Origin of the sequence: Stenotrophomonas sp. (genome assembly GCF_032066555.1) — a bacterium.
Lineage (GTDB): Bacteria > Pseudomonadota > Gammaproteobacteria > Xanthomonadales > Xanthomonadaceae > Stenotrophomonas.
In genome coordinates this window covers 1-57,671 of record NZ_DAMBKV010000022.1, presented here as the reverse complement: position 1 = coordinate 57,671, position 57,671 = coordinate 1, and the positions used below count along the sequence as shown (strand labels likewise).

At 63.4% G+C, this 57,671-nt stretch carries 46 protein-coding genes and 1 pseudogene (1 of these 47 running past the window's edge); 34 read left to right on the top strand and 13 right to left on the bottom strand.

Annotated elements, in window-relative coordinates; translation table 11 throughout:
- Both cyoB and cyoA read right to left on the bottom strand, forming a co-directional pair.
- Positions 1-1,427 carry the 5' portion of a cytochrome o ubiquinol oxidase subunit I gene (gene cyoB, locus RT131_RS17665; protein ID WP_303748706.1) on the bottom strand. 556 nt of this gene lie to the left of the window's left edge, so 1,427 of the gene's 1,983 nt are visible here — the first part of the coding sequence; it begins with the start codon at positions 1,425-1,427; the stop codon falls past the left edge of the window.
- Positions 1,428-1,432: 5 nt separating this feature from the next.
- Positions 1,433-2,332, bottom strand: coding sequence for a ubiquinol oxidase subunit II (gene cyoA, locus RT131_RS17660; RefSeq protein WP_313174090.1), 900 nt, complete (start codon positions 2,330-2,332; stop codon positions 1,433-1,435).
- A gap of 182 nt (positions 2,333-2,514) precedes the next feature.
- On the opposite strand from cyoA, the gene RT131_RS17655 reads away from it, so the two are divergent.
- The 4 genes and pseudogenes from RT131_RS17655 to RT131_RS17640 all read left to right on the top strand — a co-directional run bounded on the left by RT131_RS17655 (position 2,515) and on the right by RT131_RS17640 (position 6,419).
- Positions 2,515-3,927 (top strand): PLP-dependent aminotransferase family protein, encoded by a 1,413-nt coding sequence (locus RT131_RS17655; RefSeq protein WP_282271764.1) that lies wholly within the window; start codon positions 2,515-2,517, stop codon positions 3,925-3,927.
- 48 nt (positions 3,928-3,975) lie between these two features.
- The gene (locus RT131_RS17650; RefSeq protein ID WP_282271763.1) at positions 3,976-4,260 is read left to right on the top strand and encodes a hypothetical protein; all 285 of its coding nucleotides are present in this window, start codon (positions 3,976-3,978) and stop codon (positions 4,258-4,260) included.
- A 35-nt stretch (positions 4,261-4,295) separates the two neighbouring features.
- Positions 4,296-4,862 (top strand): DUF6436 domain-containing protein, encoded by a 567-nt coding sequence (locus tag RT131_RS17645; protein ID WP_313174086.1) that lies wholly within the window; start codon positions 4,296-4,298, stop codon positions 4,860-4,862.
- Between the two features lie 10 nt (positions 4,863-4,872).
- Positions 4,873-6,419, top strand: a pseudogene (locus tag RT131_RS17640) (PLP-dependent aminotransferase family protein).
- A 610-nt stretch (positions 6,420-7,029) separates the two neighbouring features.
- On the opposite strand, the gene RT131_RS17635 reads toward RT131_RS17640, so the two are convergent.
- The 3 genes from RT131_RS17635 to RT131_RS17625 form a co-directional block, all read right to left on the bottom strand.
- Positions 7,030-7,446: an H-NS histone family protein gene (locus tag RT131_RS17635; RefSeq protein ID WP_313174084.1), complete on the bottom strand. Its 417-nt coding sequence runs from the start codon at positions 7,444-7,446 to the stop codon at positions 7,030-7,032.
- A gap of 295 nt (positions 7,447-7,741) precedes the next feature.
- Positions 7,742-8,482: a GntR family transcriptional regulator gene (locus RT131_RS17630; RefSeq protein ID WP_313174082.1), complete on the bottom strand. Its 741-nt coding sequence runs from the start codon at positions 8,480-8,482 to the stop codon at positions 7,742-7,744.
- 16 nt (positions 8,483-8,498) lie between these two features.
- Positions 8,499-9,743, bottom strand: a complete 1,245-nt coding sequence (locus RT131_RS17625; RefSeq protein ID WP_313174080.1) for an acetyl-CoA hydrolase/transferase C-terminal domain-containing protein — start codon at positions 9,741-9,743, stop codon at positions 8,499-8,501.
- 134 nt (positions 9,744-9,877) lie between these two features.
- Between RT131_RS17625 and RT131_RS17620 the strand changes: the two genes are divergently transcribed.
- Genes RT131_RS17620 through RT131_RS17600 form a run of 5 tightly spaced genes read left to right on the top strand, consistent with a single transcriptional unit; the run spans position 9,878 to position 16,670 of the window.
- Positions 9,878-11,236, top strand: coding sequence for an MmgE/PrpD family protein (locus RT131_RS17620; RefSeq protein ID WP_313174078.1), 1,359 nt, complete (start codon positions 9,878-9,880; stop codon positions 11,234-11,236).
- A complete protein-coding gene (locus RT131_RS17615; RefSeq protein WP_313174076.1) occupies positions 11,236-12,627 on the top strand; it encodes an MmgE/PrpD family protein in 1,392 nt (463 codons plus the stop codon). Before RT131_RS17620 ends, RT131_RS17615 begins: the two co-directional genes overlap by 1 nt.
- Positions 12,624-14,021, top strand: coding sequence for a hypothetical protein (locus RT131_RS17610; protein WP_313174075.1), 1,398 nt, complete (start codon positions 12,624-12,626; stop codon positions 14,019-14,021). The genes RT131_RS17615 and RT131_RS17610 overlap by 4 nt, the downstream gene beginning before the upstream one ends.
- A gap of 10 nt (positions 14,022-14,031) precedes the next feature.
- Positions 14,032-15,429: an amidase gene (locus RT131_RS17605; protein WP_313174074.1), complete on the top strand. Its 1,398-nt coding sequence runs from the start codon at positions 14,032-14,034 to the stop codon at positions 15,427-15,429.
- Positions 15,426-16,670 carry a CaiB/BaiF CoA-transferase family protein gene (locus RT131_RS17600; RefSeq protein ID WP_313174073.1) on the top strand — a complete coding sequence of 415 codons (1,245 nt, stop codon included), beginning with the start codon at positions 15,426-15,428 and terminating at the stop codon, positions 16,668-16,670. The genes RT131_RS17605 and RT131_RS17600 overlap by 4 nt, the downstream gene beginning before the upstream one ends.
- A gap of 233 nt (positions 16,671-16,903) precedes the next feature.
- Here RT131_RS17600 and trmL read toward each other — a convergent pair whose 3' ends face one another.
- The gene (trmL, locus tag RT131_RS17595; RefSeq protein ID WP_313174071.1) at positions 16,904-17,383 is read right to left on the bottom strand and encodes a tRNA (uridine(34)/cytosine(34)/5-carboxymethylaminomethyluridine(34)-2'-O)-methyltransferase TrmL; all 480 of its coding nucleotides are present in this window, start codon (positions 17,381-17,383) and stop codon (positions 16,904-16,906) included.
- 37 nt (positions 17,384-17,420) lie between these two features.
- Positions 17,421-17,825, bottom strand: a complete 405-nt coding sequence (locus RT131_RS17590) for a hypothetical protein (protein ID WP_313174069.1) — start codon at positions 17,823-17,825, stop codon at positions 17,421-17,423.
- 352 nt (positions 17,826-18,177) lie between these two features.
- Between RT131_RS17590 and RT131_RS17585 the strand changes: the two genes are divergently transcribed.
- From RT131_RS17585 to RT131_RS17565, 5 genes are all read left to right on the top strand, one after another.
- Positions 18,178-21,033, top strand: coding sequence for a pitrilysin family protein (locus RT131_RS17585; RefSeq protein WP_313174068.1), 2,856 nt, complete (start codon positions 18,178-18,180; stop codon positions 21,031-21,033).
- Positions 21,034-21,550: 517 nt separating this feature from the next.
- Positions 21,551-21,868: a DUF4156 domain-containing protein gene (locus RT131_RS17580; RefSeq protein WP_313174066.1), complete on the top strand. Its 318-nt coding sequence runs from the start codon at positions 21,551-21,553 to the stop codon at positions 21,866-21,868.
- A gap of 122 nt (positions 21,869-21,990) precedes the next feature.
- Positions 21,991-23,007 (top strand): 3-oxoacyl-ACP synthase III, encoded by a 1,017-nt coding sequence (locus RT131_RS17575; RefSeq protein ID WP_313174064.1) that lies wholly within the window; start codon positions 21,991-21,993, stop codon positions 23,005-23,007.
- 260 nt (positions 23,008-23,267) lie between these two features.
- A complete protein-coding gene (locus tag RT131_RS17570; RefSeq protein WP_313174062.1) occupies positions 23,268-24,161 on the top strand; it encodes an alpha/beta fold hydrolase in 894 nt (297 codons plus the stop codon).
- Between the two features lie 350 nt (positions 24,162-24,511).
- Entirely contained in the window at positions 24,512-25,201 is a 690-nt protein-coding gene (locus RT131_RS17565; RefSeq protein WP_313174061.1) for a phospholipase D-like domain-containing protein, read from the top strand.
- A 241-nt stretch (positions 25,202-25,442) separates the two neighbouring features.
- On the opposite strand, the gene RT131_RS17560 is transcribed toward RT131_RS17565, so the two are convergent.
- Entirely contained in the window at positions 25,443-25,874 is a 432-nt protein-coding gene (locus RT131_RS17560; RefSeq protein WP_313174059.1) for a YkgJ family cysteine cluster protein, read from the bottom strand.
- Between the two features lie 104 nt (positions 25,875-25,978).
- On the opposite strand from RT131_RS17560, the gene oleC reads away from it, so the two are divergent.
- The 4 genes from oleC to RT131_RS17540 all read left to right on the top strand — a co-directional run bounded on the left by oleC (position 25,979) and on the right by RT131_RS17540 (position 29,856).
- On the top strand, positions 25,979-27,622 hold the full coding sequence (gene oleC, locus RT131_RS17555; protein WP_313174057.1) for an olefin beta-lactone synthetase: 1,644 nt from the start codon (positions 25,979-25,981) through the stop codon (positions 27,620-27,622).
- Between the two features lie 343 nt (positions 27,623-27,965).
- Positions 27,966-28,352 (top strand): endonuclease domain-containing protein, encoded by a 387-nt coding sequence (locus tag RT131_RS17550; protein ID WP_313174055.1) that lies wholly within the window; start codon positions 27,966-27,968, stop codon positions 28,350-28,352.
- 259 nt (positions 28,353-28,611) lie between these two features.
- On the top strand, positions 28,612-29,598 hold the full coding sequence (gene oleD / locus RT131_RS17545; protein ID WP_313174054.1) for a 2-alkyl-3-oxoalkanoate reductase: 987 nt from the start codon (positions 28,612-28,614) through the stop codon (positions 29,596-29,598).
- 102 nt (positions 29,599-29,700) lie between these two features.
- Entirely contained in the window at positions 29,701-29,856 is a 156-nt protein-coding gene (locus RT131_RS17540; protein ID WP_282269396.1) for a DUF1328 domain-containing protein, read from the top strand.
- Between the two features lie 75 nt (positions 29,857-29,931).
- Here the strand turns inward: RT131_RS17540 and ddlA are convergent, their stop codons facing one another.
- Complete coding sequence (ddlA, locus tag RT131_RS17535; RefSeq protein ID WP_313174051.1) at positions 29,932-31,035, bottom strand: D-alanine--D-alanine ligase; 1,104 nt, start codon at positions 31,033-31,035, stop codon at positions 29,932-29,934.
- 309 nt (positions 31,036-31,344) lie between these two features.
- Here ddlA and RT131_RS17530 point away from each other — a divergent pair, with 309 nt between their 5' ends.
- Genes RT131_RS17530 through RT131_RS17520 form a run of 3 tightly spaced genes read left to right on the top strand, consistent with a single transcriptional unit; the run spans position 31,345 to position 34,399 of the window.
- Positions 31,345-31,995: an SCP2 sterol-binding domain-containing protein gene (locus tag RT131_RS17530; protein WP_313174050.1), complete on the top strand. Its 651-nt coding sequence runs from the start codon at positions 31,345-31,347 to the stop codon at positions 31,993-31,995.
- Entirely contained in the window at positions 31,992-33,659 is a 1,668-nt protein-coding gene (ubiB, locus tag RT131_RS17525; RefSeq protein ID WP_313174049.1) for a ubiquinone biosynthesis regulatory protein kinase UbiB, read from the top strand. Before RT131_RS17530 ends, ubiB begins: the two co-directional genes overlap by 4 nt.
- Positions 33,656-34,399 carry a pseudouridine synthase gene (locus tag RT131_RS17520; RefSeq protein ID WP_313174048.1) on the top strand — a complete coding sequence of 248 codons (744 nt, stop codon included), beginning with the start codon at positions 33,656-33,658 and terminating at the stop codon, positions 34,397-34,399. Before ubiB ends, RT131_RS17520 begins: the two co-directional genes overlap by 4 nt.
- 301 nt (positions 34,400-34,700) lie before the next feature.
- Here the strand turns inward: RT131_RS17520 and RT131_RS17515 are convergent, their stop codons facing one another.
- Positions 34,701-35,162: a DUF2059 domain-containing protein gene (locus RT131_RS17515; RefSeq protein WP_313174097.1), complete on the bottom strand. Its 462-nt coding sequence runs from the start codon at positions 35,160-35,162 to the stop codon at positions 34,701-34,703.
- Between the two features lie 373 nt (positions 35,163-35,535).
- Between RT131_RS17515 and RT131_RS17510 the strand changes: the two genes are divergently transcribed.
- From RT131_RS17510 to dcp, 8 genes are all read left to right on the top strand, one after another.
- Complete coding sequence (locus tag RT131_RS17510) at positions 35,536-36,597, top strand: HEAT repeat domain-containing protein (RefSeq protein WP_313174047.1); 1,062 nt, start codon at positions 35,536-35,538, stop codon at positions 36,595-36,597.
- Positions 36,594-38,117 carry a glycosyltransferase gene (locus tag RT131_RS17505; protein ID WP_313174046.1) on the top strand — a complete coding sequence of 508 codons (1,524 nt, stop codon included), beginning with the start codon at positions 36,594-36,596 and terminating at the stop codon, positions 38,115-38,117. The genes RT131_RS17510 and RT131_RS17505 overlap by 4 nt, the downstream gene beginning before the upstream one ends.
- 17 nt (positions 38,118-38,134) lie before the next feature.
- Positions 38,135-39,412: a YaiO family outer membrane beta-barrel protein gene (locus tag RT131_RS17500; protein ID WP_313174045.1), complete on the top strand. Its 1,278-nt coding sequence runs from the start codon at positions 38,135-38,137 to the stop codon at positions 39,410-39,412.
- A 14-nt stretch (positions 39,413-39,426) separates the two neighbouring features.
- Positions 39,427-41,787 (top strand): LTA synthase family protein, encoded by a 2,361-nt coding sequence (locus RT131_RS17495; protein WP_313174044.1) that lies wholly within the window; start codon positions 39,427-39,429, stop codon positions 41,785-41,787.
- Positions 41,784-42,719 carry a hypothetical protein gene (locus tag RT131_RS17490; RefSeq protein WP_313174043.1) on the top strand — a complete coding sequence of 312 codons (936 nt, stop codon included), beginning with the start codon at positions 41,784-41,786 and terminating at the stop codon, positions 42,717-42,719. Before RT131_RS17495 ends, RT131_RS17490 begins: the two co-directional genes overlap by 4 nt.
- Before the next feature lie 1,047 nt (positions 42,720-43,766).
- On the top strand, positions 43,767-44,198 hold the full coding sequence (gene arfB / locus RT131_RS17485) for an alternative ribosome rescue aminoacyl-tRNA hydrolase ArfB (protein ID WP_313174042.1): 432 nt from the start codon (positions 43,767-43,769) through the stop codon (positions 44,196-44,198).
- A 3-nt stretch (positions 44,199-44,201) separates the two neighbouring features.
- Positions 44,202-44,804 carry a lysophospholipid acyltransferase family protein gene (locus tag RT131_RS17480; RefSeq protein ID WP_313174041.1) on the top strand — a complete coding sequence of 201 codons (603 nt, stop codon included), beginning with the start codon at positions 44,202-44,204 and terminating at the stop codon, positions 44,802-44,804.
- Between the two features lie 106 nt (positions 44,805-44,910).
- A complete protein-coding gene (gene dcp, locus RT131_RS17475; RefSeq protein ID WP_313174040.1) occupies positions 44,911-47,070 on the top strand; it encodes a peptidyl-dipeptidase Dcp in 2,160 nt (719 codons plus the stop codon).
- 114 nt (positions 47,071-47,184) lie between these two features.
- Here dcp and RT131_RS17470 read toward each other — a convergent pair whose 3' ends face one another.
- Complete coding sequence (locus RT131_RS17470) at positions 47,185-47,511, bottom strand: hypothetical protein (RefSeq protein ID WP_313174039.1); 327 nt, start codon at positions 47,509-47,511, stop codon at positions 47,185-47,187.
- A gap of 215 nt (positions 47,512-47,726) precedes the next feature.
- Here RT131_RS17470 and RT131_RS17465 point away from each other — a divergent pair, with 215 nt between their 5' ends.
- Positions 47,727-48,734 (top strand): linear amide C-N hydrolase, encoded by a 1,008-nt coding sequence (locus RT131_RS17465; RefSeq protein WP_313174095.1) that lies wholly within the window; start codon positions 47,727-47,729, stop codon positions 48,732-48,734.
- A 52-nt stretch (positions 48,735-48,786) separates the two neighbouring features.
- Positions 48,787-49,548, top strand: a complete 762-nt coding sequence (locus RT131_RS17460; protein ID WP_313174038.1) for a hypothetical protein — start codon at positions 48,787-48,789, stop codon at positions 49,546-49,548.
- 315 nt (positions 49,549-49,863) lie between these two features.
- On the opposite strand, the gene RT131_RS17455 is transcribed toward RT131_RS17460, so the two are convergent.
- Positions 49,864-50,655 carry a siderophore-interacting protein gene (locus RT131_RS17455; protein ID WP_313174037.1) on the bottom strand — a complete coding sequence of 264 codons (792 nt, stop codon included), beginning with the start codon at positions 50,653-50,655 and terminating at the stop codon, positions 49,864-49,866.
- Positions 50,656-50,742: 87 nt separating this feature from the next.
- Positions 50,743-51,240 carry a PadR family transcriptional regulator gene (locus RT131_RS17450; RefSeq protein WP_313174036.1) on the bottom strand — a complete coding sequence of 166 codons (498 nt, stop codon included), beginning with the start codon at positions 51,238-51,240 and terminating at the stop codon, positions 50,743-50,745.
- A gap of 395 nt (positions 51,241-51,635) precedes the next feature.
- On the opposite strand from RT131_RS17450, the gene aceE reads away from it, so the two are divergent.
- From aceE to RT131_RS17435, 3 genes are all read left to right on the top strand, one after another.
- A complete protein-coding gene (gene aceE, locus RT131_RS17445) occupies positions 51,636-54,323 on the top strand; it encodes a pyruvate dehydrogenase (acetyl-transferring), homodimeric type (RefSeq protein WP_313174035.1) in 2,688 nt (895 codons plus the stop codon).
- A gap of 136 nt (positions 54,324-54,459) precedes the next feature.
- Positions 54,460-55,632, top strand: a complete 1,173-nt coding sequence (locus RT131_RS17440; protein ID WP_313174034.1) for a hypothetical protein — start codon at positions 54,460-54,462, stop codon at positions 55,630-55,632.
- Between the two features lie 13 nt (positions 55,633-55,645).
- Positions 55,646-56,734 (top strand): hypothetical protein, encoded by a 1,089-nt coding sequence (locus RT131_RS17435; protein WP_313174033.1) that lies wholly within the window; start codon positions 55,646-55,648, stop codon positions 56,732-56,734.
- Positions 56,735-57,671 lie beyond the last annotated feature (937 nt).

Here is a 57,671-nt window from a genome sequence, read left to right as displayed (position 1 = left end):
AAGCCCAGCATGTACAGCGGCATGAAGGCCAGGTAGAAACCGATGATCCAGCAGGCGAACGACCACTTGCCCAGGCGCTCGTTGAGGGTGAAGCCGAACACCTTCGGGAACCAGTAGACGAAGCCGGCCAGGTAGCCGAACAGCGCGCCACCGATGATGGTGTTGTGGAAGTGGGCCACCAGGAACAGGCTGTTGTGCAGCAGGAAGTCCGCGCCCGGGATGGCCAGCAGCACGCCGGTCATGCCACCGATGGTGAAGGTCACCAGGAAGGCGATGGTCCACAGCATCGGTACGCTGAACTCGACGCGGCCGCCGTACATGGTGAACAACCAGGTGAAGATTTTCACGCCGGTCGGGATCGCGATGATCATCGTCATGATGCCGAAGAAGGCATTGACGCTGGCACCGGAGCCCATGGTGAAGAAGTGGTGCAGCCACACCACGAACGACAGGATGCCGATCGCCAGCGTTGCACCCACCATCGACTTGTAGCCGAACAGCTTCTTGCGCGAGAACGTGGCGGTGATCTCGGAGAAGATACCGAACGCCGGCAATACCAGGATGTACACCTCCGGGTGGCCCCAGGCCCACACCAGGTTGACGTACATCATCGGGTTGCCACCCAGGTCATTGGTGTAGAAGTTGAAGTCCAGGTAGCGGTCCAGGGTGAGCGCGCCGAGTGCGACGGTCAGGATCGGGAACGCGGCAATAATGATCACGCTGGTGACCAGCACGGTCCAGGTGAACACCGGCATCTTCATCAAGGTCATGCCCGGCGCACGCATGCGCAGGATGGTGATGAACAGGTTGACGCCGGTCAGCAATGTGCCGACACCGGAGGCCTGCAACGCCCAGATGTAGTAATCAACACCTACCCCTGGACTGAACTCGATGCCGGACAACGGCGGATACGCCACCCAGCCGGTCATCGCGAACTCGCCAAGGCCCAGCGAGATCATCATCAGCGCAGCGCCGACCACGAAGATCCAGAAGCTGAAGGCATTGAGGAAGGGGAAGGCCATGTCGCGCGCGCCAATCTGCAGCGGCACCACGATGTTCATCAGGCCCACCACGAACGGTGTGGCCACGAAGAAGATCATGATCACGCCGTGCGCGGTGAAGATCTGGTCGTAGTGCTCCGGTGGCAGGAAACCATCACTGCCGGGACCGGCCGCGGCCAGCTGCGCGCGCATCATCAGTGCATCGGCAAAGCCGCGCACCAGCATCACCAGCGCCACCACGATGTACATGATGCCGATCTTCTTGTGGTCCACGGTGGTGAACCAGTCGCGCCACAGCACGCCCCACAACTTGAAATAGGTGACGGCGGCGAGCAATGCGATGCCGCCAAGCACCATGCCCGCCAATGTCACCACGACGATCGGGTCGTGCAACGGCACGGCGTCCCACGTCAACTTACCGAACATGCTCATTACTCCTGGGAGGCCTTGGAAGCTGCGTTGTGGCCCGATGGGGCCGCGGTGTTCTCACCCACGCCGATGAACTGGTCGATGACCTTCTTGAACAGCAGCGGCTCGACGCTGGCGAAGTGGCGCACCGGTTCCTTGCGGGTGGGCGCGGCCAGGCGCTTGAATTCGTCGAAGCTCAGTTGATCCGGTGATTGCCGCACCTGCGCAACCCAGTCATCGAACTGCTGCTGGCTCATCGCGGTGGCGACGAACTTCATGTTGGAGAAACCATGGCCGCTGTAATTGCCCGACATGCCGTCGAACTTGCCCTGCTCGTTCGCCACCAGGTGCAGCTGCGTGCGCATGCCGGCCATCGCATAGATCTGCCCACCCAGCTGCGGGATGAAGAAGGTATTCATCGTCGAGTTGGAGGTGATGTCGAAGGCCAGCTGCTGCCCGGCCGGGAAGTTGAGCTGGTTGACCGTGGCGATGCCCAGGTCCGGGTAGACGAACACCCACTTCCAGTCGGTGGCGATCACTTCCACATGCAGCGGCTCGCCGGGGATATCCAGCGGCTTGTAAGGGTCAAGCTCGTGGGTGGATTTCCACACGATCACGGCGAGCACGGCGACGATGATCAGGGGCACGCCCCAGACCACGATTTCCACCTTGGTGGAGTGCGCCCAATCGGGCATGTACCTGGCCTTGGTATTGCCGGAGCGGTAGCGCCAGGCAAAGACGAAGGTCAGCACGATGGCCGGTATCACCACGATCAGCATCAAGGCGATGCAGATGATGATCAGGTCGCGCTGGGCAATGCCCACGTCGCCCTTGGAGTCCAGTAGTACCCAGTTGCAGCCAGACAGGCCCACGCATGCCAAAGCGGCCAGCGCTGGGCGGATGCGTTTCCAGCAGATATTCATTGAAGGTCGACCCTGTTGAAGGAGCTCTTGAGCGGGGACCGCCGATGCCCGGCGCATGGGCCGGGAGCGGCTACACTGTCCGTACGGCGGTGCCTACAAAAGGATTGCCGATCCAGTCAAGTCCATACAAGATACATCATTGTATGGGTTGGTGCACGTACAAAGCAGGGAAGGTTCACCCGATGCAGCAGCCAGCCGCAGGCCGACGCCTGAAAAAGCCCAACCGGACCTGGGTCCGTCCCTTTGCCGAGGGCAGCGGTCCGCTCTACCTGCAGATTGCCCAGCAGGTACGCGATGCCGTGGACGATGGCGTGCTGCAACCCGGTGACCGCCTGCCGCCGCAGCGCGACCTGGCCCAGCTGATGGGCGTGGACCTGACCACGGTGACCCGTGCCTACGCCGAGCTGCGCCAGTCCGACCTACTCGACGCGCAGGGCGCCGGCGGCACCTTCATCGCCATGTCGGCCGGCAACAGCGCCACCTCGGTGGACCTGAGCATGAACATCCCGCCGCTGCTGGGCAGCAGCCCGTTCGCGCAGAGCATGGAGCGCGGCTTCCAGCAGCTCAGCCAGCAGCTGGGGCAGGGCGAGTTGATGAGTTACCACGTCGGCGCGGGCTCCCGCGATGACCGTGCCGCCGCCGTGCAGTGGCTGGCGCCGATCCTCGGCAACGTCTCCGCCGAGCGGGTGGTGATCTGCCCCGGCGCGCAGGCCGCGCTATGCGCCATCGTGCTGGCCAAGACCCAGCCGGGTGACCTGATCGCCGCCGAACAGCTCACCTATCCGGGCCTGCTGGCCGCCGCACGTGTGCTGCAGCGGGGCATCGTCTCCATCGCCATGGACGCCGAAGGCATGCTGCCGGACGCGCTGGAAGCGGCCTGCCAGCAGCGCAAGCCGGCCCTGATCTACCTGATCCCGACCATCCAGAACCCGACCACGGCGACCATGTCGCAGGCCCGGCGCGCGGCCATTCTGGCCATTGCCCGCCGCCATGGCGTGGCGGTGGTCGAGGACGATCCGTACTGGCTGCTGGCAGCCGACGCGGCACCGCCGCTGGCGGTGGATAGCCACCCGGATGCCCCGGTTTACTACGTTTCCACCCTGTCCAAGTGCCTGGCGCCGGGCCTGCGCACCGCCTACCTGGTGGTGCCGCCGGGCGAGCCGATGGAGCCGCTGTTGGACGCCCTGCGCTCGATCGCGCTGATGCCGACCCAATCCATGGTGGCGGTGGCCTCGCACTGGATCCGTAGCGGCCAGGCCGATGAGATGGTGCGCCGCTTCCAGCAGGAGCTGCGCCAGCGCCAGCAGATCGCCGCGCGCATCCTGCCCAAGCCCTATCAGGCGCACCCGTCCGGCCTGCATGTGTGGCTGCCGTTGCCGCCGCGGCTGGACCAGTACCGGCTGATCCAGGCCGCGCAGGCGCAAGGCCTGGGCATCGCCAGCTCGGAGGCCTTCAGCATCGAGGAGCAGGCCGGCAATGCTATCCGCCTGTCCCTGGGCGGAGCGGTGGACCAGCACAGCCTGGCGGCGGCATTGACCAAGCTCACCGAGGTCATCTCGGCTGCGCCTGAGACGCGGACGCAGGCGATTGTCTGAGCTGGCTCCGGTCATATCCATACAAAAGTGATACATTGCATATCTTGTATGGATATGTGGGTAGCTGCTGTGCGTCGGGACAAGCTGAAGTTTCATCTGGTGATGCTGGGCTGCGCCGGTTTCGTGGTGCTGGCGCTGGCGTCGTTGGTCTATGTCTGCTCGCGGCCGCAGACCGCCGATGTGCAGGCCAGTGAGCGCGCGGCCATCGAACAGTGCCTGCAGCGCAGCCGCGCGCCGGAACGCACCGAGATCTACCGCCGCGCCCAGGCCGATTCCTGTGCCGAGATGCTGGAACAGTACGAGCACAAGTTCGGCGCGGACGCCGCCTCGTGAGCCCGCCCAACGCCGCATCGCCGCGCAGGCGCGGGATGCGGCTGTGGATCGCAGCGGGCTGTGTGCTGATGGCCGGTATCGCGATAGCGCTATGGCAGTACTTCGGGCTGAGTGAGCAGGCCACGTTCGCCGAGCAGGCCATCGTCTTCGACGACACCCAACTCAAGCTGCCGCCGGAACTGGCCGGTGCCAATGGGCGCATCCGCGTCGTGCATTTCTGGGACCCAGCCTGCAAGGTTTGCAACCGCGAAACCGGCGCGCATCTGAGTTATCTGATCAGCATGTACCGTCGCGCCAACATCGATTTCTATGCGGTGCGCCGCCCGGGCACGACAGGTGAGCTGCCCGAGTATCTGCGTGGTCGTTTGAAAGAAATGCCGACGATTGAAGGCGCCGAACATATTCCGGCCAGCCCTGCGGTTGCGATCTGGGACAGGGCAGGGCATCTGGCCTACGCCGGCCCGTACAGCATCGGTATGGTCTGCAACTCGGCCAATAGTTTTGTCGAGCCGATTCTCGACAAGCTGGTTGACGGGCAGACGGTGCGCCCGCGTGGACTGCTGGCGGTGGGCTGCTACTGCGCTTGGCAAGGCAAGCCTTGATCCGTTGCTGATGAATCTGCATGCATGCCAGCGTGCGTGGACGTTTTGTCCGCGCACAAAAAACAGCGGGCACCCGCTCCAACCGACCGATGGTTGTGAGCAGGCACCCGCCGCTGATGCAAACAATACGTGGCTACATCGTCCATACATGGTGCGACAGGATGTCGCAGTTTTTGCCAGTAAACATGGGGTTTGGCGATGAACTGGATGGACAGCGCGCTGCGCAGCAACGGCCCGATCTACCTGCGCATCGTCAACAGCATCGAGCGCAGCATGAACACCGGCGAGCTGGTGCCCGGCCATCGGTTGCCATCGCAGCGCGCCTTGGCAAAGCAGCTCGGCATTGACCTGACCACGGTGACGCGTGCGTTTGATGAGGCGCGCCGACGTGGCCTGATCGAAGCGCGTGGACCGCAGGGCAGTTTCATCGCACCGCCGAAAGCCGCCTTCGGCCAACCGGTGGACCTGAGCATGAACGTGCCACCGGTACCGGATGCATTGGCCTTGAACGATGCCTTGCGACGTGGCGCCGCTGCCGTGCTTGCGCGCAGCAATGCGCCCAATCTGATGACGTATCACCTGGCTGGCGGCAGCCCGACTGACAGGCATGCAGCGATAAGTTGGCTGCAGCCGATGCTTGGCGATATTGCCGATACGGCGTTGGTGGTGGCGGAAGGCGCGCAGTCGGCGCTGGCCTCGATCCTGATAAGCCAGACCCAGGAAGGCGAGGTGATTCTCTGCGATCACCTGGTGTATCCGGGCTTGCTGCAGGCGGCACGATCATTGGGGCGACGCTTGCTGCCAGTCGATGGCGATGGGGAAGGGATGTGCCCGGAGGCACTGGAGCGCGCCTCGCGGCAGAGTGGGGCGCGCGTGGTTTACCTCAACCCCACCTGCAACAACCCGACGGCGCTGACGATTCCGCCGCAGCGTCGGGTTGAGCTGGCACGTGTGCTGCAGCTGCTGGATCTGCTGGCCATCGAGGATGATCCTTACTGGCATCACGTTGTGGAAAAGCCAGCGCCGATTGCGACGCTGGCACCGGCGCATGTGTACTACGTATCAACCTTGTCGAAGGCGATCAGCCCGGGTCTGCGTACTGCGTTCGTTCGCTGTCCATCGGAGCAGCATGCCGAAGCGCTGGCGACGGCGTTGCGTTCGATCTGTTTGATGGGCCACCCGTTGGTGATGGCGCTGGTAAGCCAGCTGCTGTTGGATGGTTCGGCGACTGCATTGTTGAATCAGGTGTTGGATGAAGCACACGAACGCACCGCGCTGGCCGCTCATCTGCTGGTGCCTTCGTTGAAGGTGCAGGCAGCCGGGTTACATGCCTGGTGCAGCGTACCCGAACCTTGGACCGATGCAGGTTTTGTGCGTGCCGCCCAGCTGCAGGGTCTGGCTATATCGCCTTCATCGGCATTCAGGCCGGACGGCGCACAGCGCAGCCGAGGCTTCAGGCTGTCATTGGGGCAGGCAAGCAACCGACGCCAACTGCAAAGCGCCCTGCGCCGCATCAACCAACTGGTCGACACCCCGGATTCAAGCAGCGCGGCATGAACCCGTAGTGCCGAGCCATGCTCGGCAAGCGGCATTACAAGCAATGCCGCAACTGTAGTGCCGAGCCATGCTCGGCAAGAGGCATTACAAGCAATGCCCCAGCTGTAGTGCCGAGCCATGCTCGGCAAGAGGCATTACAAGCAATGCCCTAGCTGTAGTGCCGAGCCATGCTCGGAAGGGGCTTTACAAGCAATGTTGCAGGAGCTGCGTAAGCCGCGAGGCTGACGATGCATCAACCGAAGATCAACCGCGAACAGCACCCCTCCCCAACCCTCCCCTTGCCTGCGGCAAAGGGAGGGGGCAAAAGCGCGCATCGCCAGCCATTTGCAGGCGCAGCACAAGCCTGTAGTGCCGAGCCATGCTCGGCAGAGGCTTTACAAGCAAAGCTGCAATGTAGCGCCGAGCCATGCTCGGCAGAGGCTTTACAAGCAAAGCTGCAATGTAGTGCCGAGCCATGCTCGGCAGGAGCGTTACAAGCGTTGCCGCAGGAGCCGCGAAGCAAACCAGCCAGTCGTAGCCGGGAGCCATGCAACGCCGCAGTTCAATTTCCACCAGCTTCGCGGCTGACGCCGCTCCTACAAGAGCGGCATCAATCGCTGGTCCGCCGCCTTCAGCCCTGCTTGAACAGCTTGCGCTTGCCGGTCAGCACCGTTTCCTTCGGGGTGAGCTTTGCCACGCCGGGGATCAGGAAGTCGGTGGCGGTCTGCCCGAAGCGGATCTTGGAGGCCAGCCAGAGCGGCATCTTGCCGCGGCCGGTCCAGGTGTTCCAACGGTTTTCCGGGTCGCGGTACTTGGGCTTGACCTTCGGCCCCTTGCGCCGCGCTGGCTTGCTCTTCACGGCGGCGGCATCGGCCCCCGGGCCGAACAGCTCTTCGATCGTATAGCCGGTCTGCTTGGCCAATGCGGTGAGTTTGCGCCTGACCTTTTCCGCAGGTTGACGTTGGGTGAGCGCTTTGTGCCTGTCCTGTGCGGCGCGGATGAGAGTGTTCAGCTCTCGAAGATCAAGGGGGGTTAGGTCGATACTCATCGCGTAAGCGTCAGTTCTTGGCTTTGGAGTGTCAAGCTGCCGCTGTGAAACAGGGTCGGCGGGGCAGCATTGGGGGCCGGAACGCAGTGAATTGGGGGGAGTGGACCTGGACCGCGTAGCCCGGGTAAGCGCAGCGCACCCGGGGGCTTTCAGCAGGGGCGGCAAGATCACCGGGTACCGCATCCCCCGGGTGCCCTGCGCTTACCCGGGCTACTTCCTTGGCGGGACCTAAAAGAAACCCGAAGCCAGGGATCTGACATCGGGTCTCGGGTGGCGCAAATACGGGTGGCTTCGATCAGCGGTGATTGCGCGAAAGCACCATCGAGTACGCAAACCGGCCCGGCGGGTGCAGGCTGGTCGCGATCAGCAGCAGGCGGCCATTGGCATCGCGGTAACGGCGCTGCACGCGCATTGCCGGCTCGCTCTTCTTGATGTCCAGCAGCTTGGCATCAGCCGCTTCAAACGAGGCTGCATCGAATACCTGCTCCACCCGCGACAGCTTGGTCGGGTCGAGGAACTTGGCCAGCGCCCGCGCGGCGCCGGCCACTTCCAGCAACTTCTCGGTCGGCACCCCGGTGCGTACCGGGATCAGCATCTCGGTGACGGCGATCGGCTCGCGGGTCTGTTCTTCCAGGCGCAGGCAGTGCAGGCGCAGGTATTCCTTGCCTTCGTGGATGTCCAGGCGCTGCGCCATCGCAGGGTCGGCCAGCTTGCGCTCGGCCTCCAGCACCTGCAGACGGGTGCTGTTGCCGTACTGCATCAGCAGGTCGACGGTGTCGATCTCGTGCTCGTAGCGCATCGCCGAGTTCTGTGCGATCACCCGCGTGCCAGCGCCGGGGCGGCGCTGCACCAGGCCGGCGCTGATCAGTTGCGCCAAGGCTGCGCGTGCGGTGTGGCGGCTGACGCTGAAGCGTTCGCACAACTCCAGCTCGGTGGGTAGCAAGGTACCAACGGCGTACTCGCCCTTCTCGATTGCCGCCTGCAATAAGTCGCCCAGTTCGGCATAGCGGGGCTTGCTGCGTCGCGTACCAGTCATATGTACAGATCCTTGTTCAAAGTCTGAGCGAGAGTTCCTGCCAGCTGCGCTGCAGGGGTTCACGGTGTTCGGGTGCGGCGATGGCGATCAGGGCCTGGGCCCGTGCATGGACATCGAGATGGCGTAGATCGGCTACGCCATGTTCGCTGACGATGCAGTCGGCATCTACGCGGGCAAGGCTTACGGGACCGGCGGGTAGCATCGGCACGATCCTGCTTTCGCCCTTCGGGGTACTGGCAGGGAGTGCAATGATGCCGCGACCGGCACTCGATTGGCGAGCGCCTTGCAGGAAATCGGGCAGGCCACCCACACCACTCAGTTGGCGTCCAGACAGGAATTCGCCGTTCACCTGGCCCAGCAGATCCACTGACAACGCGCTGTTGATGGCGGTCAGGCGTGGGATACCACCCAGTACGTTGTGGTCGTGGGTATGGCCAACCTCGCGGAAGCTGATGCTGCGCGGGGCGATGTCGTACAGCGCCTGTGTACCCAGCGCGACGCCGGCCACCACTGCATCCGGTGCCGCCGACAGCGCACCGGATTCGAGCAGGCCCAGCAGCCCGTCCGAGACCATGCCGCTGTGGATGCGCAGATTGCGGCGCTCGCGCACCGCGCGCAGCACCGCTGATTGCAGACGGCCCAGGCCGAGCTGCAGGGTCGCGCCGTCTTCCACCAGGGTGGCGACCTGCGCGGCGACCGCGTCCATCGCGGCATCGGCAGGCGGATCGGGAATGGCCAGCAACGGCGCATCCTGCTCGATGGCGGCGGTAAACCGCGCCAACGGGATCGACGGCCCGCGCGTGCGCGGCATGCGCGGGTTGATATGCGCCAGGATGCGGGTGGCGCGCGGCCATACCGCGGGGGTGAAGTCGCAGGCAATGCCCAGCGAACAGTTGCCATCCTCGTCCGGCGGGGCCACCTGCACGAGGACGGTGTCAAAGGCCACGCTTTCGCGCAGCCAGCGCCAGGTGGCGGTATAGGTCATCGGCAGGTAGTCGACGCGGCCATCCAGCCACGAACTGCGCAGATCGCCGCTGAGGAAGATCGTGCGCTGGCGTGCCTGTGCGTGCAGGCCGGCAAAGTCGAAGGTATTGACCGTGGGGATGTGCACGCCGGTGAAGCGCAGCCCGCCGCAGCGCTCGCTACCGCTGCGCAGCCAGTGTTCGAACAGCAAGGAATGGCCGGCACAGCCGGGCGCGAAGACTTCGGGTCCTTGCGCGAGGTAATCGAAGAAAGTGTCGACATCCAGAATTCGGGGCATGGGGCGGATTGCAGCGTTCGGGAGACGGATCATATGATATGTCCGGACAAAGTCGGTTATGCTCCTTTCACGCGGTTGCCGTTCCCACCACCCAAACCCGCTGTTGCGGGCCTGCACCGAGACCTCATCGCGCGATGACCACGCCTGCTGCCAGCCTTACCGAACAGCTTGCCCGGCGCCTGCAACGGCCGGTGGATGCCGCCGCCAGGCAACGCGCCGCGTTGTTGCTGGTCGATTGGTTGGGCTGCGCCTTGGCTGCCTTGCGCTACCCGCTTGCAAACCAGCTGCGCGCGGTGGTGCAGGCGCAGGCCAGTGGCAATGTGGTTGCTCTGGGGGCGGGCCGGCGAACTGCCGCCGACGCCCTGCTGCTGAATGCCGCACTCGGCAATGTGCTGGAAATGGACGATGTGCATCGGGGGGCCATCCTGCATCCTGGCCCGGTAGTGATCCCGGTTGCACTTGCTGCGGCGCAGGCCGAAGGCGCGGATGCGACGGCGCTGCTCGATGCCATCGTGCGTGGCTATGAGGCCACGATCCGCGTCGGCCGTGCGTTGGGCAAGGCGCATTACCGTTACTGGCATCCCACCTCGACTGCTGGCGCATTTGGTGCCGCCACAGCGGCAGCATCAATACTGCGCCTGCCAGAAGAATCGCTGGCCGACGCGCTGGGCAATGCCGGCAGTCGCACCGGCGGGCTGTGGCAGATGCGCCACGAGCCGGTGCCGACCAAGTCATTGCATAACGCAGAGGCCGCACGCAGTGGCTGGCTGGCGGCACAATTGGCGCTGGCTGGCATGCGTGGGCCGCGCAGGATACTGGAAGGCGAGCAGGGGCTGTTTGCCGCTACCGCGCCGGACGCCGTGCCGGAACTGGTGGTTGCCGATGAGGACGACTGGCTGATCCACAGCACCAGCCTGAAGCCGTGGCCGGCCTGCAGGCATGCACATCCGGCGATCGATGCGATGCTGGAAGCGATGACGCAGCTCGATGTAGCAGACATTGCGCAGATTGAACGCATCGAAGTGCGCACGTATGCCGAGGCCTTGCGCTTCTGCGACCGCGCCCAGCCGCAGACCGAGCTGGAGGCCAAGTTCAGCCTGCAGCACGCGTTGGCCTCGATCCTGGTCAATGGCCGGCCGCAACTTGAGCACTACACCGCCGAAGCCTGCAGCGATGCCGAGCTGGCGCCGTGGCGACAGCGCATCGCGTTGATCGAGGATGCAGCCTGCAGCCAACGCTTCCCAACGCACTACGGCGCCAGCGTGCAGCTGTGGCTGGCCGATGGCCGCAGCGTGCAGGTCGAGCGCGTCGATGCCTGGGGCGACCCGGAATGCCCGATGTCGGCCGAGGATGTGCTGGCCAAGGCGCTGGCCTTGGCACAATGGGGTGGCGTATCCGCGGGCCTGGCGCAACCCCTCTTTGGGCAGGTGCAGGCGCTGGCCGAAGGCGGCAGTCTGGATGCCTTGAACGCCATGTTGGCGCGGGTGGCCTGATGCGATTGACTGAAGCATTGTTGCAGCATGCAAGCACGCTGCGTTTTGACGACCTGTCACCGGAAGCGGTGGCGGCAACGCGGGTCTTCGTGATGGATTCGGTGGCGGTGGGCATCTCCGGCTCCGGTCCGCAGGTGCCACTGACCCAAACTGTTCGACGCACTGCCGCGAGCTTCGGCAGCGGCAATGCCGCTCGGGTCTGGGTGACCGGTGAAGCCATGCCTGCAGCGAGCACCGCGATGGTCAATGGCTACCAGATACACAGCCAGGAATTTGATTGCGTGCATATGCCGGCGGTAGTGCATCCACTGGCGGTGATCCAGTCGGCGCTGTTTGCCGCCGCCGAGCAACGAGCGAATGCTGATGGTGTGGCGGTCGATGGCAAGGCCTTGATCGCAGCGCTCAATGTTGCGGTCGATGTCGCTACCTTGATCGGCATCAGCGGCCGGGCACCGATGCGTTTCTTCCGCCCGTCGATGTGCGGCGCACTGGGTGCGGCAGCGGGTATCGCCCACCTGCACGGCGCCGATGAGGAGCTCCTGCGACGCGCGCTCGGCCTGACCTACAGCCATCTGTCCGGCACCATGCAGGCACATGTGGAAGGTTCGCCGACCCTGGCCTTGCAGGTCGCATTGAACGCGCGCGCCGCCTTGAGCTGCTGGGAGCTGGCGCGCAATGGCTTCCCGGCGCCGCGCGAGATGCTGGAAGGTCCGTTCGGCTACCTGCCGTTGATTGAAGGTGAGTTCGACGTCGGCCCGGCGCTGCGGAAACTGGCCGCACGCGAAGCGCAGATCCTCACCGTCAGCCACAAGGTGTTCCCGACCGGCGGCGCCGCGCATGCCGCGCAGGACATGCTGATGGAGCTGCGCCAGCAGCACGAACTGAATCTGGACAATGTTGCCCGCATCGAATTGCAGGCACCGCCGCTGGTGCGCCGGCTGGTCGGCCGCAGCTATCAGCCCGCGATGGAGACGAGCTACGCACGGCTCTGCCTGCCATTCCTGCTGGGCACCGTCTTGCTGGATGGCAAGGTCGGCCTGTCGGCGTATGCGCCGGAGAAGTTGGCCGACGCACGGCTGGCGGCGTTCGCCACGCGGGTCAGCCTGATGCCGAACGACTGCGAAGACCCCAATGCACTGGTGCCGCAGTCGATCACGGTGAACCTGCGTGATGGCCAGGTGTTGCACAACCACCGGGATGCCGCCATCGGCTCGCCGCAACGGCCGCTGTCGCGCGCCCAGCAACTGGAAAAGTTCCACCACTGCCTTGACCACGCCGCGCGTCCGTTCGATGCCGGCCACCGCAATGCCCTGATCTCCCACTTCGACCACCTGCAGGACATCGACGATGTCAGGCGGTTGGTCGACCTGCTGATTGTCGAGACCCCATGAACTACGCCACCTATTTCGAGTCGTTCGATGTCAAGGAGCTGCTTGAACAGTTCCCGCTGGACCAGGCTTTCACCGACAAGTTCAAAAACATCAGCCGCGAGGAACTGCGTGCCGAGCAGAACGCGATGTTCCTGCGTTGCGTGGCCCGCGCCTGGCAGATCCCGTTCTACCAGCGCCTGTGGGGCAATGCAGGCATCAAGCCTGAAGACATCCAGAGCCTGGATGACATCACCAAGCTGCCGGTATTCGGCAAGCACGAAATCATGGCGTCGGTGGAAGCCAATCCGCCGCTGGGTGATTTCCACGGCTGGCAGGACGGCACCGAAGCCGGCAACAAGCCGCTGGTGTTCCACACCACCTCCGGTACCACCGGTCGCCCGCAGCCGCTGGTGTTCTCGCCGCATTCGCGCGAAGTGCAGAGCCTGCTGCTGGCCCGCCTGTACCGCTGGCAGGGCATGCAGCCCGGTGACGTGGTGCACTCGGTCTACGGCCACGGCATGATCAACGGCGGCCACTATGTGCGTGAGGCGGTGACCCATTACACGCAGGCGCTGTTCTGCTCGGCCGGCACCGGCATCGAGATGCGCTCGGCGCAGCAGGTGCAGCTGATGAAGAACATGGGCGCCAATGTGATTGTTGGCTTCGCTGACTACATCAAGAAGCTGGCCGACGTGGCTCGCGAGAACGGCCTGGTGCCGGGCAAGGACATCCCGGTGCGGATGATCTGCGGCCACCTCGGTCGTGAATCGCGCGAGTCGCTGTCGGCGGCCTGGGGCGGGGTGGAGCTGTACGACTGGTATGGCGTGGGCGACACCGGCGCGATTGCCGGGCAGGGCCCGGACCAGGATGGCCTGTACCTGATGGAAGACGCGCAGTACGTCGAAATCCTCGACGTCGACAGCGGTACGCCGGTGGCTGACGGTGACACCGGCGACATGGTGGTCACCTGCCTGTACAAGGACGACATCTATCCGATCATCCGCTTCAACACCCACGACGTGACCCGCGTGCTGACCACGCCATCGTCGTTGGGCATGAACCTGCGCCGCATCGAGGGTTTCCTCGGCCGCAGCGACAACATGGTCAAGATCCGCGGCATCAACGTATTCCCGCAGGCGATGGCGCCGGTACTGGAAGAACACGCCGCGTTCGCCGGTGAGTTCATCTGTGTCGCCAGCCGTGATGAAGGCGGTCGGGATGATCTGGCCGTGCACGTGGAAACCCGTGGCGCATTGGATGACGCACAGCTGGCAGCGGAGTTCGCCGCGTTGCTGCGCCAGCGCCTCGGTGTTGAAATGAGCATCGTGCTGGCCGCACCCGGTGCACTGGCTGCATTGACCGGTATCGAGGTACGGCAGAAGCCGGTGCGCCTGATCGACAAACGTTTCGCTTGAGGAAGACCGCGTGAGCAAGGCCGATGCGCAGTTGTTGAGCATGGACATGACGGCGCAGGCAGCCTTGCTGGCTGCCGGTGACGTCAGCTGCACGGAGCTGATTGAGCAGCAGCTGGCGGCCATTGCCGCCAGCCAGGCGCAGATCAACAGCTATATCCACATCGATGCGGAAGGCGCGCGGGCTGCGGCAGCGCAATCACAGCAACGCCGCCAGCGTGGCCTGGCGCGTCCTTTGGAAGGCCTGCCGATCGCGGTCAAGGACAATATCGACGTGGCCGGCATGGTCACCACCGCCGGCATGGAAACCCGCCGTCATAGCGAGGCGGCTAGCGCCGACAATCCTGCCGTGGCTGCATTGCGCGCAGCAGGCGCGGTGATCGTCGGCAAGCTCAACATGCATGAAGCGGCGATGGGCGCCGACAACGACAACCCGTTCTACGGCGCCTGTCACAACCCACACCGGCACGGTCATACGCCGGGCGGTTCCAGTGGCGGCAGCGGTGCGGCGGTTGCGGCGGGTTTGTGCGCAGCGGCGCTGGGCACCGACACCATGGGTTCGGTGCGCATCCCGGCAAGCTATTGCGGCGTGGTTGGGCTCAAGCCGAGCTGGGGCGCGATCAGCACGCGCGGCACGGTGGCCTTGTGCCGGCGCCTGGATCACATCGGCCCGTTGACGCGTTCGGCGCGTGACCTGCGTCTATTGCTGCAGCTGATGTCCGGTTTCGATCCGGACTGCGCGCAGTCGCGCTTCATCCAATACGCAGCGCCAGATGTGCAGGGACTGCGTATCGGCGTAGTGGACCTGTTCGACGCAACCGATGTCGCGCCCGACGTGCAGGCGGCATTCGAGGATGGGCTGCGTGTGCTGGTTGGCCTGGGCCATCAACTGAAGCCGTTGGCGGCGCCGGCATTTGCCTCGGCCCGTGCACGTCGCGCCGGCCTGCTGATGAGCGAAGCCGAGCTGCTGGTCGAACACGCCGATGCCTGGGCCAGTGATCGCAGCAAATTCTCGCCGTTGCTGGTCAAACTGATGTCCTGGGCCGAAGGCCGCAGCGCTGCCGAACTGGCTGCCGCCTCGCAACTGGCCGACCGTGGCCAGGTGCAGCTGCAGCAGTGGCTGGCGCGTTGCGACGTGCTGGTGATGCCGACTGCGCCGCAGCGTGCATTCGCCTTCGGCACCCCGGTGCCGGCCAGTCAGGCCGACCTCACGGCTTACGCCAACCTTGCCGGCAACCCCGCTTTGTCGGTACCGCTGCCGGTAACTGCGGGAGAGTTGCCCGCCGGCATGCAGCTGATCGGCAATGTGGGCGACGAACTCACGCTGATTGCGCTGGCGGAGGCGTTCCAGCATGCGATTGGCTGGCAGCCCGCGCTGCCGGAAGCCTGCAAGACCTGGTGGCCGCAATGAAGCTGCTCGATGGTGTTCGTGTTCTCGACCTGTCGCGCATCCTTGCCGGCCCCTGGGCCACCCAGGTGCTGGCCGACTTCGGCGCCGATGTCATCAAGGTCGAGCGGCCTGGCGTGGGTGACGATACCCGCAGTTGGGGGCCACCCTATCTGAAAGACGCCGAGGGCAATGACAGCAGCGAGTCGGCGTATTACCTGTGCGCCAACCGCGGCAAGCGCTCGGTGGCGATTGATTTCACCACCGCCGAAGGACAGGCGCTGCTACGCGAGCTGGTCGTGCACTGCGACGTACTGGTGGAGAACTACAAGGTTGGCGGCCTGAAGAAGTACGGGCTGGATTACACCAGCGTGCAGGCCATCAACCCGAAGCTGGTGTATTGCTCGATCACCGGCTACGGCCAGGATGGTCCTTATGCGCAGCGCGCTGGTTACGATGCGGCGATCCAGGCCATTGGCGGCTTGATGAGCGTCACCGGCGAACCGGACGGCGCGCCGGGTGCCGGCCCGCAGAAGGTAGGTGTGGCGGCGACCGATCTGATGACCGGCATGTATGCGGCAACGGCGATCCTGGCCGCGTTGCGCCATGCCGAGCGCACAGGCGTTGGCCAGCAGATTGATCTGGCATTGTTGGATACCCAGGTCGCCTGGTTGGCCAACCAGGCCTCCAACTATCTGATCGGCGGCGTGGTGCCGACCCGGCAGGGCACGGCGCATCCGAACATCGTGCCGTACCAGGTGATGCCGGCCGCTGATGGCTATTTCATGCTGGCGGTGGGCAACGATGGTCAGTTCGCACGTTTGTGCGGGGTGATCGGTGAGCCGGAGCTGGCGCGCGATCCGCGCTATGCCAGCAACAACGCACGGGTCGCCAACCGTGAGGTATTGGTGCCGCATCTGCAGCAGGTGTTGCGTACGCGGCCGGCGGCCGAGTGGTTGGCGGCGCTGGAGAAAGCGGTGGTGCCGGCCAATCCGGTCAATCGCATCGATCAGGTGTTTGCCGATCCGCAGGTGCAGGCGCGTGGTTTGCGGATCGAATTGCCGCATGCCGGCGGCGGCAGTGTGGCGATGGTGCGCAACCCGCTGAGGTTCTCGGCGACGCCCTTGCGTCATGAGCAGGCGGCGCCGGTGCTGGGGCAGCACACCGCTGAGGTGTTGGGGGAGGTGCTTGCGGTTGATGGCGAGCGGCTGCGGGTGTTGCAGGAGCTGGGTGTGGTTGGGTTTGCTGCTGAAGCTAAAAGCTAAAAGCTAAAAGCTAAAGGCGTTACCCCTCCCCAACCCTCCCCTTGGCTGCGCCAAAGGGAGGGGGCGCATGCCTGCAATCTGTCAGGTCGCCGCGACCCACTCTGCTCCCTCCCTTTGGCGCAGCCAAGGGGAGGGTTGGGGAGGGGTGCTTTTGGCGATCAACTGTCAGCCGACGCATTGCCAGCTTCGCGGCTTGCGCCGCTCCCACAAAAATAAGAAAACCAAAGCGCCAATCACGCCCCGCCAGGGAACCCCTGCTGCCGCCACGCCTCATACACCACCACGGCGACCGAGTTGGACAGGTTCAGGCTGCGGTTGTTGGGCTGCATCGGCAGGCGCAGGCGGTGGCCATCCGGCAGGGAATCAAGCAGGTCCTGCGGCAGGCCACGGGTCTCGGGGCCGAACAGGAAGGCATCGCCATCGGCGAACTGCACGGTGTGATAGCGAACGCTGGAGCGGGTACTCAATGCAAACAAACGCTTCGGGGCGATGCGCGCCAAGGCGGTTTCCAGGTCCGGATGGACCTGCATCTGTGCGTACTCGTGATAGTCCAGGCCGGCGCGCTTGAGCTGCTTGTCACTGAGGTCGAAACCCAAAGGCTCGATCAGGTGCAGCCGCGCGCCGGTGTTGGCGCAGAGCCGGATCACATTGCCGGTGTTCGGCGGGATCTCGGGCTGGTAAAGCACTACATCGAAAACAGGGGCAGAAGTCATCGGCGCAGTTTACGCCGGGTATTGCGTCATCGCTGGCTTAGTTGGAAACCATGCCCTGCGCGACGACCTTGCCGATGGCTTCGGCGGCGGCTTCAGCAGCCATGGCCTGCACCTGCTCCACCTCCGGGCGGACGGTGATGGCCGGCAGCGACACCATCCATTGGCCGGCGCGGGTGCCGATGGCGACCGGGCTGGCGGAGGCCAGCTGGCTGGCGGTCTGTTCGGCCATCAGTTCGACGATCTGACCGACGGTCGGGCGGACCTGCACGACCGCCAGGGTCGGGATGTTGCTGTTGGCTTCGTGCTGGGCCTGCGCCAGCTGATCAGCGGAAGGGCGGACCTGTACGGCGTCGAGGGTGACGATATCCGAAGCCTGGACCGAAGAAGCAAAGCCGGTGCTGGCGACCAGGGCGATGGCAAGAGCGAGAGACTTGGCGTTCATGGCGGGACCTGTTTGGTGTGTGTGGGCAGTGGTGTGGTAGTAAGGTAGTACAGTGATTTTCGTAGTGCAAGAACTTTCGCTGCTTTTTTTGATTCGTTCAGCAATCAGTCATTTGTTGTCTGAAGTGATCTGGCTGCGAGTAACAGGCAGCAGGATGCGTGCCAATCGCATCTGGTTGATAAATAAAGATTTATTTCTCATGGAAAGTGTCCGCTGTCCGGACACTCCCCGCGTCTGCAGTGACCGGACGGACACCGGCGCAGCTGCTTCGTTACCCATGACGCATGGCGTATGCCGTTGTGACGGTGCCCGGTTAGGATCTGCGTTCACCTTCATACCCAAGGGAAATGGAATGAACGCAGCTATGCCCCGTACCGCCTTGTTGACCCTGGCCCTGAGTGCCGCCCTCGGCGGATTTGTTGGCATGCCACTGGTTGCGGAGGCCAAGCCGGCCGCTGCCGCTGCGTCGGTGGACATCCCGTATGAAGAGTTCACCCTGCCCAACGGCCTGCGCGTGGTGGTGCACACCGACCGCAAGGCACCGATCGTGGCGGTGAACATCTGGTACCACGTCGGTGCCAAGGACGAACCGGCTGGCCGCACCGGCTTCGCACATCTGTTCGAACACTTGATGTTCCAGCGCAGCGAAAACCACGACGGCGAGTTCTTCGAACCCTTCAAGCAGGTCGGCGCCACCGACCAGAACGGCACCACCAATACCGACCGCACCAATTACTTCCAGAACGTGCCGACCACCGCGTTGGACATGGCACTGTGGATGGAGTCGGACCGCATGGGCCATCTGGTCGGCGCCATCGATCAGGCTGCACTCGATGAGCAGCGCGGCGTGGTGCAGAACGAAAAGCGCCAAGGCGAAAACCAGCCTTACGGCCAGGTCTGGGACAAGCTGACCCGTGCCATGTACCCGGCCGGCCATCCGTACCACCACGGTGTGATCGGCTCGATGAACGATCTCAACGCCGCCTCGTTGGACGACGTCAAAACCTGGTTCCACACCTGGTATGGCCCGAACAACGCGGTGTTGGTGCTGGCCGGTGACATCGACGTGGCCACCGCCAAGGAAAAGGCTGCCAAGTTCTTCGGTGACATTCCGGCTGGTCCGACCATGGCGCAGCCGGCGGTGAACGTTGCGCAGCGCGCTGCCACCACCCGCGAAGTGATGACCGACAAGGTGCCGCAGGCGCGCATCTACCGCGCCTGGAACGTGGCTCAGGTCGGCACCACCGATATCGATCAGCTCGACCTGTTCTCCTACGTGCTGGGCGGCGCCAAGTCCTCACGCCTGGATCAGCGCCTGCTGCACAAGGACAAGCTGGTCGACAACATCAGCGCGATGACCGATGCCTCGCAGCTCGGCTCCAACTTCCTGATCATGGCTACGGTCAAGCAGGGTGTGGACCCGGCCAAGGTCGAGGCGGCCATCGACGAAGAACTGAAGCGACTGATCGCCGAAGGCCCGACCGCCGATGAACTCGAGCGCGCCAAGGTGCAGTCGCGTGCCGGCTTCGTGCGCGGCATCGAGCGTATTGGCGGCTTCGGCGGCAAGGCCGATGCACTCGCGCAGTGCGCCGTCTACGAAGGCAACCCGGGTTGCTTCCGCACCTCGCTGGCCAATGTGGAGGCGGCTTCCGCTGCAGACGTAAAGGCTGCCGGTGCCAAGTGGCTGGGCGTGGGCGACCACACCCTGGTGGTCGAGCCGGGCGAGCGCGTTGCCTTGGCCGAGCTGCCGTCGGTCAAGCCGGCGCCGTTCAACGTGCCCGCCGTGGACCCAAAGTACAAGACGCTGCCGAGCCAGGTGGATCGCAGCGCCGGCGTGCCCAAGACCACCAGCTTCCCGGAACTGAAGTTCCCGCAGTTGCAGCGTGCAACGCTGAAGAACGGCACCCAGGTGGTGCTGGCCGAGCGTCACGATGTTCCGGTGGTGCAGTTCAGCTATGAGTTCCCGGGGGGCTTCACCGCCGACCGTGGCCGCAAGCCGGGCACCGCCAACTTCACCATGGGCATGCTGGACGAAGGCGCTGGCCAGCTCGGCTCGCTGGCGTTCGCCGATGCTGTGGAAAGCCTGGGTGCCCGCGTCAGCGCAGGTGCGTCGTTGGATGGTTCCAACGTGTACCTGTCGGCACTGAAGGAAAACCTGGCGCCGTCGCTGGCGCTGTATGCCGACGTGGTGCGTGCACCGCGCTTCGAGCAGGGCGAGATCGACCGCATCAAGGCCACCTGGATTGCTGGCATCCAGCAGGAAAAGGCGCAGCCGAACGCGGTGGCGATGCGCGTGCTGCCGCCGCTGCTGTACGGCGCCGGCCACCCGTATGCGATTCCGTTCACTGGCAGCGGCAATGAAGCGGCGATCCAGTCGCTGACCCGCGACGACCTGACTTCCTTCCACAAGCAGTGGATTCGTCCGGAAGGCGCCACCCTGATCGTGGTCGGTGACACCACCATGAAAGACCTGGTGCCGCTGCTGGAGCGCAGCTTCGGTGACTGGAAGGGCGAGGGCGCACGGCCGAAGGTGGAGACCCTGACCAATGTGGATCGCCCGCAGGCATCGCGCGTGTTCCTGATCGACCAGCCGGGCGCGGTGCAGGCCAACCTGTTCGCCGGTCAAGTGGCGCCGTCGACGATGGACCCGGGCACCACCCGCTTCGACATCGCCAATGGCGTGCTGGGTGGCGACTTCACCTCGCGCCTGAACATGAACCTGCGTGAGGACAAGCACTGGTCCTACGGCGCGCGTTCGTCGGCCTCCAATGCGCTGGGCCAGCGCCCGTGGATGGCGGTGGCACCGGTACAGATCGACAAGACCGGTGAGGCGATGAAGGAAATGAACGCCGAGATCAGCCAGTTCGCCAGCGGCCAGCGTCCGCCGACCGATGCCGAGGTCAACCGTATCCGCAACATCCAGACGCTGAGCCTGCCCGGTGCCTACGAAACCGCATCGGCGGTGATGAGCACCATCGGTGGCATCGTGCGTTATGGCCGCCCGGACGACTATGTGTTCAAGCGCAAGGCCGAGATCGAAGCGATGACCCCGGCGCAGGTTGCCGAGGCCGCCAAGACCCTGGATCCGTCCAAGCTGACCTGGGTGGTGGTAGGCGACCTGAAGCAGACCGAGGCCCCGGTGCGCGCACTGAAGCTGGGCGAAGTGACCGTGATCGACGCCGACGGCAAGCCGGTGGAGAAGAAGTAAGCGGCAGGGCGCAGCCGTCTTGCGCTGAAGCCTTACCGGGAAGTCCCCTGCCCCGAGCATGGCTCGGCACTACGCCCCTCTCCCGCCTGCGGGAGAGGGGTTGGGGTGAGGGCAGCTTTTCGCAGGTAAAGCCCCTGCCGAGCATGGCTCGGCACTACAGCCCCCTCCCTTTCTCGCAGCAAAGGGACGGCCGGGGAGGGGTAGGTTTTGCTTTGAGCCCCTCTCCCGCACGCGGGGTGAGAAGGGCTGCTTGCGAACCAAAGGTTCGCAGCCATTCGAACGACCTTGCGCTAGCGCAAGGGCCGGGGCGCGGAGCGGGGGTTGGGGTGAGGGCAGCTTTTGCTGGTAAAGCCCCTGCCGAGCATGGCTCGGCACTACAGCCCCCTCCCTTTCGCGCAGCGAAGGGGAGGGCCGGGGAGGGGTAGGTTTTGTCTTTGCCGCGCGCCCAATCACCGGGATCACCACCTGTTCATCCATTCGCGGCACAATCCGGGTTGATCTTCACAAGGAATAGTCCATGCGCGTCCTGCTTCTGTCCGCCCTGATCGCCAGCACCGCCGCCTGCACCTGGGTGCCGATTGAATCCGGCGGCAAGGCCGTACGGGTATTGCCTGCCGGCCCGGTGGCCCCGGGCTGCGTGAACAAGGGCGAGATCGTGGTGTCGGTGAAGAGCAAGGTCGGTTTCTACAACCGCAACCCCTTGCGCGTGCAGGAAGAACTGGAAACCCTGGCCCGCAACGAGGCCCCCAGTGCCGGTGCCAATGCCGTACAGGCCAGTGGCCAGCCGGCCGATGGCAGCCAGCGCTTCGCGGCCTTCCAGTGCCCGCCGCGCTGAGGTCCCAGGCCCTCTCACGGCCCCGGCGGCTCCATACGCCGGGCCGCCGATTTGTAAAGATGCGGTAAAAAGGCGCAGGCGCTAGAATAGCGACCCCTTCGCCTGAGTCTTGGCGCTTTCTGATGCCTTTTCAAAATGTCTCGATCGCGGGACTGGCGCATATTGATGCGCCGCATACGCTGACCTCAAAGGAAATCAACGAGCGGCTCCAGCCCACGCTGGAACGCCTGGGCATCCGTGCCGACGTGCTGGGCGATATCGCCGGCATCCACGCGCGCCGCCTTTGGGACCAGGGTACACAGGCCTCGGACGCCGCCACCATGGCCGGCCGCAAGGCGCTGGAAGATGCCGGCATCACCGCCGACAAGGTGGGCCTGCTGGTCAACACTTCCGTCAGCCGTGATTACCTGGAGCCGTCCACCGCTTCCATCGTGTCCGGCAACCTGGGCATCGGCGAAGACTGCGTCACCTTCGACATCGCCAACGCCTGCCTGGCCTTCATCAACGGCATGGACGTGGCCGCGCGCATGCTGGAGCGCGGTGACATCGACTACGCGCTGATCGTGGACGGTGAAACCTCCAACCTGGTCTATGAAAAGACCCTGGAGCGCATGATGTCCCCGGACATCACCGCCCAGCAGCTGCGCGACGAAGTGGCCGCGCTGACCACCGGTTCCGGTGCGGCAGCAATGGTGATGGCGCGCTCGGAGCTGGTGCCGGACGCCCCGCGCTACAAGGGCGGCGTGACCCGTGCGGCCAACCAGTGGAACAAGCTGTGCGTGGGCAACCTGGATCGCATGGTCACCGACACCCGCATGCTGCTGATCGAAGGCATCAAGCTGGCCACCAAGACCTTTGAAGCCACGCGCGAAGCGCTGGGCTGGGCGGTGGAGGAGATCGACCAGTTCGTGATCCACCAGGTCAGCCAGCCGCATACCAATGCCTTCATCAAGGCCTTCGGCATCGACCCGAAGAAGGTGATGACCATCTTCGGCGAGCACGGCAACATCGGCCCGGCCTCGGTACCGATCGTGCTGAGCAAGCTGCGCCAGCTGGGCAAGCTCAAGAAGGGCGACCGCGTCGCGCTGATGGGCATTGGCTCGGGCTTGAACTGCACGATGGCCGAGGTGGTCTGGTAACAAGGCCGTGGTCTGACGGCTTGGCTTCCGTAGGAGGCGCAATTGTCAGGTCGCAGGTTTTTCCCTTCTCCCCTTGCGGGAGAAGCAAAGGGCCTGCCCCCGCGAAGGCGGGGGTGCCCGAAGGGCGGAAGAGGGGACGCGTGCGCAGCACGCAAGCGCCTGGAGTTCGAGCAGTTGTTCAAGCTCCTCCGCTCCGACCAACCCTCTCCCCAACCCCTCTCCCGACGGGAGCGGGGCTTAGCAGCCGCAGGTGCAGCCCGATGAACAAACTTCCCGGTTACCCCAGCAAGACCCATCGCTTCGAAGTGCGCCCCGGCGTGTCGATGAACTACATCGATGAAGGCCCGCGCGATGGCGAGGTAGTGGTGATGCTGCACGGCAACCCGTCGTGGAGCTATCTGTGGCGGCACCTGGTCAATGGCCTCAGCGACAAATACCGCTGCATCGTGCCCGACCATATCGGCATGGGCCTGTCCGACAAGCCCGATGACAGCCACTACGAATACACCCTGCAGTCACGTGTGGATGATCTGGATGCGCTGCTCAAACACCTGGGCATCACCGGCCCGGTGACCCTGGCCGTGCATGACTGGGGCGGCATGATCGGCTTCGGTTGGGCGCTGTCCCACCACGACCAGGTCAAGCGCCTGGTGATCACCAATACCGCCTCGTTCCCGTTGCCGCCGGAGAAGCCGATGCCGTGGCAGATCGCCATGGGCCGGCACTGGAAGCTGGGTGAGTGGTTCATCCGCACCTTCAATGCGTTCTCGTCCGGTGCCTCCTGGCTGGGCGTGAGCCGGCGCATGCCGGCGGATGTGCGTCGCGCCTATGTGTCGCCGTACAACAACTGGGACAACCGCATTTCCACCATCCGCTTCATGCAGGACATCCCGCTGTCGCCGGCCGACAAGGCCTGGTCGCTGCTGGAGCGTGCAGCGGCGGCATTGCCGTCGTTCGCCGATCGCCCGGTCTACATCGCCTGGGGCCTGCGTGACATCTGCTTCGACCATCACTTCCTGACCGGCTTCCGCAAGGCACTGCCGCAGGCGGAAGTGACGGCATTTGAAGATGCCAACCACTACGTGCTGGAAGACAAGCACGAAGTGATCGTGCCGGCTGTGCGCGCCTTCCTGGAGCGCAACCCGCTGGGTTGAGCCGGGGCTTGTGGGAGTGCAGGAGCGGCGTAAGCCGCGAAGCAAGGGATAGATCCGCTACGGCTACCTCTGCATCCTGCACGCCGCCTGGCGTTTCGCGTAAACCGCGCGCGATGATTGATTTCTCGCGGACTGAAGCATTGCCAGCCTCGCGGCTGACGCCGCTCCTACAAAAAGCTGAGCGAGCGATGCCTGCTTCTGCCCCCTCCCTTGCGCCGAAGGCGGAGGGGAGGGTTGGGGAGGGGTGAGCTTTTGTGGCCTTTCCCCTTGCACCAGCTTCGCGGCTAACGCCGCTCCCACACGCGCGCGGGTATGCGAAGCTCTGTGCTTCTTTGCACAGGGAGTGAAGGATGGATTTCGACAGCCTGGACCGTCAGCTGCGCGACAGCGCGCAGGACCTCAGCTTGAGCAACGAGGAACGCTCCGCACTGCGCGAGCTGGGCGTCGAACTACCGCCCGACCGCCTGCGCTTCCTGCGCAATCGCGCCTTCGATATCGCCCGCGAACAGATAACCAGTGATCCTGCCGAAGCGCTGCCGATGCTGAAGTGGGTAGAACAGGTGGTGCGCACGCTGGACGTCAACGCAGGCCCGATTGAAACCCTGACGAGTACCTACTTCTCGCCGGGCGATGCCTGCATGCAACGCCTGCGCGCGCTGTGCGCCAGCGCGAAGCAGACCCTGGACATCTGCGTGTTCACCATCTCCGATGACCGCTTGAGCGGGGTCATCCTGGACGCACACAAACGCGGCGTGACGGTGCGCATCATCAGCGACAACGACAAGGTCTACGACGATGGCAACGATATCCGTCGTTTGAATGAAAGCGGCATACCGGTACGGGTGGACCACAGCGAATACCACATGCACCACAAGTTCGCGCTGTTCGATGGCAAGCAACTGGCCAACGGCAGCTTCAACTGGACCCGCACCGCGACCGAGCACAACGATGAGAATCTGGTGGTCAGCAATGACCGCAACCTGGTGCGCAGCTTCACGCAGCAGTTCGAGGTGCTTTGGGGGCGTTACAAGGCGCTTTGAAGGGCGGGCTTTCGCTTCTCGCCTTTCGCTTCTGACTTTTTGCTTTTATGTCGTTGATTTATTTGCCGTCATTCCCGCGCAGGCGGGAATCGCTCTGGCTCTTGCTTCGGCTTCTGCCTTGGCTTTGGACAGGGCAAGGGCGAAGAGCAACAGCAAGAGCGATTCCCGCCTGCGCGGGAATGACGGCGTAAGGGCAAAGCCCAAAGCCCAAAGCCCAAAGCCAACAACTACCGCATCATCCTCAAGCCGCAATCGGCGTATTCGGCGGTGACGACGGGCTGTTGCCGTTGTCGTCGGGATGGTTGTCGTCGTTGTCTGCATCATCGCGCCAGCGCCAATCGGCCAGGGTCAGTGGCTCCATGCCGTGGGCGACGCGGGCGCGGTCGCACTGCGAGCTGGCCTTGCCGTATTCCCAGGAGGCGTCCACCTCGCGGCAAACGCTGGGCCGGTTCGGGTGGATGGTGCAACGCGAGTACACGCCAATCTCCGAATCCAGGGCCACGCAGCGGATCGGGTCCGAGTAGGTGCCCTGCATGCACAGCCGGTGCGGGTCCAGGCGCTGGGTCAGCTGATGGGGCACGCCGCCTTCGGTGACTTCGTCCGATTCCATCCAGTGGAAGGCAACGCGGTATTGGGTGCAGCAGGCACCGCAGGTCAGGCAGGGATGGGGCATGGGATACCGGCCTTGGCGGCAGGAACAGGACAGAAGGAAGGTGCGAAATTTTCCACGGTGACGGCCTGCGCGCAAGATTTTTCTGCATTGGCGACAATAGGAAGATGAACGAAACCTGCAATATCGCCGCGCGCCTGCCCGAGCTGGCGCGTGAACGGCCCGACCAGATCGCCATCCGTTGCCCCGGCAAGCCTGCCGCCAACGGCATGGCCGCCTACGACGTGACCCTGGACTACCGCACGCTGGATGCCCGCAGCGACGCCATTGCCGCTGGGTTGGCGGCCAACGGCATCGGCCGCGGGGTGCGCGCGGTGGTGATGGTGCGGCCGGGGCCGGAGTTCTTCCTGCTGATGTTCGCCCTGTTCAAGATCGGCGCGGTGCCGGTGCTGGTCGACCCGGGCATAGATAAGCGCGCGCTGAAGCAGTGCCTGGACGAAGCGCAGCCGCAGGCCTTCATCGGCATCCCGCTGGCGCAATTTGCGCGGGTACTGCTGGGTTGGGCCAAGGCGGCCAGGGTCAAGGTCACTGTGGGCCGGCGCTGGGGCTGGGGTGGCATCACCCTGGCAAAGATCGAGGCTGACGGCGCCGGTGCGGGTAGTCAGCTGGCTGCCACCGCGCCGGACGATGTGGCCGCGATCCTGTTCACCAGTGGCTCCACCGGCGTGCCCAAGGGCGTGGTCTATCGCCATCGCCATTTCGTCGGCCAGGTGGAACTGCTGCGCAATGCCTTCGGCATGCAGCCCGGTGGCATCGACCTGCCGACCTTCCCGCCGTTCGCGCTGTTCGACCCGGCGCTTGGCCTGACCTCGGTGATTCCGGACATGGACCCGACCCGGCCGGGCAGCGCCGATCCGCGCAAGCTGCACGATGCCATTGCCCGTTTCGGCGTGACCCAGCTGTTCGGTTCGCCGGCATTGATGCGGGTGCTGGCCGAGCACGGCCAACCGCTGCCAACGGTGACCCGCGCCACCTCGGCGGGTGCGCCGGTGCCGCCGGAGATCGTGTCGAAGATCCGTTCGCTGATGCCGGAGGACGGCCAGTTCTGGACGCCATACGGCGCCACCGAATGCCTGCCGGTTGCCGTGATTGAAGGTCGCGAACTGGTCGATACGCGTGAGGCCACCGAGGCTGGTGCGGGGACCTGCGTTGGTCGCGTGGTCACGCCGAATGTCGTGCGCATCATTGCCATCACCGACGAACCCATCGCTGACTGGAATGGCGTGCGTGAACTGCCAGCCAGGGAGGTGGGTGAAATCACCGTGGTTGGCCCGACCACGACCGACAGCTATTTCAACCGACCGCAGGCAACGGCCGCGGCCAAGATCCGTGAAGTGCTCGCCGATGGCGCCGAGCGCATCGTGCACCGGATGGGCGACCTGGGCTGGTTCGATGCCGAAGGGCGGCTGTGGTTCTGCGGGCGCAAGACCCATCGCGTCGAGACTGCAGCGGGGGCGCTGTATACCGAGCAGGTGGAGCCGGTGTTCAACACCGTGGCTGGTGTGCGGCGCACGGCTTTGGTCGGTGTTGGTGAGCTGGGCCAGCAGGTGCCGGTGCTGTGTTACGAACTGCTGCCGGATCAGCACTTCGCTGAAATCGAAACGCAGTTGCGGGCCATGGCATTGCGTCATCCAGGTTTGGCAGGTATCGAACATTTCCTACGTCATCCGGGCTTCCCGGTGGATATCCGCCACAACGCCAAGATCGGGCGTGAGAAGTTGGCGGTGTGGGCGCAGGCGCAGTTGGGGTGATGCACGGGGCTCGGGCTTAAAGGCATGAAGCCAGAGCACCCCTCCCAACCCTCCCCTTCGCTACGCGAAAGGGAGGGCCAAAGCTTTGCCCCCTCCCTTTGCCGCAGGCAAGGGGAGGGCTGGGGAGGGATGCTTTGGCTCCCTCCCTTGCGCCGAAGGCGGAGGGGAGAGTTGGGGAGGGGTGCTCTTGCTCCCTCCCTTGCGCCGAAGGCGGAGGGAAGGGTTGGGGAGGGGTAAAGCGCAGTGCTCTTTGAGTCGAGGGATAGCTTTAATCCAGTGATTCCCTGACAGGCTCCCATCGCCAGCAATCGCAGGCTTTCCGTAATAAAAACGGGGCGCTGCAATGGACAAGCTGCGAAGGCGCGCAAGAGCCCTGCGCAATACACCCACCGATGCAGAAGACCGTCTATCGCAGCAACTGCGCCGACGGCAGTTGGCTGGCTTCCGCTTCCGTCGGCAGATGCCCTTGGCCGGGTACATCGCCGACTTCGTCTGCCTTGATGCACGGCTGATCGTCGAGCTGGACGGCGGGCAGCATCTTGAGCAGCTTGCCTATGACCAACGGCGAACCGAGGTGCTGCAGGGATTGGGCTTCAGGGTGCTGCGCTACTGGAATGACGAGGTTCTGCAGCGGATGCCGGCTGTGTTGGAGGATATTCTGCGGGCCTTGGCGTACGGCGAAGAGCACCCCTCCCAGCCCTCCCCTTCGCTGCGCGAAAGGGAGGGCTAAAGCCTGGCTGCTCGACGCACCCGCAGCGCTGCTGCTGTTGCCCCCTCCCTTTGCCGCAGGCAAGGGGAGGGCTGGGGAGGGGTGCTTTGGCTCCCTCCCTTGCGCCGAAGGCGGAGGGAGGGCTGGGGAGGGGTGACGCTCTCCGCCAACATCCCCGGCAAAGCACCCGAACACCACTGCTGCGATACTGACGGACAAATCTCATCGCTTCCGCCACCGCAGGTCGGCGCGGAAGCCCAGCAGCAGAGCGATCAAACGAATGAAGATTCTGGTTACCGGTGGTGGTGGTTTTCTCGGTCAGGCCTTGTGCCGTGGCCTGGTCGAACGCGGTCATCAGGTGCTGAGCTTCAATCGCGGGCACTACCCGGCATTGCAGGAAATCGGGGTCGGCCAGATCCGTGGCGACCTGGCCGACGCCAATGCCGTGCATCACGCGGCCGCCAGTGTTGATGCGATCTTCCACAATGCCGCCAAGGCCGGCGCCTGGGGCAGCTACGACAGTTACTTCCAGGCCAATGTGGTCGGCACCCGCAACGTGCTGGCCGCCTGCAAGGCGCATGGCATCGGTCGCCTGGTCTACACCTCCACGCCCAGCGTCACCCATCGTGCCACCCATCCCGTGGAAGGTCTGGGGGCGGACGAAGTGCCCTATGGTGAGGACTTCCAGGCACCGTACGCCGCCACCAAGACCATTGCCGAGCAGGAAGTACTGGCTGCCAATGGTGCCGATCTGGCCACCATCGCCCTGCGCCCGAGGCTGATCTGGGGCCCGGGTGACAACCAGCTGGTGCCGCGCCTGGCCGAGCGTGCCCGCGCCGGCCGCCTGCGTTTTGTCGGCGATGGCAACAACAAGGTCGATACCACCTTCATCGACAATGCCGCGCAGGCGCATTTCGATGCCTTCGATCATCTGGTGGTTGGTGCGGCCTGTGCGGGCAAGGCCTACTTCATTTCCAACGGCGAACCGCTGCCGATGCGCGAACTGCTCAACCGCCTGCTTGCAGCGGTGGGTGCGCCTGGCGTGGAGAAGTCGATCTCCTTCAAGACTGCCTACCGGATCGGCTCGGTCTGCGAAAAACTGTGGCCATTGCTGCGCCTGTCCGGCGAACCGCCAATGACCCGCTTCCTCGCCGAACAGCTGTGCACGCCGCACTGGTACTCGATGGAGCCGGCACGGCGTGATTTCGGCTATGTGCCGCGGGTCTCCATCGAAGAAGGCCTGCGGCGGTTGGCGGCGGCACGCTGAACGCAGGGGGGTGATCGTCATCTCGCGCTCACGTACCCATCACTGCCTCACTACTGGCGATTGCCGAGGATGGAGCCCTGATTCCAACCGAGGACCCAGCCCATGCTGCATTACGCCGTCGTTTTCTTCGTCATCGCCATCATTGCCGCCGTGCTTGGCTTCAGTGGCATTGCCGGTGCGGCCAGCAATATCGCGTGGATCCTGTTCGTCGTCTTCCTGATCCTTGCGGTGGTGTCGATGTTCCGCAAGAAAGGCTGATCGTTCCTGACGCCAGAAACAGAACGGCCCGCATCCTCCTGGAGGGTGCGGGCCGCGTCGTTTCAGTGGTTTCGATCAGGCCGACGTGCTGATCGAGCTGCGCAGACCCTTGTCTGCAGCGTGACGCTCCAGCGCCAGCTCGATCAGGCGCGTGATCAGCGCGGTATAGCCCAGCCCGCTGGCGCCCCACAGCTTGGGATACATGCTGATCTTGGTGAAACCGGGCAGGGTGTTCAGTTCGTTGATGACGACGTCGCCGGCCTCGGTGAGGAACACGTCAACGCGGGCCATGCCGATGCAGTCCAGCGCCTGGTAGGCGCGCACGGCGATCTCGCGGATGCGCTGCTGCGCGTCCGCGGCGATATCGGCCGGGATCACCGTCTCCGCGCCGCTGGCGCTGATGTACTTGGTGTCATAGGCGTAGAAGTCGTCATGCACCACCACTTCGCCGCAGACGCTGGCTTCGGGCAGGTTGTTGCCCAGCACGGCGCATTCGATCTCGCGGCCGACGATGGCCGATTCGACCAGCACCTTGTGGTCGAACGACAGCGCCAGCGCCATCGCGGTGGCGAACTCGTCAGCATTGCGCACCTTGCTGACGCCTACCGACGAGCCCTGGTTGGCCGGCTTGACGAACAAGGGCAGGCCAAGCTGGGCGACCAGTGCGTCGTAATCGGCCGCTGCGGCGGTGATGTGGTTGAAGCAGGCAAACGGTGCCACCGCCAGGCCGGCATCACGCAGCAGGCGCTTGGCGATGTCCTTGTCCATCGCCGCCGCCGAGCCCAGCACGCCGGGGCCGGCGAACGGCAGGTTGAGCGTGCGCAGCAGACCCTGCAGGGTGCCGTCTTCGCCCAGCGTGCCGTGCACGATCGGGAACACCACATCCAATTGCGGTACCTCGCGACCATCGGCGGCCAGCAGCTGGCCGCGCTCGGCACCCGGCAGCACCGACAGGATCGGCCCGGAGGTATCCAGCGCGATGCGCTTGGGGTCATCGGCGTTGAGCAGGAAACCGGCGGTGTCGCACAGGTGCCACAGGCCCTGCTTGTCCACGCCGATCAGGCTGACGTCGAACCGCTCCTTGTCCAGCGCATCGAGGATGTTCTTCGCCGACTGCAGCGAGACCTCGTGCTCGGCCGAACGACCGCCGAAGATGATGCCAACCCGGGTCTTGCCCATTGCCTGTGTGCTCCTGCCGCTGTGTTTGGTGGTGTCTGCATAGCATGAACGCAAACGCCGGGATTGGGGATGCGGGATTGGGGATTTGTTTATCGCGGCGCGGCTGACATGAACAAACCCTGTGCGGACGATGCATCAGAGCCCGTAGCCCGGGTAAGCGCAGCGCACCCGGGAGCAAGCCCGCACCGCCCTTCCACGCGTCCGCCAACGGCCCCGGGTGCGCTGCGCTTACCCGGGCTACGTCGTGGGGGCTTCGCAACATCGTGCCTGGCAGGCTCCCGATCCCGGCCCTCCGGTAGAATGCCCGGCATGCCTGCATCCCCCTTCAAAATGATCAAGCCGCTGGCCGGCCGTGCGCTGGAAGTGGCCTTGAACCGCGCGCTGGCGCTGGACCCGGATACCCGCGCCGCACTGGCCTCGCTCGACGGCCAACGCATTGCCCTGACTCTGGAGTCGCCGTCGCTGGCGATGCAGATCGGGGTCGCCGGCGAACGCCTGACCGTGGGCCCGGTCGATCCCGTGCTGGAGCCGGATCTGGCCGTGCGCAGCACCCTGGGCGGGGTGCTGGCGCAGCTGCCGTTCCTCGCCAACGCGCGCCGCGGCAACAATGCGCCGGCCGGCCGGGTCAAGGTCTCCGGCGATGCCGAGCTGGCGCGCCGCCTGCAGCAGCTGGCCACCCGTTTTGATCCGGATTGGCAGCAACCCTTTGTCAAAGCCTTTGGCGAGATCCTCGGCGTGCAGATCGCGCAGACCCTGCGTGCAGCCCTGCTGCAGGCCAGGCGCAGCGCCAAGGATCTGGCCGAGACCGCCGCCGAATACGTTACCGAGGAGTCGCGTGATGTCGTTGCCCGTGCCGAGCTGGATGCCTTCCATGATGATGTGGACGTGATCCGCGATGACGTCGAACGCATGGCCGCGCGCATCGCGCGCCTGCGTCAGCGCGCCGGAGGTGCTGCATGAAGGCGACCCGCGCCATGTTCCGCGCCAGCCGCATCGGCCGGGTGATCCTGCGCTATCGCCTGGATGACCTGCTCGATGGCACCCCGGTCGAGCGCTGGTTGCGCTTGGCCAAACCCTTCGTCCCGCGTGCCAGCGCCGACATCGCCTCGCAGTCGCGGGGTGCGCGCCTGCGCCTGGCGCTGCAGGAGCTGGGCCCGATCTTCGTCAAGTTCGGGCAGATCCTGTCCACCCGCCGCGACCTGGTGCCGCCGGATGTGGCCGTTGAACTGACCCTGCTGCAGGACCGGGTCAAGCCGTTCGACGGCGAGCGCGCGCTGCAGATCGTCGAGCAGGCGCTGGGCCTGCCGATCACCGAGGCCTTTGCCAGCTTCGATACCACGCCGCTGGCCTCGGCCTCGATCGCGCAGGTGCATGCCGCCACGCTGGACGGTGGCCGCCAGGTGGTGGTCAAGGTGCTGCGCCCGGATATCGAAAAGCAGATTGCTGGCGATATCGCCCTGCTCAAGTCGCTGGCCGCGCTGGTCGAGCGCACCCACCCGCGCGCCGACAAGATCCGTCCGCGCGAAGTGGTTGCCGAGATCGAAACCACCCTGGCCGCCGAGTTGGACCTGCAGCGCGAAGGCGCCAACGCCAGCGTGCTGCGCCGGTTCTGGGAGAACTCGGACGACCTGTACGTGCCGGAAGTGATCTGGAGCCACACCGCCGAGCGCGCGCTGACCCTGGAGCGGGTCTGGGGCATTCCCTCCGACGACATCGTCGCGCTGGACAAGGCCGGCATCGACCGCAAGGCGCTGGCCGCCAAGGGCGTGCGCGTGTTCTACACGCAGGTGTTCCGCGACAACTTCTTCCACGCCGATGCGCATGCCGGCAACATCTGGGTCGACATCGATCCGGCGCGCCGCGACAACCCGCGCTTCATCGCGCTGGACTTCGGCATCATGGGCCAGCTCTCGGAAGAGGATCAGTTCTATCTGGCCGAAAACTTCATGGCCATCTTCAACCGTGACTACCGCCGCATCGCCGAGCTGCACCTGCAGGCGCAGTGGATGCCGAACACGGTGCGCATCGACGAGCTGGAAGCGGCCGTGCGCGCGGTCTGCGAGCCGTACTTCACCCGCCCACTGTCGCAGATCTCGCTGGCCGAAGTGCTGATGAAGCTGTTCCGCACCGCCCAGCGCTACCAGCTGACCCTGCAGCCGCAGCTGATCCTGCTGCAGAAGACCTTGTTGAACATCGAAGGCGTGGGCCGCCAGCTCGACCCGAACCTGGACATCTGGGAAGTGGCCAAGCCGGTACTGGAACGCATCCTGCGCGAGCGTTACAGCCCGCGCCGCGCGCTGAAGGAACTGCGCAAGCGCTTGCCGGAAATCATGACCCAGGCCCCGGACATGCCGGCCCTGCTGCACAGCTGGTTGCGCCAGCAGGTAGAAGGCAAGCATGAGCTGGCGATGCGCTCGCAGGACATCGTCAACCTGGAAGGTACGCTGCAGCGCATGCAACGGCGTGTGGTTACCGCCGTGGCTGGCGCCGGCCTGATGGTGGTATCGGCGTTGTTGTATGGCCTGCATGCCGGCGGCCCGCAGTTGGCGTCCATCCCGGTGTGGTCGTGGGTGAGCGGCGTGGTCGGTGCGGTTGCCGTGGCGTCGGCGTGGTTGCGTCGATGAGTGATGTTGTCGATGAAGCAGTGGAAACACCGGTTGTCTTTGAACCGCTGCCGTTGCTGTACGAAGACCCGTGGCTGGCGGTGGTCAACAAGCCGGCCGGGCTGATGGTCCACGACAGCAAGCTGGCGCGCGGCGAAGATGACTTCCTCGCCGACCGTCTGCGCGAGCAGCTGGGCAAGCCGATCTTCCTCGTCCATCGCCTGGACCGCGCCACCAGCGGCTGCCTGCTGCTGGCCTTCGACCGCGAAAGCGCCAGCACCTTGGGCAAGACCTTGATGGGTGGCGAGGTGGAGAAGGATTACCTGGCGGTGTGCCGAGGCTGGCCGGCGGAGGATGCGTTCACCGTCGATCACGACCTGGACGGCGGTCCCGGCAAGCCGATCAAGAAGCAGGCCATCACCCACTTCCAGAAGTTGCTGGAAGGCGAGTTGCCGATTCCGTCGACGGGCTTCCCGACCTCGCGTTATGCGCTGCTGCGCTGCCAGCCGCAGACAGGACGCTTCCGGCAGATCCGCCGGCATCTGAAGCACATGTTCCACCACATGATCGGCGACACCAGCCACGGCGACGGGCGGCACAACCGTACCTTCCGCATGCAGGGCATACACCGCATGCTTCTGCACGCCGAGCGCCTGGGCTTCCCGCATCCGCAGGACGGCCGCCGCATTGAAGTACGTGCCCCGTTGGATCGCGAGTTCCAGAAAGCGCTGGACCTGTTCGGTTGGAAGCTGCCGCATTGAGGTAGTGCCGAGCCATGCTCGGCAGGGGCTTTCCCCGCGAAAAGCACCCCTCCCCTTGGCTTCGCCAAAGGGAGGGAGCGTAGTGCCGAGCCATGCTCGGCAGGGGCTTGCCCAGAAGCCCATCAACACGCGCAGGATTGTGGGAGCGGCGTCAGCCGCGAAGCTCCCAAGTCATCAGATTGCGGGAATGCCGATTCCAACATTGCCAGCTTCGCGGCTTACGCCGCTCCCACAAAAAAAGCCGGAGCGGCAGCGCCGGTAACGCCTCTTGCCGAGCATGGCTCGGCACTACGGTGCGCGCTTATTTGACTTCGCTGTTGATCTTTTCAAGGTCCTTCTGCAGGTCCGCCATCAGCGGCGTCATCTTCTGCTGGATGGCCACCATCAGGTTCTGCATCAGCGCCGGGGTCTTGTCGAGCAGGCTCTGGCCGGCCGGGCTCTCGTAGAACTCGGCCATCGCCAGCACGTCTTCCTTCGAGAACGACTGCTTGTACAGGTCCACATACATCGGCCGCATCTGCGACCAGGCCAGGGCCTGTCGCAAGGTCTGCGAGGTGCGTTGCTGGATGCGCTGCAGCGATGCCCGCTGCTCTGCGCTGAGTGTTTGCTGCTCGGCGATCTGCGCGAACTGCTGTGCCTGCATCGCCTCCATCTGCGGCAGCATCGCGTCGAGCATGTTCTGCGCTCGCGAGGCCGCCAACAGGCGATTGACGTCGGCGTCGGTGGCGGGCGTGGCCCAGGCCGGTGCGATGCTGGCCAACATCAGGCCGGCGGCGACCAGCAACGGGACGCAACGGGTGCGAAGGGTAGGGCGGCTGCGCTGCATGGATCGTCCTTGTGAAGGGCAGGCTTCGAGCATAACCGCGGGCAGGCCATAGCCGAAGACAGCTTCCCCGGCCCCTTCACAGAACGGCAGCACAACCGGTACAGGTGCAGATGCAATAAATCCTTGCTTTTAATGAAATATTTACATTCATGGCATTGCTAATAGCATAATTGTGTTGCGGAAAACCTACTGAAATTGCGAAAAATAGAGACGTAGATCACGTTTCTGTCTATGCTTGGGGCCAGGAGTTGTACTCAGGGGGGGTAAGTGGTCTCGCAAACCACCTACCCGCAACAAGTAGGAAAATGCGATGGACAGTCTGTTCGAGGGGCCGACCGTAATCGTCGTGGCCAGTTGGGTGGCGATTCTCACCCTGCTGTTGGCCACGGTACTGCTGTTGATCATTGTGTTCCTGCGGGTCCGGGCGCAGCGCCGCGAAAAGCGCGATACCCAGGCCCGGCTGTACTGGAACGATGTTCTGCAGCGTGAGCTTGCCGGCGAAACGGTGCCGGTACATCGATTGCAACGCGACGAGGTCACTGGCTTCCTCGAAGCCTGGAACAGCGTCTGCGAGAGCCTGCCGGAGGCGTCGGTACGGCGCCTGGCCCCGCTCGGTCACCGGGTGGGCCTGGAAGAGGCGGCGCAACGCATGTTGCGTGGCAGCTACCACGACCGCGCCATGACCATCATTGCGCTGGGCCACCTGCGCGACCGGCATCTGTACGACCTGCTTGCCAAGTTCCTCAACGACCGCAGCCCGATCGTCTCGCTATGTGCAGCGCGGGCATTGGCGCAGGTGGATCCGCCGCGCGCCATGTCCGCTTTCGTGCCGATGATCACCGAGCGCGAGGACTGGGTGCCGGGCAGCGTGGCGCGGATCCTGGCCGAGAACAGTGACGGCAGCGCTGCGCGTGAGATCAGCAACGCGCTGCTGCGTGCAAATGCCGATTCGACGGTGAAGCTGGTGCGCTTCCTTGCCGACATCGATCCGCAGCGTGCGGCGGTGGTGGTGCGGCAGTTGCTGGAAGGGCACGTCGATGACCACATCATTTCGGTATGCCTGCAGTTGATCAATGACCGCCAGGATCGCGAGCGGGTGATTGGGTTCCTTACGGCGTCACGTTGGCATGTGCGCATGCACGCGGCAGCGGCCTTGGGCCGCATCGGCGAGCTGGGCGATGCCGGACGGCTGGAAGCATTGCTGTCAGACAGCGTCTGGTGGGTGCGCTATCGCACCGCACAGGCCTTGTTCGGCCTGCCGGGCATGGGTGCCGAGGCCTTGCGTGAAGTGCAGTCGCGGCAGAGCGATGGCTACGGACGCGACATCATCGAACAGGTGCTGTCCGAGAACGCGATGAGGAGTGCGACATGAGCGCTTATTGGCAGATGCTGGTGAGCTACGTGCAGCAGATTCCCTGGGTGAGTATCGCCGACTCGCTGCAGTGGTTCTTCATGGCTTACTTCGTCGCGATCAACCTGGCCTACCTGCTGCTCAATTACATCTCGGCCTACCAGATCGTGCGCTACATGCGCGAGTACCGGGCCAATTACCTGCCGGCCGGCCTGCGCGAGTACCAGCCGCCGGTCAGCATCATCCTGCCGGCGTACAACGAGGAAACCTCGGTGGTTTCCTCGGTGCGCTCGCTGCTCAAGACCAGCTACCCGGCATTCGAGATCGTGGTCGTCAACGACGGCTCCAGCGACCGGACGCGCGATGCGCTGATCGAGGCATTTGGCCTGGTGCGGGTGCCCGAGGCCTACCGTACCCGCCTGCAGACCGAGCCGGTGCATGGCGTCTATGCCTCGGCACGCTGCCCGCGCGTGCGCATGGTCGACAAGGATAATGGCGGCAAGGCCGATGCGATCAACGCCGGCATCAACTGCGTGCGCTATCCGTTGTTCTGCGTGGTCGATGCCGACAGCATCCTGCAGCCGGAGAGCCTGTCACGGGTGGTGCGGCCGTTCCTGGAAGACAGCCGCGTGGTCGCCAGCGGCGGCGTGGTGCGTGTGCTCAACGGCTGTACCGTGCGCGACGGCATGCTTGACAAGATCGGCCTGCCCAACAGCTGGCTGCCCAGCTTCCAGCTGGTGGAGTATCTGCGTGCCTTCCTGTTCGGGCGCATGGGTTGGTCGCCGATGAACGCATTGCTGATCATCTCCGGCGCCTTCGGCGTGTTCTACAAGGAGCGGGTGATCGCCATTGGCGGTTACCGCACCGACACCGTCGGCGAGGACATGGACCTGGTGATCCGCCTGCACCGCAACCTGCGCGAGGAGCAGCGCGACTACCGCATCGTGTTCGTGCCTGACCCGGTGTGCTGGACAGAGGCGCCCACCGACCTGGCCTCGCTGCGCAACCAGCGCATGCGCTGGCAGCGCGGTCTGGCCGAAAGCCTGTGGACCAACATCGGCATGCTGTGCAATCGCCGCAGTGGCGCCGCCGGCTGGGTTGCCTTCCCGTTCATGCTGTTCTTCGAGTTCCTCGGGCCGATCATCGAGGTGGTGGGTTATGTCTCGATGATCGTGCTGGCGCTGTGCGGGCTGGTGCAGCTGGATGTGTTCCTGATCTTCCTCGCCGCCGCGGTCGGCATGGGCATCCTGTTGTCGGTCAACGCGATGCTGCTGGAGGAGCTGTCCTTCGGTCTGTACTCGCGGCCAGCGCAGCAGTTGCGCCTGTTCGTGGTCGCGATCCTGGAGAACTTCGGCTATCGCCAGCTCAATTCCATCTGGCGTTTCTCCGCCACCCTGCGCTGGATGTTCACCCGCCGCAAGCGGCATAGCTGGGGCCGCATCAGTCGCGATGGCTCATGGCAGCAGAGCCATAAGGAAGAAGTGCCGGTGTCGATGGCAGCGTCATCGTCGGCGGTCAGTGAATCGAGTATCCACCAATGATTTCCAGGAACCGCTCCATGACCCAGCCCACTACCCTCCGCGCCTCCCGGCATGCGCTGTCGCGCTGCCTGTTGCTGGCGCTGGCCGCTGCGCCGCTGCTGGCGTTTGCCCAGGAGGCCCCCGACAGCCTGACCCTGCAACTGCAGCAGATCCGCGCGCAGTCCGACGCAAACAACCGCGCCGCGACCATCGCCCGCTACAGCGCGCTGCTGGCCGAGCACCCCGGCAACGGCGACGTGCTGTTGGCGCGAGGCCGCACCTATGCCTGGGATGGCCAGTACGCGGCTGCCGAGGCCGACCTGCAACAGGTGGTGCAGAACAGCCCGACCTATGCCGACGCCTGGTCGGCGCTGGGCGATATGTATCGTTGGAGCGACCGCCCACAACAGGCCGCCGATGCCTACTCGCGCTGGGTGGAGCTGGCGCCACAGGATCCGGCGGCGCGCATCGCACGGGGCCGCGAACTGCGTGCGCTGGGCCAGACCGCCGCTGCGCGTGCCGACTTCGATGCCGCCGCCAGCCTGGGGGCAGACCCGGCCGAGGTCACCCAACTGCGTGACAGCCTGTTGCCGCGCATGGCCAATCCCGACGTGGTGGCCAGCAACGGCTACCGCTGGGGCGCAAGCCTGGGCTGGGATCACACTCGCTTCAGCGGTGGCCGACAAAGCTGGAACGACAATGACCTGACCATCCGTCGCTATTTCCCGCGGGGTTCGTTGGGTCTGGAACTGCTGCGCGCCGATCACTTCAACACCGCCGACACCGCGTGGGCCCTGGATGGCTATGCGCCGCTGTGGTCGCGTGCCTACGCCAACCTGCGTTACCAGCACGGCCCCTCCAGTGGCGTCTTGCCCCGCCAGGCCTGGCGCGTGGAAGTGTTCCAGGGTGTGGGCAGTGGCTGGGAGCTGTCGGCCAGCGTCGACCACCTGCGCTTTTCCGACAACACCGAGTTCTACGGCATCGGTGTCGGCCGCTACGTCGGCAACTGGTATGGCCGCTACAAGCTGCAGCACGTGCCGGGTGTCGGTTCGGGCAGCTGGAGTCACCGCGTGTTGCTGCGCAATTACTACAAGGGCGATGCCGACGACTATCTGGAAGTCAGCGTCAGCAGCGGCCGCAGTACCGACCTGGACCGTTTTGGCAGCGTCGTGCGTGACAACAACGCCGCCATCGGCGTCGCCTGGCGGCACCAGGTCAGCCCGCGCTGGGGCTTCAAGCTGGGTGCCGGCTACGCCGATGATGACGCTGGCTTTGATGAGCAGCGTGTATCGGGCTCCATCTATACGCGTTGGTAACGGAGCAGTCGACGATGGTATCCACGCATGATGGCGGCGCCTGGGCGCGCTTTTCCTCGGTTTTCCCGGTGTTGCTGCTGGCACAGCTGGTACTGGTCGCGATGGCGGTCAGCAACGGTGTTGCAGGTGCCGGCGGTGGTTTGCAGACCGGGACAATTGCCGGCATTGCCGGGGTCCAGGCGCTGTTGATGCTGTTGCGCACGGTGCCGCTGCTGATGCTGTTGTCATTGCCCTTGTTGATGATCAAGCGTGCCTTGCCGCGCACGATCGCCCTGGGCGTGTTGTGGTCGCTGTTCATCGTGGTACAGGTGCTGCTGGACCAGTACTTCCAGGTGGCGCACGTGCCGCTGGGCGCTGACCTGTTCGGCTACAGCATCGCCGAGATCCGTACCACCCTGGCCGATGGCGCGCCGTTGGGGCTGCGCGGGGTACTGGCGATGGCGTTGCCGTTGCTGGTGCTGTGGGTGGGGCTGCTGTGGTTGGCGCGCCGTGATGCGCGCGGTTCGACCGTAGGCAGCACGGTGCTGCTGGTGGCCGCGGGTATTGCCTGGATCCTGCCACTGCCCAGTGGCACGGAGGCCTTGAAGGACGTCGCCTCACGCGACCTGGCCTGCAACAAATTCGCCTGGTTCAGTGGTGACGTATGGCGCTGGTTCAAAGGCGAAACGGATGTCGCGGTGGTGCCCAGTGCCGTTGCCAGCAATGAAGCCCCGCTGGATCCGAACTACCCGTTCCTGCACCCGGAGCAGACCCCGGATGCCCTGGGCCCGAACTTCTCGCCAACCAGCGATGGCCGTCCGCCGAACGTGGTGTTGATCGTGGTCGAGGGCCTGGGGCGCTCATTCTCGGGGCCGCAGGCATCGCTGGGCAGTTTCACGCCGTTCCTGGATGAGCTGGCCGGGCGCAGCCTGTACTTCGACAACTTCCTCGCCAACCAGGGCCGTACCTTCGGCGTGCTGCCGACCCTGATTGGCTCGGCACCGTTTGCCGACGAGGGTTTTACCGGTCTGGGTGATCGCATGCCGGCGCATCCGGGTCTGTTCAGCGTGTTGCGCCAGCAGGGCTATAACACCGCCTTCTACAACGGCACCGACACCAACTTCGACAACGAGCGCGCCTACATGCAGGGCCAGCAGGTGCAGACGCTGGTCGACATGAACAACTTCGGCGAGGGCTATCAACGCAATCCATTCAGCGCCTGGGGTTACCCGGACAAGGAACTGATCTCTCGGGTACTGGCCGACAATGACAGCGTGCAGGCGCCGTTCCTTACCGCGATCCAGACCATCTCGATGCACACCAGCTACGAGTTCCCCGATCAGGACGTGTACCGCAAGCAGTTCGAGCAGCGCCTGCAGCAGCTGCAGGTGCCCGAGGCGCAGCGTGCCAGCTATCGGGCCAGTACCGATATCTACAGCACCATTCTGTATACCGACGAGCAGCTGCGCCGCTACTTCGCCTCGGTGGAAAAGACCGCGTGGTATCCCAACACCATCTTCGTCATCACCGGCGACCACCGCCTGCCGGAGATCCCGATGGGCGAGCATGTGGATCGTTACCATGTGCCGTTGATCATTTTCTCGCCGCTGCTCAAGCAGTCCAGGCGCATCCGCGCGGTGTCCTCGCAGCTGGACGTGACGCCGTCGTTGATGGCCTTGCTGTCCAATACCTACGGTTTGAAGCGGCCAGCGCAGACACCGTGGTTGGGCACCGGCCTGGACATGGCCGAGAGCTTCCGTAGCACGCGTCAGCTGCCGCTGAAGCAGACCAAGACCAGCGCGCCGGAGTATCTGGCCGGGCGTTGGTGGCTGCATGACGGCAAGTTGTACGAGTTGCAGGACGGCATGCACCTGGCCGCAACCGACGACGCCAGCGTGCGTGCCTGGGCCCTGCAACGGCTGCAGCGCTACACCCAGGCCAATGCGATCTTCATGCAGAAGAACGCGCTGACGCCGGAGGGCGCGACGCCCAGGCTGGTGGCGTATAGCGCACCGGCGTCCGCCGCCGAAGTAGCGGACGCACCGCTGGCGCACGGCTTGTCGCTGGCCTCGGCCGAGCTTGCGGCGGCCGCCGACGGGGTGCGGCTGACGGCGGTGTTCAGCAGCGGCGATCCCAAGCCCAGCCGGGTCTTCGTGCCACTGGCGGTGATGTCCGCTGAAGACGGTCGCGAACTGCAGGAAGTGTATGGGCAGGCCATGCAGCTACCGCCCGGTGGCAGTCAACAAGTACAGCTGCAGCTGCGTCTGCCGCAGGATTGCGGTGGCCACTGTTATGTATCCGTCTTCCCTTCCGACCCGGACAGCGGCAAGGCGATCGGGCAGGGCCGTTATCGCCTGCCGGTGGACGGTGCCGCCGCCGCGGAGAAGTCGCAATGAGCCGCGCGTTTGGCCTGGGCCTGCTGGCCGTGCTGTGTGTATTGCCGATGGCGCAGGCGGCAGCGGCCAGCCGCGCGATATGGACCTGGGAAGCCGAGTCGTACGCGATGATCGAGGATCCGGCGGTCGCCGATGAGGCGGTGGCGTATCTCAAGTCGCAGCGCATCGACACCGTGTATCTGTATGCCGATGCTTACAAGGACCGCAACCTCATCGTCGAGCAGCCGCAGCTGTACCGCGCCTTCATCGAGCGTTTGCACGGCAAGAACATGAAGGTCTATGCCTTGCTGGGTTCCTGGTACCTGAGCACGCAGAAGTACGTGTTGCCGGAGCACCGCAAGGAGGCCGAGGCGATGTTCCGCCGGGTGGTGGATTACAACGCCTCGGTGCCGGAGTCGGCGCGGTTTGATGGTGCCAATCTGGACATCGAGCCACATATTCTCGACGAGTGGGAGGACGACACCCGCGCGGACCTGCTGATTGGTTTCCTGGACATGAGCGCGGCGGTGATGCGCATCAAGCAGGAGAGCGGTGCGACCTTGGCGGTCGGCCCGGCAATTCCGTTCTGGCTGGACGGCATCGAGGTGGACTGGAACGGCCGTCATCGCCCGGTCAGCGAGCACACCATCAACATCTACGACTACGTGGCCTTGATGGACTACCGCGACAAGGCCGAGGGCCGGGACAGCATCCTGTCGCATGCGGCCAGCGAGATCGCCTATGCCAATGAAGTTGGCAAGAAGGTGGTGATTGGGCTGGAGGTTTCACCCAACGACATCAACAAGGTGACCTTCGACGAAGAAGGCCCGAAGGTGTTCGAGCAGGAAGTGCGCAAGGTGGAGCGTGCGCTGCGCAACGAGCCCTCGTTTGATGGTTTTGCGATCCATCACTACCGCGCCTACCGGCGCTGGGCGGGGCGCTACTGGGAGTAAAGGGGGCGAGGTCCTTTTTGTGCACGCTTCGCCCCCTCCCTTTTGCGTAGCAAAGGGGAGGGCCGGGGAGGGGTGCTCTTGCTTGAGCTCCCTCCCTTTTGCGCAGCAAAGGGGAGGGCTGGGGAGGGGTGCTTTTAAAGCCGTAGCCGCCCAGCAAAATCCAGCTCTCAAGCTGCGCTTCCCCGGCCTACCTTGGCGGTTCGAGTGCTCAAAGTCAGCCGCGAAAAGCACCTCTCCCCAACCCTCCCCTGCGCTGCGCGCAAGGGAGGGGGCAGATGGCTGCGCCCCCGCAGACCTCGCGAGTGCACGCTTCGCCCCCTCCCTTTTGCGTAGCAAAGGGGAGGGCCGGGGAGGGGTGCTCTTGCTTGAGCTCCCTCCCTTTTGCGCAGCAAAGGGGAGGGCTGGGGAGGGGTGCTTTTAAAGCCGTAGCCGCCCAGCAAAATCCAGCTCTCAAGCTGCGCTTCCCCGGCCTACCTTGGCGGTTCGAGTGCTCAAAGTCAGCCGCGAAAAGCACCTCTCCCCAACCCTCCCCTGCGCTGCGCGCAAGGGAGGGGGCAGATGGCTGCGCCCCCGCAGACCTCGCGAGTGCACGCTTCGCCCCCTCCCTTTTGCGTAGCAAAGGGGAGGGCCGGGGAGGGGTGCTCTTGCTTGAGCTCCTCCCTTTTGCGCAGCAAAGGGGAGGGTTGGGGAGGGGTGCTTCTAAAGCCGCAGCTACGTAGCCCGGGTAAGCGCAGCGCACCCGGGGGCGTGATCGCTCGATGGTTCATGGTGGGTGGCAACAGCCCCGGGTGCGCTGCACTTCCCCGGCTACCTTGGCGGCTCGCGTGCTCAAAGTCAGTCGCGAAAAGCACCCCTCCCCAACCCCTCAGGCCCGAAGGCGCAGCCTTCGGTCGTTCATCGGGCCGCGCGCCAGGGGCGCGCAAGCAGGCCCTCTTCACCCCCTGCGCTCCGCACAAGGGAGGGGGCAACAGCCGCGCAGCGGCTGCGCAAGCGTGCGCGGGCAGTGCTGCGCACAAGGGAAGGGGCAACAGCCCTTACAATGCGCCGATGGCGACGGAGCAGATTGAAATCTCGGAACGATTGGCGATACCGGAAACGGAGATCGTCGAACGCTTCGTGCGCGCCTCCGGCGCCGGCGGCCAGAACGTCAACAAGGTCTCCACCGCTGTGGAGCTGCGTTTCGATATCGCCAACTCGCCTTCCTTGCCCGAACCGCTGCGCGAGCGCCTGCTGGCCCGCCGCGACCGCCGGGTCACCAGCGAAGGCGTGCTGGTGATCGATGCGCAGCGTTTCCGCACCCAGGACCGCAACCGCCAGGATGCGCGCGAACGGCTGGCCAGTTTCATCCAGGCCAGCCTGAGCGTGCCCAAGGCACGCGTGGCGACCAAGCCTACCTATGGCTCCAAGCTGCGCCGGCTGGATCAGAAAAAGGAACGCGCGCAGGTCAAGCGCGGCCGTTCCACACGTAATTGGGAGTAGTGCTTGAGCAACACGCCACCGACCGTTCCGGTTGTTCCTGCCGCCGTCCCGCAGCGTAAAGGTGCCGCCTTCAGCCGTTGGCTGGGCCGCAGCATCCTGCGCCTGGGCGGCTGGCATATCCGTGGGCCGGTGCCGGACCTGGCCAAGGCAGTGGTGATTGCCGCGCCGCATTCCTCCAACTGGGATGGCCTGTGGGGCCTGGCGGCGAAGATGGCGCTGGGCCTGGAGGCGCGCATTCTCGGCAAGGACAAGCTGTTCTGGTGGCCGCTGAGCGTGGTGCTGCGCCGGCTGGGCGTGGTGCCGCTGGACCGCAGCTCCCCGCAGGGCACGGTGGGCCAGGCGGTGGCGATGATCCGCGACAGCGAACAGGTCTGGTATGCGCTGGCGCCCGAAGGCACCCGCAAGCAGGTGACGGAATGGAAGGGCGGTTTCCTGAAAATCGCCCGCATGGCCGATGTGCCCATCATTCCCGCGTATTTCCACTACCCGGAAAAGGTGATCGGCTTCGGTCCGGTCTTCCATACCAGCGGTGACGATGTGGCAGACATGGCCGCCATCCGCCAGTGGTACCGGCAGTGGATGGGTCGTAACCGCGGCACCGGCTGAGCCAGCGCGCCGGGCGCGGCTTGGCGCCACCATCGGCACATGCCGCAAACAGGCGAAGGGAGTAGGGTAAAGGGCTGTTCGAAGCCCGTTCCCAAGGAGCCGTTTCATGTCGCGTACCGTTGTCCTGGCCGCCGCCATCAGCCTTGCGCTGGCCGCCTGTTCCGGCAAGGAGTCCACCGCCCCCGTGACCGCCACCACCCCTGACCAGGCAGGCCAGCCGGCCGATGCCTCGACCAACCCGTTCATGACCGCCAGCTCGCTGCCGTTCCAGGCGCCGGCGTTCGACAAGATCAAGGACAGTGACTACCTGCCGGCCTTCGAGGAAGGCATGCGCCAGCAGCTGGCCGAGATCAAGCAGATCACCGACAACAGCCAGCCGGCCACCTTCGACAACACCCTGCTGCCGATGGAGAAGTCCGGCGCCATCCTGGACCGCGTCAGCCGCGTGTTCTTCAGCGTGGTGCAGGCCGATACCAACCCGGAGCGGCAGAAGATCCAGGAAGACGTGGTGCCCAAGTTGGCCGCCCACAGCGACGCCATCCACCTGGACCCGAAGCTGTTCGCGCGCATCAAGACCGTCTATGACGGCCGCGCTGAAGCCGGCCTGGATGCCGAGCAGCTGCGCGTGGTCGAGGAAACCTACAAGGGCTTCGTCAAGGCCGGTGCCGAGCTCAGCGATACCGACAAGGAAACCTTGAAGCAGTACAACGCCGAAGAGGCCACCCTGTCCAACGACTTCCACAACAAGCTGGTCGCGGCCACCGCCGCCGGTGCGGTGGTGATCGACGACAAGGCGCAGCTGGCGGGTCTGTCCGAAGGCGACATCGCCGCTGCCGAAGACGCGGCCAAGGGCCGCAAGCTGGACGGCAAGTGGGTGCTGAGCCTGCAGAACACCACCCAGCAGCCGGCACTCGGCTCGCTGCAGGACCGCGACGTGCGCGCCAAGGTGCTGCAAGCCTCGGAAACCCGCACCGAGCACGGCGATGCCAACGACACCCGCGCCATCATCCAGCGCCTGGCCCAGCTGCGTGCGGCCAAGGCCAAGCTGCTTGGCTTCCCGAACTACGCCGCCTACAACCTGACCGACCAGATGGCGCAGACGCCGGCCAACGCGCTCAAACTGCTGACCGACACCGTGCCGGCGGCCACCGCCAAGGCGCGCGGCGAGCTGGCCGAGATCCAGAAGGTCATCGACGCACAGAAGGGTGGCTTCAAGGCCAGCGCATCGGACTGGGACTTCTACGCCGAGCAGGTGCGCAAGGCCAAGTACGACCTGGACGAGTCGCAGATCAAGCCCTACTTCGAGATGGACAACGTGCTGCAGAACGGCGTCTTCTTCGCCGCCAACCAGCTCTACGGCCTGACCTTCAAGGAGCGCAAGGACCTGCCGGTGTATCACCCGGACGTTCGCGTGTTTGAAGTCACCGACGCCGACGGCCAGCCGCTGGCGCTGTTCTATGCCGACTTCTTCAAGCGCGACAGCAAGTCCGGCGGCGCCTGGATGGACGTGTTCGTCGAGCAGGACGGCCTCACCGGCACCAAGCCGGTGGTCTACAACGTCAGCAACTTCACCAAGCCTGCCGCCGGCCAGCCCGCGCTGCTGAGCTGGGACGACGTGACCACCATGTTCCACGAGTTCGGCCACGCCCTGCATGGCATGTTCTCCAAGACCAAGTACCCCAGCGTGGCCGGCACCGGCGTGCCGCGTGACTTCGTCGAGTTCCCGTCGCAGTTCAACGAGCACTGGGCCTCGGACCCGAAGGTGTTCGCCAACTACGCCAAGCACTACCAGACCAAGGCAGCGATGCCGCAGGAGCTGGTCGACAAGATCGCCAAGGCCAAGACCTTCAACCAAGGTTACATGACCACCGAGTACCTGTCGGCGGCGCTGCTGGACCTGGCCTGGCATACGCAGGGCGCTGACGCACCGCTGCAGGACGTGGACAAGTTCGAAGCCGATGCGCTGAAGCGCTACAAGGTGGACCTGGCCCAGGTGCCGCCGCGTTACCGCAGCAGCTACTTCGACCACATCTGGGGCGGCGGTTACTCGGCCGGTTACTACGCCTACTTCTGGGCGGAGATGATCGACCACGACGCCTTCGAGTGGTTCAAGGAGAACGGTGGGCTGAGCCGCGAGAACGGCCAGGTGTTCCGCGACAAGATCCTGTCGATCGGCAATACCCGTGACCTGGCGACGGCCTACCGCGATTTCCGCGGCAAGGACCCGAGCGTCGAGCCGCTGCTGCACAACCGCGGTTTGAAGTAAGCGGCCTTGAAACAAGCGCTCGCACTTGTGAGCGTGTGAAACCACGAACGGCAGGGGAAACCCTGCCGTTCGTGTTTGTGCGCGTGCTGTGCAGCAGGCTGCAGCGCGCTGGTGTTACTCGCAACGCACCTTGGTGATGACGTTGTTGGCATCGGTGTAGACGCGCAGGCGATCCTGGCGGATATCGCGGGAAACAATCGTGGTCGGGCCGATGGGATTGACCAGGCCTGCGCCACTCTCCTTTTTCAGGCGGCGCACGGTGGCTTCGTCATTGACCGTGCCCACTGCCCATTGCACGGAAGTATCGCTGCAGCGGCCGAAGTTGGGGTCGTCGCTGACCGGCGGCGCACTCAGGCAGCCGCTCAGGGCGATGCTCAGCAGGCCGCCGACCAGCAGCGGGCGGAGGATGGCAGCGGTGTGACGCAGTGTGATTTGAGGCATGGGGCAGTTCCTCCGTTCGAATATGTGCGGAGCATAGCAGTGGCCCATTGTCTGGTTGCTGTTTTTCAGGACTGCCAACCCTGTCGCGATAGGACAATGAATGGCTGTTAGGATCATTCCGATTGCATCTCTGACCTGATCCAGCAAAGGAAGCTCACCCCATGAAATCAGCCAAGCGATCCATTATTGCCGCCTGTGCCACCGTGTTGTTCGGAATGGCCGGCGTGCAGTCCGAGGCCGATGCCTGCACCCGTTTTGTCTACCACGGTGCTGGCAATGAAATCTTCACCGGCCGTTCGATGGACTACAAGATCGATACCGGTACCCATCTGTGGATGTTCCCGCGTGGTATGCAGCGCAGCGGCGAGACCGGCCCGGATACGCTGAAGTGGACTTCGCGTTATGGCAGCGTCATCGCCAGCGCCTACGACATCGCCACCACCGACGGCATGAACGAAGCCGGCCTGGTCGCCAATCTGCTGTGGCTGGCCGAATCCGAATACCCCGAGCGCAACAGTGGCAAGCCCGGCCTGGCCATCTCGGTGTGGACGCAGTACATGCTCGACAACTTCGCCACCGTCGAGGAAGCGGTGAAGGTATTGAGCGCCGAGCCCTTCACCCTGGTCAGCGATGCAGCGCCCGGCGAGCAGCGCCTGGCCACCTTGCACCTGTCCATCTCCGATGCCAGTGGCGACAGCGCCATCATCGAGTACATCAAGGGCAAGCAGGTCATCCATCACAGCCGCGACTACAAGGTGATGACCAACTCGCCGATCTTCGAAGAGCAGCTGGCATTGGAAACCTACTGGCGCCAGATCGGCGGCACGGTGATGTTGCCGGGTACCAACCGCGCCTCGGACCGCTTTGCGCGCGCTGCCTTCTATATCGATGCGATCCCCAAGTCGTCCGATCCGGTGGAATCCACTGCCAGTGTGTTCGGCGTGATACGCAATGTATCGGTGCCGTACGGCATCACCACCCCGGACCAGCCGAATATTTCCTCGACGCGCTGGCGCACGGTGTCCGACCAGTCCCGCATGCGCTACTACTTCGAATCCGCGCTGGCACCCAATGTGTTCTGGGTGGATTTGAAGAAGATCGATTTCAGCGAGCGCGGCAAGGTCAAGCGTCTGGACCTGGGCAACCAGCAGCGCACCATCTATTCGGGTGAAGCCAACGCCCAGTTCAAGGACGCCAAGCCCTTCCGTTTCCTGGGCGTATAAGGCGAGCAATCGCCGTGCCCGTGCAAGCGGGCACGCATCATCTGGAGCTTCAATGAAAACCCGATTCACCCGCAAATACCTGTGCCTGCTGTTGGCAATGGGCGGCATGCCGCTCGTGCACGCACAGAGCAACGACAACGACGACAGCTGGCGCTTCCAGGCCACGCCTTATGTGTGGATGAGCGGCATGGAAGGGCAAGTTCGGCCGTTCCGCAGCGCACCGATGGCGGACGTACACAAGTCCTTCTCCGAGCTGATGGACAGCCTGGACGCGGCGGCCTTCATCACCGGCACCGCGCGCCGTGGCAACTTCGTGCTGCAGGCCGATTTCACCCACGCCTCCACCTCGGATTCGACGCCGCTGCCGATTGGCGTGTCAGCGAACGTGAAAGTGAAGCAGACCTCGGCAACCGTGACTGCAGGCTATGCCTGGTTGGCGAATGAGCGCACCGGCATCGACCTGCTGGCGGGTGTTCGCTACTGGGATATCAATGCAGCGGTGAACGTGCCTGGCCTGGTGTTTGCCCGTTCGGATTCCACCTTCGTCGACCCGATTGCCGGCGTGCGCTGGCGGCAGGCGCTGAGCCCGCGCTGGAGCAGCATTGCCTATGTGGATGTGGGCGGTTTTGGTGTGGGTTCGGATTCGACCTGGCAGCTGTTGGCACTGGCCAACTACCAGGCAACGGACAACCTGTTCGTATCGATGGGCTACCGCCACCAGAGCCTGGATTACCGCGACAAGGGCAAGCGCCTGGACGTGTCCCTGTCCGGCCCGATGCTGGGTGTGACGTACCAGTTCGGTAAGCGGCTGTAGCTTTGGTCCCCTCCCTTTGGCCGAAGGCCAAGGGGAGGGTTAGGGAGGGGTGCTCTGAGCAGTAGCCCTCAAATGCCCAAAGCAAAACCAACCCCCTCCCAACCTCCCCCTTGGCTACGCCAAAGGGGAGGGGCAAAGCTTCGCCCCCTCCCTTTCGCGCAGCGAAGGGGAGGGCTGGGGAGGGGTAGCTTTTGACCGTGTAGAGCCGAGCCATGCTCGGCTGGAGCTTTACCGGGAAAGCCTCTGCCGAGCATGGCTCGGCACTACAGCTTCGCCCCCCACCTTTCGCACAGCGAAGGGGATGGGCTGAAGCAATCACTCCACCTCGCTCGGATCCGCCTTCCAATACCCGGTCGCGCGTATCCATTCCTTCGGCACCTGCAAATGCCCTTCCACAAACTTGCGCATCATCCGCGCACGCTTGGACTCGGTGGCAATCCAATAGTGCGTATCACCATCAGGCTGCTCGAAATCCACCAGCGCATCTTCCAGCAAGGTACTGCTGGCCGCATCAAAGCCATTGCGCTCGAACCAAGACACAGTCACCTGCGCTGAACTTTCCAGCGGCTGCCGATCACCCTCTTCCGGAATCTCGATGAACACCTCGGCCACCGCACCCTCCGGCAACTCTTCCAGGCGCCGCGCAATCGCCGGCAACGCCGTCTCATCACCAATCAGCACATAGCAGTCGAAGTCATCGGCCACCACATGCGAACCACGCGGGCCAGCAACGACCAGCTCGTCGCCAACCTTGGCATTGGCAGCCCAAAGCGTCGCCGGGCCATCACCATGCAGCACGAAATCCAGCACCAGCTCGCCAGCGTCAGCATCGTAAAAACGCGGCGTGTAATCGCGCGCCGGTGAAGGCTGCTTGCCTTCCGGATAGCGCGGGCCCTGCTCGGTGAGTTCCGGCAATACAAATTCGCCTTCGGCATTGGCGAAGAACAGCTTCACGTGGTCATCCGGTGAGCGGCTGTCAAAACCTTCCAGCGCATCGCCGCCTACAACAACGCGCTGCATGTTCGGGGTCAGGCGTTCCGTGTGCACTACCTGCAGCTGGCGGAAACGCGGAGTCATGCGGATCAATTGGGTTTCATGCTGTGACATGGGGGTACCTGGGGTCAGTGTCGGCAAGGCCGGGAGACCGTGGCTGGATCGCTCTGGCTGGGTCGTAATGAACAACGGTGGTGCGAATCAGTTTTCCTGCGACTGCTGCTGTACCAGCGCAGTCGCCTCTGCAATCAAACCGGCAATGCGCGCGACATCGGCATCCTGCCAATCGCCCTTGCGCAACATCAACGAATGGGTGAACTGGTGCATGGCATCGCGCAGTGGCGCCGGCAGGCTTTCCCTGGCGATGACGCGCGAGTTGTGGCGCGCACGCATGCGCGCGGTTTCCACATCCTCGGCGCGCAGCTTGAGCTGGGCCTGGCCCAGGCTGGTGATGTGGTAACGCTTGCGCCCGCCGTCTTCCTCGGCGCTTACCCAGCGCTGCTTCTCGAAGTCGGCCAGCAGCGGATACACCGAGCCTGCGCTGGGCGTGTAGACGCGCACGAACATCTCGCTGATCTGCTGGATCAGCTCGTAGCCATGACGCGGCTGCTCGCCGATCAGGGCCAGCAGCAACAGGCGCAGATCGCCACGGCCCAAGGGGCGCGGGGTGGGGGAGCGGCGGGGTTCCGGGCTGGTCATGGCAGTTTTCGATATATCGAATTTGCGCAAAACGATATATCGAAAACTCTTCAGGTGCAAACGGCATCGCTTCCCGTGGGACGGTGCAGGCCAGCAGGGCTTGCATTCATTGTCCATTGCTGCATTGCAGCATGACTGGCTTGTCACCGCCCTGACCTCTGCCGATGGCAAGTTCGCCCGGTGTTTAGTGCCATTAAGCGTCTGCACGGCGATACCCGGCCTGTCCATGGCTGTCCGTGGCGGTGCATGAGAACTGTCGCGAAATGTCTTGCAGACACTGGCTCTTGGCACTCCATACGCATGCGTAGCCAGCTTGGCAAGGTACCGGGTGCGCTACACTTTACGGCTCAAAATAATGACAAGCGCGCGCGTGCGTGCAGTAACTGGGAGCGCTAATGAACTGGTTGAACGAGATGCTTGATAACGACACGAATCCCCTGGAAACCCAGGAGTGGATCGAGTCGTTGAAGGCCGTTATCGATGTCGAGGGCCCCGAGCGCGCACATCAGTTGCTGGAAGGCATGGTTGAACTGACCCGTCGCTCGGGCGCGTTCCTGCCGTTCTCCCCCACCACCGAATACGTAAACACCATCGAGCCGCAGCTGGAAGCCAAGAGCCCCGGCAATGCGGAACTGGAATGGCGCATTCGTTCCATCATCCGTTGGAACGCGATGGCCACCGTCGTGCGCGCCAACCGCAAGCCGGGCGACCTGGGCGGCCACATCGCCTCGTTCGCATCGGGTGCAACGCTCTATGACGTGGGCTTCAACCACTTCTGGCGCGCGCCCAGCGACAACCACCCGGGCGACCTGCTGTTCATCCAGGGCCACAGCGCCCCGGGCATCTATGCGCGTTCCTACCTGGAAGGCCGCATCAGCGAGCAGCAGCTGGACAAGTTCCGCATGGAAGTGGACGGCGGCGGTCTGTCGTCATACCCGCACCCGTGGCTGATGCCGGATTACTGGCAGACCCCGACCGTGTCGATGGGCCTGGGCCCGCTGGCGGCTATCTACCAGGCGCAGTTCCTGCGTTACCTGGAAAACCGCGGCCTGATCGAGAAGAGCGACCGCAAGGTGTGGTGCTTCATCGGCGACGGCGAGTCGGACGAGCCGGAAACCCTGGGCGCCATCGCGCTGGCCGGCCGCGAAGGCCTGGACAACCTGATCTTCGTCGTCAACTGCAACCTGCAGCGCCTTGATGGCCCGGTGCGCGGCAACGGCAAGATCATCCAGGAACTGGAAGGCGTGTTCCGTGGCGGCGGCTGGAACGTGATCAAGCTGCTGTGGGGCGGTTACTGGGATGCCCTGCTGGCCAAGGACACCAATGGCGTCCTGAAGAAGCTGATGATGGAAACCGTCGACGGCGAATACCAGAACTGCAAGGCCTTCGGCGGCGCGTATACGCGCGAGCATTTCTTCGGCAAGTACCCGGAAACCGCAGCCATGGTCGCCGGCCTGTCCGACGACGACATCTGGCGCCTGAACCGTGGCGGCCACGACCCGCACAAGGTGTACGCCGCCTACCACCAGGCCGTGAACACCAAGGGCATGCCGACCGTGATCCTGGCCAAGACGGTCAAGGGCTACGGCATGGGCAGCGCTGGCGAAGCGCTCAACCCCACCCACCAGACCAAGAAGCTGGACGACGAATCGGTCCGCCATTTCCGCGACCGTTTCAACATCCCGGTCACCGACGAGCAGCTCAAGGACGGCCAGGTGCCGTTCTACCACCCGGGCCCGGATTCGCCGGAAGTGAAGTACCTGCAGGAGCGTCGCGCTTCGCTGGGTGGCTACCTGCCGCAGCGTCGCCAGAAGGCCGACAAGTCCTTCGTCGCACCGAAGCTGGAAACCTACGAGCGCCTGCTCAAGGAATCCGGCGAGCGCACCTATTCCACCACCATGGCCTTCGTGCAGACGCTGAACATCAGCCTGCGTGACAAGGAGCTGGGCCCGCGCCTGGTGCCGATCGTCGCCGACGAAGCGCGTACCTTCGGTATGGAAGGCCTGTTCCGCCAGATCGGCATCTACGCGCCGTACGGCCAGAAGTACAAGCCGGTCGACGCCGACCAGCTCATGTACTACCGCGAAGACCAGAGCGGCCAGGTGCTGCAGCAGGGCATCAGCGAGCCGGGTGCCATGTCCTCGTGGATGGCGGCCGGTACCAGCTACTCGGTCAGCAACGTGCCGATGCTGCCGTTCTACATCTACTACTCGATGTTCGGCTTCCAGCGCATCGGCGACATCGCCTGGCAGGCAGCGGACATGCGTACCCGCGGCTTCCTGCTCGGCGGCACCGCTGGCCGCACCACGCTGAACGGCGAAGGCCTGCAGCACGAAGATGGCTTCAGCCACATCGTCGCTGGCGGCATCCCGAACGTGCGCAGCTACGACCCGACCTTCGGTTTCGAAGTAACCGTCATCCTCCAGCACGGCACCAAGGCCATGATGGAAGACCAGATCGACGAGTACTACTACATCACCCTGATGAACGAGAACTACGCCCACCCGGCCATGCCGGAAGGCGCAGCCGAAGGCATCATCAAGGGCATGTACCTGCTCACCGACGCCGGCAAGCCGAAGAAGGGCGAGCTGCGCGTGCAGTTGCTGGGCAGCGGCACCATCCTGCGCGAAGCCATTGCAGCGGCCGAACTGCTGGACAAGGATTTCGGCGTCACCGCCGACATCTGGAGCTGCCCGAGCTTCAACGAACTGCGTCGCGACGGTTTCGACGCCGAGCGCTGGAACCGCCTGCACCCGGAAGCCGAACCGCGCAAGCCGTATGTCACCGAGCTGCTGGAAGGCCGCCAGGGCCCGGTCATTGCCGCCACCGACTACGTGCGCGCCTACACCGACCAGATCCGTGCTTTCGTGCCGGCTACCTACTCGGTACTGGGCACCGACGGCTTCGGCCGTTCGGACACGCGTGCCAACCTGCGTCGCTTCTTTGAGGTTGACCGTTATTACATCGCGCATGCGGCCATTGCGGCGCTGGCGAAGGATGGGAAGATGACGGCTAAGGATGTTGCGCGGGCGATCAAGCAGTATGGGATTGATCCGGAGAAGGCTAATCCTGTTGGGGTTTGATCAGGCATTTTATTGACGAAAAAGGGCGGCCGATGGTCGTCCTTTTTTGTGGACAATTGTTTTGATACAACAAATAATCAGTCAATGGCGGATTTGGCTGGTCGTTTACACCAAGGTTTGGATATGGAGGTTCAAGATGAGAGCGGTCCTTTGTCTGAAAGATCTACGTATTGATGCATTCAATGTTTTGTTTGAAGTTGAAATCGGCGAATACTATCGCCTTGTAGCTCCAGTATTGAAGAAGAACGAATTTCAAAGGAAAAGAGTAAGTGCTTCAAAAACTGTTTATTCCTTGCTAAGGCATGATTTGCGGCGTCAGTGTGTTATCCCGCCAGTAGTGCTTGCGCTAACCGCAACGGCTGGAGATCAAATAGACGAGCAGGATCTTTCCTCGTTTGAAAAATTCCTGGACGCACATAAAGAGAGTCTCGTAATTCTAGATGGTCTTCAGCGGACTCACACCATTCTTGAGGTTATAGAGGAGCTCAAGTCTGAGGGGGACGATGTCGGGCTCGAAGGGCTTCTTCGGTCAAAAATTAGAATGGAGGTGTACTTCGGAATTAATCGCCTTGGAATTCTCTACCGAATGCTGACTTTGAATACGGGTCAGACTCCGATGTCTCTGAGGCAGCAAATCGAAATTCTATATCTCGACTACCTGAATAAGGTTCGTGACGGAATTGAGCTCGTTCGCGAGGCTGATGGGAAACCTGCATCTGGAATTAATCAGTATAATTTCAGGGATATCGTGGAAGGGTTTAACTCATACCTTGATAGGGATGAGTTGCCAATTGAGAAGTCTGATCTCCTGGAAAATATTGGGAGCTTGGAGAAGCTCTCCAAGGAGAATCAGTCTACTGAGCTTTTTGAAGAGTATCTCAAGGGGTTTTCGAGTTTTATAAATAAAATTAATGAAATTGCAGGCTCTCAAGAGCTTGATGAGGATTATCTTGAGAGGAATTCAAGTCCTTTCGGGAAGTCTTTCATCCAGGTATTCAAGAAGCCGCAGGCTATGTCCGGCTTCGGTGCGGCCATCGGTAGGCTTGTTGATTTTGAAGTGGTCAAGAATTTCGACGAAATAGTTGAACTGATCGAAGGCCTGGAAATTGATGATCCTGCTGAGACGCTAGAAGAAATCAATACATCGTTGGCGTGGTTAAAGGACAATACCAAGAAAATTGGCAACGCTCAGCGGTCATTCTTCAGTTACTTCTTCCGGGAGTTATTCAATAAGGAGGGGGACTCAAGCCTGGATTTGGCGAAATCTGCCAAGTCTGCGCTCAGGAAGTATCAGGGACAGAACATGTAATGGAAGGTGAGCGATGCCTGTTATATTTAAGTGTGGCGATGAATCGAGGCCATACACTGTAGAATATCGGGATAATTCTTTGTTTGTTTTAGTGGATGGCTGTGATCCGATTGAAGTTGGATCTCCGCTGGCACTTGATGCATCGTTTGATTTGGAGGAATTTGACGTCTATCTTTTGGATAGTCCCGACATACGTGAGAATGATGTTAGGCAGGTCTTTAACAAGATTGTAGGGGATAAGGCAAGAATCGGATGGGCGATACCAGTGCTGAGCCTTATTTCGGATCAGCACGATTTTGCTTCGGATGAACACTTTCTGAGGTATTCATACGTTGCTCTCGCAAAATCACTGAGTGCCCTGGCTGAAGACGTGATTTTTGATGTTTCTGACTTGAGCTGCATTGAGCCGCTCGAGATTCTTGGAGAAAGCGCGGTTATCTTAGTAGTTTCAAGGTCAACATTGAAGAATGGGCACGACTTCGAATTTAGGCGGGCGCTCCCATCCTTTGTAAGTTACGGCTATTCCTCTAGATATATTGAAGACGATAGAAACCATCCGTGGGTAATGCGCGACCCCACTACGAAATCGATCACAATTGTCCAGTCTGCAAAAACTCCCGATGACCATGACATGGTTGTAGCCATGCTTAACGGATTCGTGTCTTCTCAACGATCAGTAGCGCTCCAGTTCTTTTATCTATATCAGATTATTGAACTTCTAATGGAGCGCGTTGTAACTTTTCGGCAGGTGGAGATCGCTGATTCGATCACTCGCGCGGGATCTAACTCCTCTTTGATAAAAGCGGCTCTTGATAAGATTGGGGAAATTAACTCGGAAAAGTCAAGAATGAATCTTGTTGTAGATCGCTACGCGCGTATGGGAGCGGAGCTCAGTGATCTCAAGATCCAATGCAATCGTTTGAAAGTGAAATTGGGGATGGATACCGGCGAAAGCATGGCGGAGTATCTCTATCCGCTGAGAAACTACATATTTCATAATTTTAGATCATTCCCGAAAGACGCGGAGGCGGAGTTGAGATCTGTGGTGTCGTCATTGCTTGCCGTAATGCCTCTATTCCTCGCAAGGTTCGAGGCTCCCTAGTGCGGTGATTTCAAGAGTGTCACTCCCCGTATTTCAATGCCAGGCTAAATTAGAGGTTTCCGGTTCGTGGAAAACAGGGGTCGGAAAACAGGGGTCAGAGTCGAGTTTCTAGTTCTCTGGCGCTTGCTTCTCGGGACGACCGCCTTTGCCGGGCATCAGGCTGCGGCTAAGCTGCGCTTCGATCGCCGCCTGGAATCGTTCGTTGCCCATGCGGAAAAATGGGTCAGAGTCTCATAAGCTCTCAACTGGGACAGCAGCGCTGTTCGCCCAAGACTGAAATGCCACGATGCGCGTAAACCCGTCCCGTTGGAGCGGGCTAAGAAAATATGAAAACAGGGGTCAGAGTGAGATTTATGCTCTGGCTTTTGACTCGTTATGCTGATAATCGCGAATAAACTTGCCGCAGCGCCTTTTGCATAAGTTCCGTCAGTTCCGTGTCGGCATGATGAAGAATGTTGAGGCTGCGCAGTGCGCGCGTCATCGCCACATACAGTACCCGGATATGTGAACGCGCCTGCACTCAGCACGGAAAGGCTGTGCTGCCAAGGATCACCTTAGCGGTTGATCCTACTTTGGGGTGTCCAAGAAATTGGAAGAAAATATGGGTCAGAGTCAGGTTATTTCTCTCTGGCCCCTGTCGGCTGCGGTCGGCCAATTCTCAACGAAGGATTCCGTCCGATTTGCGGGGAGGCCACAGATCACTTATGTGGAAACCGGGGGCAAAGTCGCTTAAATTTACGACTGAGATAGCAGCGCTAAGAAAACAGGGGTCGAAAACAGGCGAAAACAAGGGGGCAGAGTCGGGTTAAACCCCGGAGAAAACAGAGCGCGAAGTCGAGCGAAATCACGGTTCGGGGCCGATTAGGACCGAGTCTAATGCCTCGACGTCCCCCCGGCCTGAGTAGAGGTCGGGTTTAGAGTCCGGTTTTGATCTTAT

Excerpts from the sequence above, each read along its gene's own strand:
- cyoA (WP_313174090.1), bottom strand. The coding sequence starts at position 2,332 with ATGAATATCTGCTGGAAACGCATCCGCCCAGCGCTGGCCGCTTTGGCA.
- RT131_RS17655 (WP_282271764.1), top strand. The coding sequence starts at position 2,515 with ATGCAGCAGCCAGCCGCAGGCCGACGCCTGAAAAAGCCCAACCGGACC.
- RT131_RS17650 (WP_282271763.1), top strand. The coding sequence starts at position 3,976 with ATGGATATGTGGGTAGCTGCTGTGCGTCGGGACAAGCTGAAGTTTCAT.
- RT131_RS17645 (WP_313174086.1), top strand. The coding sequence starts at position 4,296 with ATGCGGCTGTGGATCGCAGCGGGCTGTGTGCTGATGGCCGGTATCGCG.
- RT131_RS17635 (WP_313174084.1), bottom strand. The coding sequence starts at position 7,446 with ATGAGTATCGACCTAACCCCCCTTGATCTTCGAGAGCTGAACACTCTC.
- RT131_RS17630 (WP_313174082.1), bottom strand. The coding sequence starts at position 8,482 with ATGACTGGTACGCGACGCAGCAAGCCCCGCTATGCCGAACTGGGCGAC.
- RT131_RS17625 (WP_313174080.1), bottom strand. The coding sequence starts at position 9,743 with ATGCCCCGAATTCTGGATGTCGACACTTTCTTCGATTACCTCGCGCAA.
- RT131_RS17620 (WP_313174078.1), top strand. The coding sequence starts at position 9,878 with ATGACCACGCCTGCTGCCAGCCTTACCGAACAGCTTGCCCGGCGCCTG.
- RT131_RS17615 (WP_313174076.1), top strand. The coding sequence starts at position 11,236 with ATGCGATTGACTGAAGCATTGTTGCAGCATGCAAGCACGCTGCGTTTT.
- RT131_RS17610 (WP_313174075.1), top strand. The coding sequence starts at position 12,624 with ATGAACTACGCCACCTATTTCGAGTCGTTCGATGTCAAGGAGCTGCTT.
- RT131_RS17600 (WP_313174073.1), top strand. The coding sequence starts at position 15,426 with ATGAAGCTGCTCGATGGTGTTCGTGTTCTCGACCTGTCGCGCATCCTT.
- trmL (WP_313174071.1), bottom strand. The coding sequence starts at position 17,383 with ATGACTTCTGCCCCTGTTTTCGATGTAGTGCTTTACCAGCCCGAGATC.
- RT131_RS17590 (WP_313174069.1), bottom strand. The coding sequence starts at position 17,825 with ATGAACGCCAAGTCTCTCGCTCTTGCCATCGCCCTGGTCGCCAGCACC.
- RT131_RS17585 (WP_313174068.1), top strand. The coding sequence starts at position 18,178 with ATGAACGCAGCTATGCCCCGTACCGCCTTGTTGACCCTGGCCCTGAGT.
- RT131_RS17580 (WP_313174066.1), top strand. The coding sequence starts at position 21,551 with ATGCGCGTCCTGCTTCTGTCCGCCCTGATCGCCAGCACCGCCGCCTGC.
- RT131_RS17575 (WP_313174064.1), top strand. The coding sequence starts at position 21,991 with ATGCCTTTTCAAAATGTCTCGATCGCGGGACTGGCGCATATTGATGCG.
- RT131_RS17570 (WP_313174062.1), top strand. The coding sequence starts at position 23,268 with ATGAACAAACTTCCCGGTTACCCCAGCAAGACCCATCGCTTCGAAGTG.
- RT131_RS17565 (WP_313174061.1), top strand. The coding sequence starts at position 24,512 with ATGGATTTCGACAGCCTGGACCGTCAGCTGCGCGACAGCGCGCAGGAC.
- RT131_RS17560 (WP_313174059.1), bottom strand. The coding sequence starts at position 25,874 with ATGCCCCATCCCTGCCTGACCTGCGGTGCCTGCTGCACCCAATACCGC.
- oleC (WP_313174057.1), top strand. The coding sequence starts at position 25,979 with ATGAACGAAACCTGCAATATCGCCGCGCGCCTGCCCGAGCTGGCGCGT.
- RT131_RS17550 (WP_313174055.1), top strand. The coding sequence starts at position 27,966 with ATGGACAAGCTGCGAAGGCGCGCAAGAGCCCTGCGCAATACACCCACC.
- oleD (WP_313174054.1), top strand. The coding sequence starts at position 28,612 with ATGAAGATTCTGGTTACCGGTGGTGGTGGTTTTCTCGGTCAGGCCTTG.
- RT131_RS17540 (WP_282269396.1), top strand. The coding sequence starts at position 29,701 with ATGCTGCATTACGCCGTCGTTTTCTTCGTCATCGCCATCATTGCCGCC.
- ddlA (WP_313174051.1), bottom strand. The coding sequence starts at position 31,035 with ATGGGCAAGACCCGGGTTGGCATCATCTTCGGCGGTCGTTCGGCCGAG.
- RT131_RS17530 (WP_313174050.1), top strand. The coding sequence starts at position 31,345 with ATGCCTGCATCCCCCTTCAAAATGATCAAGCCGCTGGCCGGCCGTGCG.
- ubiB (WP_313174049.1), top strand. The coding sequence starts at position 31,992 with ATGAAGGCGACCCGCGCCATGTTCCGCGCCAGCCGCATCGGCCGGGTG.
- RT131_RS17520 (WP_313174048.1), top strand. The coding sequence starts at position 33,656 with ATGAGTGATGTTGTCGATGAAGCAGTGGAAACACCGGTTGTCTTTGAA.
- RT131_RS17515 (WP_313174097.1), bottom strand. The coding sequence starts at position 35,162 with ATGTTGGCCAGCATCGCACCGGCCTGGGCCACGCCCGCCACCGACGCC.
- RT131_RS17510 (WP_313174047.1), top strand. The coding sequence starts at position 35,536 with ATGGACAGTCTGTTCGAGGGGCCGACCGTAATCGTCGTGGCCAGTTGG.
- RT131_RS17505 (WP_313174046.1), top strand. The coding sequence starts at position 36,594 with ATGAGCGCTTATTGGCAGATGCTGGTGAGCTACGTGCAGCAGATTCCC.
- RT131_RS17500 (WP_313174045.1), top strand. The coding sequence starts at position 38,135 with ATGACCCAGCCCACTACCCTCCGCGCCTCCCGGCATGCGCTGTCGCGC.
- RT131_RS17495 (WP_313174044.1), top strand. The coding sequence starts at position 39,427 with ATGGTATCCACGCATGATGGCGGCGCCTGGGCGCGCTTTTCCTCGGTT.
- RT131_RS17490 (WP_313174043.1), top strand. The coding sequence starts at position 41,784 with ATGAGCCGCGCGTTTGGCCTGGGCCTGCTGGCCGTGCTGTGTGTATTG.
- arfB (WP_313174042.1), top strand. The coding sequence starts at position 43,767 with ATGGCGACGGAGCAGATTGAAATCTCGGAACGATTGGCGATACCGGAA.
- dcp (WP_313174040.1), top strand. The coding sequence starts at position 44,911 with ATGTCGCGTACCGTTGTCCTGGCCGCCGCCATCAGCCTTGCGCTGGCC.
- RT131_RS17470 (WP_313174039.1), bottom strand. The coding sequence starts at position 47,511 with ATGCCTCAAATCACACTGCGTCACACCGCTGCCATCCTCCGCCCGCTG.
- RT131_RS17465 (WP_313174095.1), top strand. The coding sequence starts at position 47,727 with ATGGCCGGCGTGCAGTCCGAGGCCGATGCCTGCACCCGTTTTGTCTAC.
- RT131_RS17460 (WP_313174038.1), top strand. The coding sequence starts at position 48,787 with ATGAAAACCCGATTCACCCGCAAATACCTGTGCCTGCTGTTGGCAATG.
- RT131_RS17455 (WP_313174037.1), bottom strand. The coding sequence starts at position 50,655 with ATGTCACAGCATGAAACCCAATTGATCCGCATGACTCCGCGTTTCCGC.
- RT131_RS17450 (WP_313174036.1), bottom strand. The coding sequence starts at position 51,240 with ATGACCAGCCCGGAACCCCGCCGCTCCCCCACCCCGCGCCCCTTGGGC.
- aceE (WP_313174035.1), top strand. The coding sequence starts at position 51,636 with ATGAACTGGTTGAACGAGATGCTTGATAACGACACGAATCCCCTGGAA.
- RT131_RS17440 (WP_313174034.1), top strand. The coding sequence starts at position 54,460 with ATGAGAGCGGTCCTTTGTCTGAAAGATCTACGTATTGATGCATTCAAT.
- RT131_RS17435 (WP_313174033.1), top strand. The coding sequence starts at position 55,646 with ATGCCTGTTATATTTAAGTGTGGCGATGAATCGAGGCCATACACTGTA.